This is a genomic window from Paenibacillus woosongensis, from assembly GCF_030122845.1.
Lineage (GTDB): Bacteria > Bacillota > Bacilli > Paenibacillales > Paenibacillaceae > Fontibacillus > Fontibacillus woosongensis_A.
This window is the reverse complement of the sequence record NZ_CP126084.1, coordinates 4494610-4552280: the sequence shown is the minus strand read 5'-3', so window position 1 is coordinate 4552280 and position 57671 is coordinate 4494610. Positions and strand designations below refer to the sequence as shown.

Annotated in this window: 54 protein-coding genes, 1 pseudogene and 1 riboswitch (2 of these 56 only partly in view); of the genes and pseudogenes, 51 read left to right on the top strand and 4 right to left on the bottom strand. The window is 50.4% G+C overall.

What is annotated here, in order from left to right; genetic code table 11:
* The 9 genes from QNH46_RS21050 to bglS all read left to right on the top strand — a co-directional run.
* Positions 1-577 carry the end of an extracellular solute-binding protein gene (locus QNH46_RS21050; protein ID WP_283925895.1) on the top strand. Its footprint begins 1016 nt before the window's first position, so the window shows 577 of its 1593 coding nt (coding positions 1017-1593); the start codon falls outside the window, past its left edge; it ends in the stop codon at positions 575-577.
* A gap of 252 nt (positions 578-829) precedes the next feature.
* Positions 830-1777, top strand: coding sequence for an ABC transporter permease (locus tag QNH46_RS21045; protein WP_283925894.1), 948 nt, complete (start codon positions 830-832; stop codon positions 1775-1777).
* Positions 1778-1790: 13 nt separating this feature from the next.
* On the top strand, positions 1791-2663 hold the full coding sequence (locus QNH46_RS21040; protein WP_213594007.1) for a carbohydrate ABC transporter permease: 873 nt from the start codon (positions 1791-1793) through the stop codon (positions 2661-2663).
* Between the two features lie 106 nt (positions 2664-2769).
* Positions 2770-4371: an extracellular solute-binding protein gene (locus QNH46_RS21035; RefSeq protein ID WP_283925893.1), complete on the top strand. Its 1602-nt coding sequence runs from the start codon at positions 2770-2772 to the stop codon at positions 4369-4371.
* Between the two features lie 69 nt (positions 4372-4440).
* Complete coding sequence (locus QNH46_RS21030) at positions 4441-5592, top strand: Gfo/Idh/MocA family protein (RefSeq protein WP_283925892.1); 1152 nt, start codon at positions 4441-4443, stop codon at positions 5590-5592.
* A 22-nt stretch (positions 5593-5614) separates the two neighbouring features.
* Positions 5615-6697, top strand: a complete 1083-nt coding sequence (locus QNH46_RS21025; RefSeq protein ID WP_283925891.1) for a Gfo/Idh/MocA family protein — start codon at positions 5615-5617, stop codon at positions 6695-6697.
* A 177-nt stretch (positions 6698-6874) separates the two neighbouring features.
* Positions 6875-7729 carry an aminoglycoside 6-adenylyltransferase gene (gene ant(6), locus QNH46_RS21020; RefSeq protein WP_283925890.1) on the top strand — a complete coding sequence of 285 codons (855 nt, stop codon included), beginning with the start codon at positions 6875-6877 and terminating at the stop codon, positions 7727-7729.
* A 72-nt stretch (positions 7730-7801) separates the two neighbouring features.
* Positions 7802-8173: an MmcQ/YjbR family DNA-binding protein gene (locus tag QNH46_RS21015; RefSeq protein WP_283925889.1), complete on the top strand. Its 372-nt coding sequence runs from the start codon at positions 7802-7804 to the stop codon at positions 8171-8173.
* A 292-nt stretch (positions 8174-8465) separates the two neighbouring features.
* A complete protein-coding gene (bglS, locus tag QNH46_RS21010) occupies positions 8466-9179 on the top strand; it encodes a beta-glucanase (protein WP_430691851.1) in 714 nt (237 codons plus the stop codon).
* Positions 9180-9410: 231 nt separating this feature from the next.
* Here bglS and QNH46_RS24650 read toward each other — a convergent pair whose 3' ends face one another.
* Together QNH46_RS24650 and QNH46_RS21000 are read right to left on the bottom strand one after the other, a co-directional pair.
* Positions 9411-9608 carry a methyl-accepting chemotaxis protein gene (locus tag QNH46_RS24650; RefSeq protein ID WP_283925887.1) on the bottom strand — a complete coding sequence of 66 codons (198 nt, stop codon included), beginning with the start codon at positions 9606-9608 and terminating at the stop codon, positions 9411-9413.
* A 71-nt stretch (positions 9609-9679) separates the two neighbouring features.
* Complete coding sequence (locus QNH46_RS21000; RefSeq protein WP_283925886.1) at positions 9680-9943, bottom strand: hypothetical protein; 264 nt, start codon at positions 9941-9943, stop codon at positions 9680-9682.
* Positions 9944-10448: 505 nt separating this feature from the next.
* Between QNH46_RS21000 and QNH46_RS20995 the strand changes: the two genes are divergently transcribed.
* The 4 genes from QNH46_RS20995 to QNH46_RS20980 all read left to right on the top strand — a co-directional run bounded on the left by QNH46_RS20995 (position 10449) and on the right by QNH46_RS20980 (position 13796).
* Positions 10449-11048: a TetR/AcrR family transcriptional regulator gene (locus QNH46_RS20995; protein WP_283925885.1), complete on the top strand. Its 600-nt coding sequence runs from the start codon at positions 10449-10451 to the stop codon at positions 11046-11048.
* 94 nt (positions 11049-11142) lie between these two features.
* Entirely contained in the window at positions 11143-12363 is a 1221-nt protein-coding gene (locus QNH46_RS20990) for an MFS transporter (protein ID WP_283925884.1), read from the top strand.
* A 211-nt stretch (positions 12364-12574) separates the two neighbouring features.
* The gene (locus QNH46_RS20985) at positions 12575-12904 is read left to right on the top strand and encodes a hypothetical protein (RefSeq protein WP_283925883.1); all 330 of its coding nucleotides are present in this window, start codon (positions 12575-12577) and stop codon (positions 12902-12904) included.
* A gap of 325 nt (positions 12905-13229) precedes the next feature.
* Positions 13230-13796, top strand: a complete 567-nt coding sequence (locus tag QNH46_RS20980) for a hypothetical protein (RefSeq protein ID WP_283925882.1) — start codon at positions 13230-13232, stop codon at positions 13794-13796.
* A gap of 86 nt (positions 13797-13882) precedes the next feature.
* Here QNH46_RS20980 and QNH46_RS24460 read toward each other — a convergent pair.
* Positions 13883-14280 (bottom strand): annotated as a pseudogene (locus QNH46_RS24460) (SDR family NAD(P)-dependent oxidoreductase); the annotation flags it as partial.
* Between the two features lie 172 nt (positions 14281-14452).
* Here QNH46_RS24460 and QNH46_RS20965 point away from each other — a divergent pair.
* The 19 genes from QNH46_RS20965 to QNH46_RS20875 all read left to right on the top strand — a co-directional run bounded on the left by QNH46_RS20965 (position 14453) and on the right by QNH46_RS20875 (position 35730).
* Complete coding sequence (locus tag QNH46_RS20965; protein WP_283925880.1) at positions 14453-15094, top strand: FMN-dependent NADH-azoreductase; 642 nt, start codon at positions 14453-14455, stop codon at positions 15092-15094.
* A 533-nt stretch (positions 15095-15627) separates the two neighbouring features.
* Positions 15628-16533 (top strand): hypothetical protein, encoded by a 906-nt coding sequence (locus tag QNH46_RS20960; RefSeq protein ID WP_283925879.1) that lies wholly within the window; start codon positions 15628-15630, stop codon positions 16531-16533.
* A gap of 252 nt (positions 16534-16785) precedes the next feature.
* Complete coding sequence (locus QNH46_RS20955; protein WP_283928520.1) at positions 16786-18513, top strand: sensor histidine kinase; 1728 nt, start codon at positions 16786-16788, stop codon at positions 18511-18513.
* Entirely contained in the window at positions 18506-20071 is a 1566-nt protein-coding gene (locus QNH46_RS20950; protein WP_283925878.1) for a response regulator, read from the top strand. The genes QNH46_RS20955 and QNH46_RS20950 overlap by 8 nt, the downstream gene beginning before the upstream one ends.
* Before the next feature lie 115 nt (positions 20072-20186).
* Positions 20187-21518, top strand: coding sequence for an ABC transporter substrate-binding protein (locus QNH46_RS20945; protein WP_283925877.1), 1332 nt, complete (start codon positions 20187-20189; stop codon positions 21516-21518).
* Between the two features lie 48 nt (positions 21519-21566).
* A complete protein-coding gene (locus QNH46_RS20940) occupies positions 21567-22466 on the top strand; it encodes a carbohydrate ABC transporter permease (protein WP_430691850.1) in 900 nt (299 codons plus the stop codon).
* A 2-nt stretch (positions 22467-22468) separates the two neighbouring features.
* On the top strand, positions 22469-23308 hold the full coding sequence (locus QNH46_RS20935; RefSeq protein WP_283925875.1) for a carbohydrate ABC transporter permease: 840 nt from the start codon (positions 22469-22471) through the stop codon (positions 23306-23308).
* A 50-nt stretch (positions 23309-23358) separates the two neighbouring features.
* Positions 23359-24528, top strand: coding sequence for a rhamnogalacturonan acetylesterase (locus tag QNH46_RS20930; protein ID WP_283925874.1), 1170 nt, complete (start codon positions 23359-23361; stop codon positions 24526-24528).
* A 52-nt stretch (positions 24529-24580) separates the two neighbouring features.
* Positions 24581-25615 carry a glycoside hydrolase family 88/105 protein gene (locus QNH46_RS20925; protein ID WP_283925873.1) on the top strand — a complete coding sequence of 345 codons (1035 nt, stop codon included), beginning with the start codon at positions 24581-24583 and terminating at the stop codon, positions 25613-25615.
* Positions 25616-25636: 21 nt separating this feature from the next.
* Positions 25637-26014, top strand: coding sequence for a sensory rhodopsin transducer (locus tag QNH46_RS20920; RefSeq protein ID WP_283925872.1), 378 nt, complete (start codon positions 25637-25639; stop codon positions 26012-26014).
* Positions 26015-26213: 199 nt separating this feature from the next.
* Positions 26214-27035 carry a LuxR C-terminal-related transcriptional regulator gene (locus QNH46_RS20915; protein ID WP_283925871.1) on the top strand — a complete coding sequence of 274 codons (822 nt, stop codon included), beginning with the start codon at positions 26214-26216 and terminating at the stop codon, positions 27033-27035.
* A 126-nt stretch (positions 27036-27161) separates the two neighbouring features.
* A complete protein-coding gene (locus tag QNH46_RS20910) occupies positions 27162-29381 on the top strand; it encodes a peptidase domain-containing ABC transporter (protein ID WP_283925870.1) in 2220 nt (739 codons plus the stop codon).
* Between the two features lie 65 nt (positions 29382-29446).
* Positions 29447-30829 (top strand): beta-barrel domain-containing protein, encoded by a 1383-nt coding sequence (locus QNH46_RS20905; protein ID WP_283925869.1) that lies wholly within the window; start codon positions 29447-29449, stop codon positions 30827-30829.
* A 20-nt stretch (positions 30830-30849) separates the two neighbouring features.
* Positions 30850-31131 (top strand): hypothetical protein, encoded by a 282-nt coding sequence (locus tag QNH46_RS20900; RefSeq protein ID WP_283925868.1) that lies wholly within the window; start codon positions 30850-30852, stop codon positions 31129-31131.
* A 103-nt stretch (positions 31132-31234) separates the two neighbouring features.
* Positions 31235-32401 carry an ATP-grasp domain-containing protein gene (locus QNH46_RS20895; RefSeq protein WP_283925867.1) on the top strand — a complete coding sequence of 389 codons (1167 nt, stop codon included), beginning with the start codon at positions 31235-31237 and terminating at the stop codon, positions 32399-32401.
* 274 nt (positions 32402-32675) lie between these two features.
* Positions 32676-32930: a Blp family class II bacteriocin gene (locus QNH46_RS20890; protein ID WP_196427215.1), complete on the top strand. Its 255-nt coding sequence runs from the start codon at positions 32676-32678 to the stop codon at positions 32928-32930.
* Between the two features lie 162 nt (positions 32931-33092).
* Positions 33093-34256, top strand: a complete 1164-nt coding sequence (locus QNH46_RS20885) for a M48 family metalloprotease (RefSeq protein WP_283925866.1) — start codon at positions 33093-33095, stop codon at positions 34254-34256.
* 34 nt (positions 34257-34290) lie between these two features.
* Complete coding sequence (locus QNH46_RS20880; RefSeq protein WP_283925865.1) at positions 34291-34764, top strand: GyrI-like domain-containing protein; 474 nt, start codon at positions 34291-34293, stop codon at positions 34762-34764.
* Positions 34765-34905: 141 nt separating this feature from the next.
* A complete protein-coding gene (locus tag QNH46_RS20875; protein ID WP_283925864.1) occupies positions 34906-35730 on the top strand; it encodes a Cof-type HAD-IIB family hydrolase in 825 nt (274 codons plus the stop codon).
* 80 nt (positions 35731-35810) lie between these two features.
* Here QNH46_RS20875 and QNH46_RS20870 read toward each other — a convergent pair whose 3' ends face one another.
* On the bottom strand, positions 35811-36062 hold the full coding sequence (locus tag QNH46_RS20870) for a transposase (protein ID WP_283925863.1): 252 nt from the start codon (positions 36060-36062) through the stop codon (positions 35811-35813).
* Positions 36063-36308: 246 nt separating this feature from the next.
* Between QNH46_RS20870 and QNH46_RS20865 the strand changes: the two genes are divergently transcribed.
* The 19 genes from QNH46_RS20865 to QNH46_RS20775 form a co-directional block, all read left to right on the top strand.
* A complete protein-coding gene (locus QNH46_RS20865; RefSeq protein ID WP_283925862.1) occupies positions 36309-36473 on the top strand; it encodes a hypothetical protein in 165 nt (54 codons plus the stop codon).
* Positions 36455-36868, top strand: a complete 414-nt coding sequence (locus QNH46_RS20860; protein WP_283925861.1) for an ankyrin repeat domain-containing protein — start codon at positions 36455-36457, stop codon at positions 36866-36868. The genes QNH46_RS20865 and QNH46_RS20860 overlap by 19 nt, the downstream gene beginning before the upstream one ends.
* A gap of 5 nt (positions 36869-36873) precedes the next feature.
* Complete coding sequence (locus QNH46_RS20855) at positions 36874-37275, top strand: antibiotic biosynthesis monooxygenase (protein WP_283925860.1); 402 nt, start codon at positions 36874-36876, stop codon at positions 37273-37275.
* 58 nt (positions 37276-37333) lie between these two features.
* Positions 37334-37483: riboswitch (cyclic di-AMP (ydaO/yuaA leader) on the top strand.
* A gap of 134 nt (positions 37484-37617) precedes the next feature.
* Entirely contained in the window at positions 37618-38805 is a 1188-nt protein-coding gene (locus QNH46_RS20850) for a KamA family radical SAM protein (protein ID WP_283925859.1), read from the top strand.
* 169 nt (positions 38806-38974) lie between these two features.
* Positions 38975-40126 (top strand): winged helix-turn-helix domain-containing protein, encoded by a 1152-nt coding sequence (locus tag QNH46_RS20845; RefSeq protein WP_283925858.1) that lies wholly within the window; start codon positions 38975-38977, stop codon positions 40124-40126.
* Between the two features lie 94 nt (positions 40127-40220).
* Positions 40221-41534, top strand: a complete 1314-nt coding sequence (locus QNH46_RS20840) for an MFS transporter (RefSeq protein WP_283925857.1) — start codon at positions 40221-40223, stop codon at positions 41532-41534.
* A gap of 53 nt (positions 41535-41587) precedes the next feature.
* A complete protein-coding gene (deoR, locus tag QNH46_RS20835; RefSeq protein ID WP_283925856.1) occupies positions 41588-42529 on the top strand; it encodes a DNA-binding transcriptional repressor DeoR in 942 nt (313 codons plus the stop codon).
* Between the two features lie 179 nt (positions 42530-42708).
* Positions 42709-43374: a deoxyribose-phosphate aldolase gene (deoC, locus tag QNH46_RS20830; RefSeq protein WP_283925855.1), complete on the top strand. Its 666-nt coding sequence runs from the start codon at positions 42709-42711 to the stop codon at positions 43372-43374.
* A gap of 73 nt (positions 43375-43447) precedes the next feature.
* Positions 43448-44629: a phosphopentomutase gene (gene deoB / locus QNH46_RS20825; RefSeq protein ID WP_283925854.1), complete on the top strand. Its 1182-nt coding sequence runs from the start codon at positions 43448-43450 to the stop codon at positions 44627-44629.
* A gap of 20 nt (positions 44630-44649) precedes the next feature.
* Positions 44650-45357 carry a purine-nucleoside phosphorylase gene (deoD, locus tag QNH46_RS20820; RefSeq protein WP_283925853.1) on the top strand — a complete coding sequence of 236 codons (708 nt, stop codon included), beginning with the start codon at positions 44650-44652 and terminating at the stop codon, positions 45355-45357.
* A 125-nt stretch (positions 45358-45482) separates the two neighbouring features.
* A complete protein-coding gene (locus QNH46_RS20815) occupies positions 45483-46784 on the top strand; it encodes a pyrimidine-nucleoside phosphorylase (RefSeq protein WP_283925852.1) in 1302 nt (433 codons plus the stop codon).
* Positions 46785-46974: 190 nt separating this feature from the next.
* Entirely contained in the window at positions 46975-48297 is a 1323-nt protein-coding gene (locus tag QNH46_RS20810; RefSeq protein WP_283928519.1) for an extracellular solute-binding protein, read from the top strand.
* A gap of 103 nt (positions 48298-48400) precedes the next feature.
* The gene (locus QNH46_RS20805) at positions 48401-49291 is read left to right on the top strand and encodes a carbohydrate ABC transporter permease (RefSeq protein ID WP_283925851.1); all 891 of its coding nucleotides are present in this window, start codon (positions 48401-48403) and stop codon (positions 49289-49291) included.
* A 15-nt stretch (positions 49292-49306) separates the two neighbouring features.
* Positions 49307-50188: a carbohydrate ABC transporter permease gene (locus tag QNH46_RS20800; protein ID WP_283925850.1), complete on the top strand. Its 882-nt coding sequence runs from the start codon at positions 49307-49309 to the stop codon at positions 50186-50188.
* 123 nt (positions 50189-50311) lie between these two features.
* Positions 50312-52072, top strand: coding sequence for a sensor histidine kinase (locus tag QNH46_RS20795; protein ID WP_283925849.1), 1761 nt, complete (start codon positions 50312-50314; stop codon positions 52070-52072).
* On the top strand, positions 52050-53237 hold the full coding sequence (locus QNH46_RS20790) for a response regulator (protein ID WP_283925848.1): 1188 nt from the start codon (positions 52050-52052) through the stop codon (positions 53235-53237). Before QNH46_RS20795 ends, QNH46_RS20790 begins: the two co-directional genes overlap by 23 nt.
* A gap of 281 nt (positions 53238-53518) precedes the next feature.
* A complete protein-coding gene (locus QNH46_RS20785) occupies positions 53519-55720 on the top strand; it encodes a discoidin domain-containing protein (protein WP_283925847.1) in 2202 nt (733 codons plus the stop codon).
* A gap of 758 nt (positions 55721-56478) precedes the next feature.
* The gene (locus QNH46_RS20780) at positions 56479-56913 is read left to right on the top strand and encodes a MarR family winged helix-turn-helix transcriptional regulator (protein WP_196427227.1); all 435 of its coding nucleotides are present in this window, start codon (positions 56479-56481) and stop codon (positions 56911-56913) included.
* Positions 56914-56964: 51 nt separating this feature from the next.
* Positions 56965-57671, top strand: the 5' portion of a protein-coding gene (locus tag QNH46_RS20775; RefSeq protein ID WP_283925846.1) for a ring-cleaving dioxygenase. The gene runs 265 nt beyond the window's last position; only the first 707 of its 972 coding nucleotides appear in the window; the start codon lies at positions 56965-56967; the stop codon falls past the right edge of the window.

Genomic DNA, 57671 nt, shown 5'->3' with positions numbered 1-57671 from the left:
TGCAAATGGCAAAAAAACAAAGCCGATTTTGGAAAAGACGGGCATGTACATTATGGTTCCAAAAACGAGCCGTAACGCCGAGGCAGCGATCAAGTATTTGAATTGGATGGCGCAGCCGGAAAACTATATTACCCTTCAGAACGGGATTGAGGGGGTAACCTACGAAATGGAGAATGGATTGCCAGTTACGCTGGAGAATGAAGAGGCGAACACTCTGCTATTTAATTATTTCGATTATTGCATCATTCTTAATGGCAAATATGTCAGCAGCACGGATGAACAGTTGAATCTGAAAGCCAATGCTTCGATTCCCAGCTTTGAAGACTTTGCGCTCCAGAGCGTGGAATATGGAATGAACGACGGAATTGCAACTCCGCGGATCCCAACCATCCTGCCATCTGAAATCAAATCCTCAGCTATCCTGAACGATAAGAATGATGAGATCTTTGTGAAAGTTCTTACGGCGAAACCTGAGGAATTCGATTCGGTTTATGACCAGGAGGTAGCAGAGTATATGATGATGGGGGGAAGGCAGGTCCAGGAGGAGAAACACCGCGCTTATCAGGATCATAAGTAGGACATAAATGAAGAAGCTGTCCTGGGGGATATGCATGACGCATGCATTCTTTCGAGGCGCTTCTTTTTTTTGTGCCTGAAATTTCGGCAGCTGGTCTGCCATGACAAAAAATAGTTAGGCATATAAAAAAGGTGAATAGGCCGCAAAAAAAAGGTGTGTGCCCCAAAATAATTGAGAATTTCGCAGGGGAAATTCCCTGTTGTATAGTTAGCTCCAAACAAACAACAGACTTCAGCGGAAAGGATGACGCCTATGCAAACAGAGGTGCGCCGGTCGGGTACAGAACTTCCCGTCAAACGACGGAATGCCATAACCGGCTTTAAACGGCAATGGCCGTTGTATCTCCTGATGGTATTGCCCATGACATTCTTTATTACATTCAAGTACATCCCTATGCTGGGGGTCGTGGTCGCTTTTAAGGACTACAACATTTTTAAAGGCATATGGGCGAGCGAGTGGGTTGGACTAGACGTGTTTCGGGAGATTTTCGCGATGCCGCAGTTTTATAAAGCGCTTCGCAATACTTTAATGTTAAATGTGATTTCATTGCTGACATTCCCGATTCCGATCATCTTGGCGCTTATGCTCAATGAGCTGCGCATCAACTGGTATAAGCGCTTGAGTCAAACTCTTTTGTACTTGCCTCACTTTATCTCCTGGGTCATTGTCGGCGGGATGGCTATTCAATTGCTGGCTACCCACACGGGCAGTGTGAATGAATTTATAAAAAGTCTTGGTGGACAGCCCATTCCGTTTCTCGAGAATACGATCATGTGGATCCTTACTTATACGGGAGCCGGAGTGTGGCATTATGCAGGCTGGGGAACGATTCTATATTTGGCAGCGCTTACAGGGATTAATAAGGAACTGTACGAAGCCGCAGAAGTGGATGGAGCCAGCCGATTGAGAAAGATTTGGCATATTGCGCTTCCCGGGATTAAACCGACCATCGTCGTGTTGTTCATTATCCAAATCGGGCGCATGGCGGACATCAGCTTTGAACAACCCTATGCTTTGCAGAACGGGTATGTGATGGATGTAGCCCAGGTCATCAGTACTTATGTATACACGGTCGGCATCCAGTCCGCGCAATTTGCGCTTGCGGCTGCCGTTGGATTATTCCAGTCGGTCGTCGGGCTGGTCCTGCTGCTTACGGCCGAACTGATTTCCAGAAAAGTCAACAATCAAGGAATCTTCTAAGGGAGGGACGTGCGTGATCAGGAATTCTTTTGAAAAAGTCATTGATATCGTCATCATCGTGCTTATCGGCATTTTTTCATTATTTTGCGTCGTGCCGATGATCCATATTTTTGCCTTATCCTTCAGCGGCAACAGGGCTATTATGTCGGGTGAAGTGTTCCTATGGCCCGTGGAATGGAACTTTCATTCCTATTCCGCGGTCTTCGGAGATGCATCCATGATGCGTTCTCTTGTTATTACGGTCATCCTGGTCGCCACATATACGGCAGTCGCTTTGGCGATGACCATCATGGCGGCCTACGCTTTAAGCCGCAGAAATTTTAAAGGCAGAAATATTATGTTTGGCCTAATTATCGTCACGATGTTCTTCAACCCAGGGATTATCCCCAATTACTTGCTTATAAAGGAACTGAGGCTGTTGGATTCACCTATGTCGCTCATTCTCCCGCTGATGATCAACGCCTTTTTGTTGATTATTATGAGGACTTCTTTTACCGGAATGCCCAATGAGCTGGAGGACTCAGCCTGGATCGATGGCTGCGGTCATTTTCGATTCCTGCTTCGGATCGTCCTTCCGCTGCAGCTGCCGATTCTGGCAACCATTGGATTATATTCCGCCGTGGATCGATGGAATATGTTCCAGGATGCTTTGTTCTATATCAGTGACAAAGACTTTTACCCGCTCCAGTTAAAGCTTTATCAGATGGTCATCAATAGCCAAGTGAACGATGCTACGGCGCAGGAAGGCTTCAACGCAGCGACCCCGATTCCGCAAGGCATCCAGTCGGCCAGTATCATGTTTGCCACCTTGCCGATTTTGCTGGTCTATCCTTGGCTGCAGAAGTATTTCATTTCCGGGATGCTTACAGGGGCCGTCAAGGGATAGACCTGCTAAGGCCGGAATGAATTGAATAGCTGCTCTTCGGCAGAAGTCTAGCGACGGGCTGCGCTGAAGGTCACTATATATAAACAATGAAAAGGGAGGCAATAGCATGCGAAAACCATATCGCTCGCCCCTGTTTGCTCTGCTGGCTTTGGTCATGAGTGTGACATTGGTGTTGGCAGGTTGCGGCAGCGGGGGAAATGGATCAAGCAAAGAAGGGAACGGAGGTAGTGCCGCCGATCCGTCCAAGGAAGCTAAAGGAGAACGGATTAAGCTCACCGTAGAACTGTTCGACAGAAATAATACGCCGGCTGGCGAGCCGCCAATTACGAAAAACTTTATGGCGCAGTACATCCAGAAAAATTTCGGCGACCCCAACAACATTGACGTAGAGTTTGTTACGGTTCCACGGGCGGAAGAAGTGGATAAGCTGAACGTGCTCATGGCATCGGGTTCCGCACCGGATATTGTATTCACGTATAACAAACCGACTGTACAAAACTATGTGAAAAGCGGCGGTCTGACCGATTTAGGCCCGCTCATTGATGAGCACGGACCCAACCTGAAGAAAGTATTGGGGCCTTCCCTGCCTTACGGCATCTTTGAAGGAAAACAATATGTCATCCCCGCGCTTCGCGTGATTCAGGCTCAAACGACGACTTTTATCCGCAAGGACTGGCTGGATCAATTAAATCTGCCGATTCCGCAAACGACGGAGGAATTTGTAAATACGATGCGAGCCTTTAAAGAAAAGGATCCGGGCAACACGGGAGGAAAAGTCATTCCTTACGGTTATATCGATGTGTTCCATATGATGCCTTTGGTAAATTCCTTCTGGAAGTGGGACGAAATTACCGACAAAGATTTGTATGCGGTTCCAAGATGGCTGCAGCCGGGCAGCAAGGACGGCTACCAGCTATTAAACCAGATGTACAATGAGGGACTAATCGACCCGGACTTCGCGCTCAGCGATGACTTCAGCCAAGCTTTCGCCCAGCAAGTCGTCAACAGCATTGCAGGCGCAGGCACGCCAAATACGAACGAACCGGTCTATAACGGCTACTATGCCAACTTGAAAGCGAATAATCCAGACGCTGTGCTTGAGGCCATCGATCCTTTCTCTACTCCTGATGGGAAACATCCGAAGCCCGTCTATGAACCAAACGGAGCCTATATAATGGTTCCGGCTACGAGCAAAAATGCGGTTGCGGCGATTAAGTACCTGAATTGGATGGCGGATCCTAACAATATACTGGTACTCCAAAACGGGGAGGAAGGCAAATCGTACGAGATGACTGCTGACGGACTACCTGTACTGCTGGATACGCCGGAAGCCCAAAACCTGCTGTACAACTACTATGATTACTGCATTATTCTCAACGGTAAATACATTTCAACGGAAGAGCCAGACAAAAACATCGCGGCCAATGCCTTTGACGCCAACTTTAAAGATTTCACGGTCAAAAGTATTCAAGCGGGCAATAACGATGGATATACCTTGCCTCGGGTAGATATTCCGGTAGATGCTGAGATCAAATATGCCAAAATCCTGGAGGATTTCGAAAAGGAAATGCTGGCCAAGATTGTGACGGCTAAACCGGATCAATTCGATAAGGTCTACGAACAGAAAGTTGGAGAATACATGGCTATGGGCGGAAAAGCTGTCATGGAAGGCAAAATGGCGGCATACGATGAGTTCTACAACCAGTAACTTATGAACTGGTCGGGCCTTTCGAGTGGGAGGCCCGATTTACACCTGAGCCTAAAGGAGTGGAATCTATTGTTAAATGTAGCCGTCATCGGGGCCGGCGCCATTTCCCCGGCGCATATCCAAGCGTATTTACAATTTCCGGAGCAATGCAAAATCGTGGCCATCTGTGACATTTACCCGGATAAGGCCAAGCAAAGAATAGAAGAGTTTAAACTGGAAGCGGCCGTGTACGCTGACTACAAGGAGCTCCTCCAGCGCAGCGACATCGATCTGGTGTCCGTGTGCACGCCTCCGTATACTCACGCGGATACGGCAATCGCCTTCTTGAATGCTGGCAAGCATGTCATCGTGGAGAAGCCAATGGCTTCCTCGCTGGAAGAATGCGATGCCATCAATGAGGCAGCGGAGCGAAGCGGTAAAATTTTATCTGTCGTGGCGCAAAACCGCTTTACTACGCCTATGATGAAGTTGAAGCATGTGCTGGACACGAAATTAATCGGTCCGGTTGTACACGCACAGATCGATTCTTACTGGTGGAGGGGCCATTGTTATTATGATCTGTGGTGGCGGGGGACCTGGGAGAAGGAAGGAGGCGGCTGCACATTGAATCATGCCGTGCATCATATCGATATTTTCCAATGGATGAACGGCATGCCTGCCGAAGTGACGGCCGTCATGAGCAATACATCGCATGACAATGCTGAGGTGGAGGATATTTCGATTGCGATCGCCCGATACGATAACGGTGCGTTGGCTCAAATCACCAGCTCTGTGGTGCATCATGGCCAGGAGCAGCAGCTGATCTTCCAAGGAAAGCATGCGCGCGTATCTGCTCCCTGGAAAGTAGCGGCTTCCATATCTAAACCGAACGGTTTTCCGGAGGAGGACAAGGCTCTGGAGGCCCAAATTCAGAAGGTCTACGATGAACAAGCCGATCTTCCCTATGAAGGCCATCGCGGACAGATCCTGGATGTCCTGAGAGCTATCGAACAGAACACGCCTGTGTTGGCGGACGGTGTTCAAGGCAGACGGACGCTGGAGCTTATTACAGCGATTTATCAATCCGCAAGCACCGGTCAGACGGTCAAGCTGCCGCTGGGACCGGATAGTCCTTTTTATTCGCGTCAGGGTATTCTGGAGCATGCAACCTATTTCTATGACAAGAAAACCAGCATCGAAAACTTCAGCGACAATACGATTACGTCGGGCGGCAATGCTTGAGAAACCGAAAGGAGCAGACACAATGACAAACAAGCAGGACGGCATGAACTATGCGCCAAAAGGAAAACCCAATGCCGTAGTTGGCAAGGGGGAGTTTCGGTTTGCAGCTATCGGTTTGGATCATGGACATATCTATGGCATGTGCAACGGCCTCATGGAGGCAGGTGCCGAGCTCGTAGCGGTTTATGATCCGGACCCGGAAAAGGTCAAGCGATTCTTAGACACTTATCCCCAGGTGAAAGCGGCGCAGTCCGAGGAGGAGATTTTAAACGATCCGCAAATCAAACTGATTGCCGGCGCTTGCATTCCATCTGAGCGTGGTGCTCTGGGGCTTAGAGCGTTGGATCATGGCAAACATTATTTTGTCGATAAACCGGCCTTCACCACATTGGAGCAAGTAGATCAGGCACGCTTGAAAACGAAGGAAACCGGACTCAAGTGGGGAATTTACTACGGCGAACGCCTGCACGTGGAAAGCGCCGTGTTTGCCGGCCAGTTGATTGAGGAGGGTGCCATTGGCCGTGTCGTTCAAGTGATCGGTACGGGACCGCATCGCGCAAATGTAAAGGCCCGGCCGGACTGGTTTTTTGATCCCGCCTATTACGGCGGCATTTTATGCGATATCGGTTCCCATCAAATCGAGCAATTTTTATCCTATACGGGCGCGAAGGATGCCAAAGTGCTGCACAGTAAAGTAGCCAATTACAATTTTAAGGATTATCCGAAGTTCGAGGATTTCGGCGATGCTACGCTGGTCGCAGATAATGGGGCCACGTTCTATTTTCGCGTGGATTGGCTGACTCCCGATGGACTAGGTACGTGGGGCGATGGAAGAACCTTTATATTAGGCACCGACGGGTATATTGAAATCAGAAAATACATCGATATCGCCCGGGAAGCGTCCGGCAACCATTTGTATTTAGTCAACCATGAAGGCGAACGGCATTTCGACTGTTCCGGCAAGGTGGGATACCCTTATTTCGGCGAGTTTATTTTGGATATTCTGAACGGAACGGAAAACGCAATGACGCAGGAGCATGCCTTTAAAGCAGCGGCTTTATGCATTGAAGCGCAAGCGTTGGCTGTAAAAATTGAAACAGCTTAAATTGTTCTTACAATTGCGCAGTTGGGACTGCAACCTTCAATCACGGGCTTTTCGCCTGTGATTTTTTTTTGAAAAAGGGTTATGCTTGGTTCCGTTACTTAGACAGCAAGGAGGAAGAGAATACAACGTCGAATTAGAAATGGTTGATCATGACGGTTGGAACGGAGGATTACGGTATTGAGAAGTGAACATGAAATGATGAGTACCCTTATCGATTTCGCTAAAAATGATGATAGAATTCGACTGGTCACTTTGGAGGGGTCACGTACAAATAAAAATATACCCCCTGATACATTCCAAGATTATGACATCTCTTACTTTGTAACGGATATTAACTCTTTCAAGGAGAATGATCAGTGGCTCCAAATATTTGGGAAGCCAGTTATGATGCAAAAACCCGAAGATATGGAGCTTTTTCCATCAGAATTAGGTAATTGGTTTTCTTATATCATCCTATTTGAGGATGGAAATAAATTAGACTTAACACTTATACCAAAGAATGAAATAGATGATTATTTTACCAATAGCGATGGTTTAGTTAAGGTGTTGCTTGATAAGGATAATCTGATCAAACACGAAGTGATCGCAAATGATCGTCAATATTGGATTACAAAGCCAACTGCTAGGGAATTCGATGATTGTTGTAATGAGTTCTGGATGGTTTCAACATACGTGGTAAAAGGATTAGCGAGAAAAGAAATACTATTTGCTATTGACCACTTAAACGAGATAGCAAGACCAAATTTATTGAGAATGATGGCTTGGAAAATCGGCTTAGAGCAAGGATACAACTTGAGCATGGGGAAGAACTATAAGTTTATAGAACGTTACCTCCCAAATGAAGATTGGGAAGAACTCCTCTCAACCTATTCTGAGAATGGGTATCAGGAAATGTGGAAGTCCTTATTAACTTGTTATGAGCTATTTAGAAAATACTCAAAAGCTGTGTCAGAAAGTCTCGGGTATAAGTATCCAGATTACGATGAAGCTATTACTAAGTATACGGAGAGTATTTATACCACTTGTAAATAGTCTCCTTTTTATACTATTAGGCATCAATATAACAATGTGCTAGTTAATATATCTCTTATAAAGGGTGATACCATGTACGACCAACTTACCGCCTATTGCTTATCCAAGAAAGGAGCAGTTCAGGATTATCCGTTCGGTCCAGACCCGCTGGTCATGAAGGTAGGAGGCAAAATGTTTGCGCTGCTTACCGAGGTTGGCGATGACAAAGAGGTGCACATTTCGCTGAAATGCGACCCTGTGATTGCGGCAAATCTAAGGGAGCAGCATGAGTGTGTTCGCCCCGGATACCACCTGAACAAAACACATTGGAACACGGTCATTGCGGACGGCAGTCTTCCTGTGGATGACTTGGAACAGATGATCGACCATTCCTATGAATTGGTGCTCGGCACGCTCACGAAGGCGGCCCGAGAGGCTGTGCTCCTGAGAATTGACGGGAAGTAAAGCAAATTTGTACATTTCAAGCAAATACCTTTGATTTTACTTGGTTTTTTCTATCCTCTTGCCAGTTTTCGATTTTGCCTGCTCCAGCCCTCTTAAAAAGTTTGAAATATTGATGCTAAAGTTAATTTCTTGTTATGGAAATCTATGGAAAATAGTAATAAGATTAGGTTACATCATGATTTTATGAGCATTTTACCGGGAAAGGAGGATTTTGAGTAGTCATTCTACACAAGGACCAAGACCAAGTACCAAGAGAGGCAGCAGGGAAAATATGAACCAAGAGGTGAGAAATGTGAAGAAGAAATGGTGGATTGCGCTTTGCTCTTCGCTTCTTCTGTTGACTTCGTTGGCGATCACTGCGAAGGGCGCTACTGTGTTTTGGGAACCCATGACGTACTATAATTCACAGACCTGGGAAATGGCCAACGGGTACTCTAACGGCAACATGTTCAACTGTACCTGGCGGGCTAATAATGCAACGTTTACAAATGATGGCAAGCTGCGTCTCGCACTTACAAGCCCTTCCTATAATAAATTCGATTGTGCGGAGTATCGCAGCAAGTTCAAAGCCGGATATGGGTTGTACGAGGTGAATATGAAGCCGGCAAAAAATGTGGGCATCGTTTCGTCCTTCTTTACTTACACGGGGCCAACCGACGGCACACCATGGGATGAAATTGATATCGAATTTTTAGGCAAGGATACGACCAAAGTACAATTCAATTATTTTACTAACGGTGTTGGAGGGAATGAAAAGGTCATTGATTTGGGCTTCGACGCATCTCAAAGCTTTCATACCTACGCCTTCGATTGGCAGCCTGATTCCATAACGTGGTATGTTGACGGTGTTGCGAAGCATAGGGCAACTAAGAATATTCCCAAAACCCCCGGCAAAATCATGATGAATATTTGGAATGGCACTGGAGTAGATAGTTGGCTCGGGTCGTACAATGGAGCTAATCCGCTATACGCTTACTATGATTGGGTAAGATACACTAGTAATTAATCAGCAAACAATCCGGGCAGGGCACTCCTGTTCCGGATTGTTTATTATTCTTTATAGTTTGAAGTGGCTAACGAATGGCGCAATTCACTTGCTAACATACTCAAATTGTTGGACAGCTGTGAGAGCTCACTGCTGACAGCCCTTTGATTGCTGCTTAGGGCAAGGACTTCTTGGCTGGCCGCGGAGGTTTCCTCGGAAATGGCGCTAACTGATTCTACAGCAGCGGATAAGCTATTTTGGGATTCCTCCAGCCTTGCTTGCCTCGATTGAAGCATTTAAAGAAAGAATCGCAGTTTGCTTCGTAATATTGCTTAAAAGCTCAATTATTTTTTCAGTGCTGCCGGTTCCTTCACGGAGCTGTGCAGCCTGTTCAATTAAATGATTCGTTCGGGTTTCAACTTCTCCGGTTTGCTCCAGCATATAAGACATATGTTCCTGGCCTTGATAACTTGCCTCTATCAAGTGATGACCGAGTCTATCCAGACTTTCGTGGGATGATTTCAAGATGGTGATCCGCTCATTGTTCTGGACGGTAAGGCCGTTGCACATTTCCCATCGTCGGCAACCTTGATGGCTCCAGGGGTAATCTGTGTCATCGCTGCTGATATATCATGGGAGGCAGATGAAGTGCTCTTGGATGAGCGAATCAGTTCTTCAGCAGTATGTAATACGGCATCCACAGACTTATTCACATGCTCTACCAGCAGAGTGATACGATTCATCATCCGGTCAAAGCTTCGCTCTAGATCCGCAATTTGATCCATACGCTGCGTATTGGTTCGTATCCCCAGGTTTCCTTGTTTCCCCTAACCATATACCCGATCAATACTGCACTGCAAGTAGCCAGGGCTAAAGCGGCCCACTTGAATTAAAGATTTTTTTGTACCAGTTGTTTTCTTTCATTTTGGCCTTGTCCGTATCCCAAAAAATGGGGTCAAGCGTTTTACGGTCGGCTGTAGTAATCAGCGGGTGTGTTCCTTCAGGAATGATGGATATAGATCGAATTGAAGAATTGACATTGAGCAGCGATTCAAGAATGCCCTGAATTTGCGAATTCTGCGAGTTCTCCTCGTGGGAGTCCTGATCGTCATCTACAACTCTGTATTAGCATAGGGCTGTACCTTTTTCGTTATAAAATCAGGCATCTTGGAGAGTTCGTCGCTGAGAATGGTGGGGACTAGCTGCTTTGAAAAAGAAGTTGCTTGAGCCGGCCATTGTCGATTATAATACTGAATAATTGTTCAGTATTCTGAAAGCGGTGATTCAGGAATGAATAAAAAGAAGCAGCAAAGCGAGCAAACCAAGAAGAAGATGGCCGATGCCGCTAGAGCTTTGTTCGTACAGAAGGGGTACAAGGCTACATCGATCGAAGATATTGTGAAGGCCACCGGCTGCAGCGCGGGCAACATTTATTATCATTTCAAGAACAAGGAAGGCTTGTTTCTATATTTGATTGATGAATGGAACCTCGAATGGGAGGAGACATGGCTAGCGAAGGAGCCGCTCTACCTAACCACGATCGATAAATTGCACGGCATGGCTGAGCATTTAGCGCTCGATCAATTAAACCATCCACTGACCAGAGCCGCTGATGAATTTTACAACAATTCGGAGAAAGCTTCGGACGTGGAAGAGCGGATTCATGAAATTGTCAAAGGCTATCTCATATTTAATCAGCAATTGCTGCAGAAAGGGATCGATAACGGCGAATTTAAAAATACAAATGTAGAGGGGTTAGCCATCATCCTGGACAGTCTACTGCTTGGCTTAAGCCAGCATGCGCGAAATATGGACCGGCAGGAGACGCTTGAGGCTTACCAATTGGCTATGGATGTGTTTCTGCATGGAATCGCCAAGCCCTCTAAATAGTTCAGGTTAAAATTACGTCGATAGACGTTTTTCTTTTTTCATCATTTTGAATGAATATTCAGTATGTTTGCATATAACGTTGGAGGAATTCTGAATGGGGTTAATGTTGAAAAATCGGGGTGCGGTGCTGATCCTGATGTTGAATATTTTTCTAGTTTTTATGGGAATTGGGCTGATCATCCCGATCATGCCTAAATTTATGAATAGTTTGGGGATTAGCGGGAGTACGGTCGGCCTGCTGGTGGCTACCTTCTCACTGACACAGTTTCTATTTTCGCCTCTGGCAGGCCGCTTGGCCGACTCTTACGGAAGAAAGCGGATGATTGTCATCGGCATGATCGTATTTGCTTTTTCCGAGGTACTGTTCGGATTGGCGAGCGCTCCCGTGCTGCTGTATATTTCAAGGATGCTTGGCGGTATTAGCGCCGCGATGATTATGCCGGCCGTGATGGCTTACGTCGCAGACATTACGACACAGGATGAGCGTGCAGCCGGGATGGGCTACATTAATGCGGCCATTACGACAGGTTTTATTATCGGTCCTGGAATCGGGGGGTATATCGCTGAGTTCGGCATCCGCGTCCCATTTTATGCCGCAGGAGTTGCGGGGCTTATAGCAGGTTGTATTTCTTTGTTTGTCCTTCGGGAGTCTCTAACTATACAAAAGGTGTCCTCCGAATCCCCTGCATCATCGGATAAGGAGAGCAGCTTTCTAACTCAATTGCTCCATTCTTATCGGGAGCCCTTTTTCTTAAGCCTGATCATCGTTTTTGTCATGTCTTTTGGGCTAGCCAATTTCGAAACGGTCTTCGGACTGTTTGTCGATCATAAATTCGGGTTCGAACCCGGGGATATAGCCTTTATCATTACATTCGGCTCCATCGCTGGCGCCGTAGTTCAAGCTACGGCCTTCAGTTGGATTTTGAATCGGTTTGGCGAGAAAAACGTCATCTCGGTATGCCTTCTGTTTGCGGGTATTTTCATTCTTATAACGCTTTTTGTGCACCAGTTTTGGATGATTTATGCCGTTACCTTTATCGTCTTTCTGGCGATTGATATTTTGCGTCCAGCCATTGGTACCCAAATGTCGAAGCTGGCTGCGGACCGACAAGGCTACGTCGCAGGGCTTAATTCGGCATATACGAGTCTCGGCAATATTGCCGGGCCGATCCTCGCGGGATATTTGTTCGATATAGATATCAATTATCCGTATACTCTCGCATGCATCGTTCTGCTGCTTTGCTTTGGGTTATCATTGAGGGCGGGCAAACGTATGAGTGTACAGCCTCCCGAGCGTCGTTCAACCACGACCTAGTAAGCAAGGTACATGCACCGAAGTAACTATATGGCTCTCCACATGGAATAGATGTTCATTTGTCTACCATGTGGGGAGATTTTTTGTATATATAAAAAGGTAATTAGTGCCTACCAATATATTGATATATATATGTAAAATATAGAATTATCCGCTGTCCGACATGCCAGAGGCACTAAGGCCTTCTATTGAATGGGTCTATAATAACCGAATGCTGAAGGAGAATTCTGTAGGCCGCAAAAATCTCATTTTTGACCAAATCTTTGCCGGTAAGGGAACGATTAATTATGTGATCCGCTGGCAGTCGCCCAAAAATCTGACGCTGCAGCAGCGTCAGGATATTGAACGAATGCTGGGGCGCCAGTTGAATAACTGGACCAAACATCTCAAGGGGGATGACGGATGGCCTTACGGGGATATCCCGGTTAAAGTTGTGGGCTGGGCCGTTGCGAATCCCGCGCAAATTTTAAACAAACAGCCAAATGAAATCGTGTACACGCAAACGATTGTAGATGAGCTTAGCAGAACCGATCAACTATGAAGTCCATATTATGGAGCATGAGATCGGTCATGGATTCGGACTGCCTGACTTCTATGGAGCTCAGGATCGCCCGCCCGTAGGTTCTGAGGGGAACCTATCACTAACACGAAAAGTGAAAAACCGCAACAAAAAAGACGTGCCGAAGGCACGTCCTTTTTCATGCAGGAATAAATTCTGTCGCTTACTTTATTTTAAAGTTGTTCACTAATAGTCGAAAATTGTCTAAAAACCACGAATAATTATATATTAATTTGTTATAATAGAAAATTAAGGATAGGATATGGCGGTCGAATAGGTTTATAAGTCAAACAACTGGAGGTACACAATGACAAATTATAAAATTAATAAGGGGCGCGGGCTTAAGGCCACTACGCTTCTGCTGGTAATGAGTGCGTGCATTTTGCTAAGCGGCTGCGCGGGCAAAGCGCAAACAGGGACCCAGGGAAACGCGCAAGCACCTGGAAAAGGAACTGCAGCAACGAACCAGAATAATACAGGCGGGCAGCCCGACCAGCAAAAGAACGCAGCAGCCGTATCGGAGACGGAGGGCCTGCCTTCTGGGGTAAAGGTCCAGAAAGTGCTCAAAGATATTTCGCTCAAAAATAATTATCATAAAAAAGTCGAGCTGCTTACCGATGGAGGCAAACGCATTACGATTACGGATCCCAACGGCGGTCTGGTTCTGCTGAATCTGGAATACGAGGGCACAATCCTGGAGGTCAGTGGGAGGAAGGTTACCGTGCAACTAGATCATGGCGGGCAGCAAACGATGACCATCCCGGACAATATGACGATTGAAGACGATGACAACCTGGGACTGAATAAAGGCGTTGAAATCGAGTGGACGGTCGATGCGGACGGAAACATCCAAAGCGTCGAGCTGGATGATTGATGATAAAAATAGCCGAGCACCGCTCAGGACACGTTCCTGCAGGGGCTCGGCTATTTTTTTATAAACGGGATGCTTGAAGCGGGCTATTACCGGGCGGAGTATCCGCCGTCGATCACGAGCTCGCCGCCCGTAATATAGGATGCTTCATCCGAAGCCAGGAACAAAATGGCATTGGCCACTTCCTCAGGTTGTCCCAGACGCTGCATGGGCGTCGCACGGACGAGCATGTCCATCGCTTCTTTGTACTCTCCGTCAGCTTTGCCGTCATCGGCGTTTCGATTACGCCGGGAAATACCGTATTTACGTGGATATTGAATTGGCCCAGGTCCGCCGCGGCCGCACGTGCAATGGCGCGCAAGGAGCCTTTGGACGCAGAATAACGGTTAAAGTCGGAGCCAATAATTGCCGTATAGGAGGAAGTGTTGACGATCGAGCCTTTGCGCGCTTCCTTCATATATTTCGCAGCATGCTTAATGCCTAGGAATCTTTTCCAATAAATCAAAGTTATCTGTGAAGTGAGGTTAATTAGATGGAGGAATGCCGTTAGTCTGCTGCATGCTGCCTAAAAAATATGACATCTGCCAGAAACATCTGATAAAATAGAGTGGGATATCAATCATACCTAAATTTGTAGAGAAAAAGTGGAGGAATCTTACATGAATGTACTAGTTGTTAAAGCCAATAACCGTCCTGCTTCTGAGGGCGTGTCCAGTAGAATGTATGAAACGTTTATGGAGGCAATCAAAGGCCAAGAGAACCTGAACGTCACTACGTATGACGTATTCGAAGAGGATATGCCTTATTTCGGCCAGGATCTGTTCAATGCCTTCGGCAAAATGCAAAACGGCGGCGAATTGACGGATGTTGAGAGCCGTCTTTTGGCAGCTAAACAAAAAGCAATGGACGCATTAAGCGCTGCAGACGTTGTTGTATTCGCGTTCCCGTTGTGGAACCTGACCATACCTGCGAAATTGCAAACCTTCATCGATTACGTCTATGCTGCGGGATTTGCATTTAAATATAATGAGGAAGGCCAACTGGTTTCGTTAATGACGGACAAGAAGGCAATCTTCCTGAGCGCGCGCGGCGGCATCTATTCGACGCCAGAAACAGCGCCGATGGAAATGGCCGTGAATTATATGCGCAGCGTATTCGGCGGCGTGTTCGGCATGCAAATCATTGATGAAGTTGTCATCGAAGGGCATAACGCAATGCCGGCCAAAGCGAACGAGATCATCGAAGACGGCTTGCGCCGCGTAGCGGAAGCTGCTTCCAAACTGGCTCTTCAACACGCGTAATTACCATAGACTTGGCATGATCCAGCACTAGATTAGTATTTTATAAACAAGGCTGTCCCCAAAGATCGGATTGGAATTGATTGGGGATGGCCTTGTTTTTTAGTGCCTGCGTTGAAGGGAGGGGCGCCAAGTCGCCAAGCCGCCAAGACGCCTGCCGATCAAGATGCCAAACTGCCTAAGATGCTGAGGTGACAAGCCTCCCAAGCCGTTCGGGCCGCCAAAGGCTCTCGCAGTATCTTTAACGGACCGTAGTTCCGCTATTAGCGAAAAAAACACAATATTGCAGAGCTAACGGACCGTAGTTCCGCTGTTCAACCAAATGCGGGTGAAAATAGGGATGGCAGGGGCAAATAAAGTCCTCTGTATCCGATAGAATTCAAAATCGGGGGAAAATGAGTAAATAGCGGTTCTTCTGTCCGTTAGCTTAGTGCTCGCAGCTGCTGCATCCAGACCCAGTCCAATGGATCCACCAACCAACTAAACAATAACGTTTGAACATCCGATATTACTAATGATTCGAATGACGGAAGGTGATGGGCATGTTTTTTTTCGGCAAGAAAGCTAGAATCACGGAACAAAAGGTGCAGGAAATCGCAAAAGCGCTAGAGCAAGCCTACACAGCCAAAAATATAGACAAGCTCACCGGAATGTTTCATCCGGACAAGCGGCAAATATCGTTCCTTAACCATTTTCAGCTGATGATGAACTTTCAGATATACAACATCCAATCTGAAATCCTGAACGTGGAAATCCTTACGCTGACCGGGGAAGAAGCTACATTTACATATACGCGCAAGCATATCTACACTTGCGTCAATGAAGCGGATGAGAACGGCGAGATTCTTAGCAATATTACCAGTTACTACGTGCAAATAGCCGCGGAGAAAAAGTCTGTCTACATTACGAGATACTCGCCATACAGCGTCTTGCATTTGAATAAGGACGGAGAAGTTTTACCGGGAGAGCAGGCGGTTGTTCCAGCAGGGGCACAATTTTTCGAGAGAATGCGGCGCTTTATTAACGAGTTCGATTTGGACGGCTTCCAGGCGGCCACCTATTTGCTGTATAACGACAGTGAAATGATCGGTTATTACCCGAAGGCAGAGAGGTACCGCTACAAAACGTCGGAGCAGTTCACCGTCGATTATTTCGAGAGGATGGACGCCGCCTCGATTAAGGAGCATACGGAAGGTTATTTGGAGCAGGACATTTTGGAGCTCGGTGAAATGCTTGAGCTTGGAGCAGACTACTCCATCCTTGAGGCACAGTTTACGACAGATTCCTGCTTCCGGCATGAGCTTGTGCTGAGCCTGGCCGCACCGGACGGCTTTTTCATGATCCGTTACTTGAAGAAGGACGATCGGCCCATCCTGCCAGAGGCACGACAACGCTGGATTGAACAAATGAAATCTGCAGCAGCGCAAATTGCAAATGAATAAACATCGTAACACGGGGTGCCCGCAACATCGCTTAGGATGAGAGGGTAACCCCGTTTGTTTTGCAGCATGGAGCAATATTTGTTATTCATAGCATGAAATAGATATTACGATGGGTATCCGCACGCTCATGAATTATGTAAAATATCGATAACAGAACTTGTAAGCGCTTGCTATGATTGACCTGTAAACGGGGTGGCCATCTTGATAGGTAAAATTCGCGGACGAATGAGGGAAGCCGGCATTTATCACAAAATGCTGATTTTGATTACGCTGCTAATGCTCGTCAGCTTCTCCTTGTATTGGATCGCGTTAAAGTATGTGACTGACTTGTACGACCGGCAAATGTACGAGCGAACCTCCCAGGTGCTCAACAGTTCAGCGCTCGGAATCGAGAACCAGCTCAGGGAGCAGGAAGGCCTGTCGTTCCGGGTGTTCTCCGATGAGCAGCTGCAGCACAGCTTGGCCCGCCTGAAGGTGGACAGCGTTACGTCTTACCAGAAAGCCGTTCAGCGCAAAAAAATAATGGACCGTCTCACCGCCATCGCCGGCTCCGAGAAATTCGTTTATTCGATTATGGTCATCGACCCGGAACGGTATGTTCTGATCGGAGGCAATCGGGCTGGTTTGGCTCAGGACCTGCAGACGGAGCTCATGACGATTGCCGAAGACGCAGACGGATCGAACGTGTGGTACGTTGGCAGCGACCGGTCGCTGTACGCCGTGCGGCAGATTAAGTCGTTCAGCGGGACGACTTTTCCGCGGGATGACCTGGGCACGCTTATCATACGTTTCCGCAAAGAGCGGATTATGGAGGATTATGTGCAAAGCGGCGGGGATGACAGTCATCTCATCATTACCGACGGGAGCAAAATCATTTACCCCGATCATCCTCTCATCCCGGAGGAGGAGATTGCCGATGAACGGGTGCGCTCCGGATCCTACGGGTTAACGACCGTAGGGGGGAGTAAATATTTTTTCACGCGGGTAAGGTCGTCCGATCTAGGCTGGATTTATTTGAATATGACCCCATATGACAGCATGTTCCGTACCATTTCATTCGTCAAAGACCTCGTCACGATCATCTTCATTCTGATTTTGCTGATCGGCATTGCGCTGGGAGTGAAGTTGTCGCGGAGCATCACCCGGCCGATCGAACAACTGATCAAGAAGATGCGCAGAATTGAGAAGGGCGATCTCGACAACCTGGAGGAGCAGTCGCTTGGGGAGGTGCCGAGAACGTCGCAGACCGAGGTCGAGCATTTGCAGCGCACGTTTAAAATGATGATTCAGCGCATTCGTGAGCTCATCAACCAAAATTATGCCAAGCAGCTCGTCATTCGCGAAAGCGAATTAAAAGCGCTCCAGGCGCAAATCAACCCGCACTTCTTGTACAACACGCTGGATTCGATTAATTGGCTGGCCAAGGTGAACCGTCAGTCGCAAATTTCGCAAATGGTCGAAGCGCTTGGCTTCCTGCTGCGCAGCTCGCTGAGTGATGGGACCAGCCTGATCACTTTGAAGTCGGAGTTGGGCATCGTGCGCAGCTATGTGACGATTCAGCGCATCCGCTTCGAGGAACGGCTGGACTTCCAATTGGAGGTGCCTGATGAATATCTGGATGCCCTAATTCCGAAAATGACGCTTCAGCCCCTGCTGGAGAACGCCATTCATTACGCCCTGGAGCCGAGAGTCGAAACTTGCCATATCCGCATCATCGTTCAGGAGTCGGCCGAACGCGGGGGCGGGCTGGATATCCGGGTGGAGGACGATGGCCCGGGAATGACGCCGGAGTTCCTTACGGAGCTTAGAGGCGGGCGGGTGCAGACGAGGGGCAAAGGCATCGGACTATTCAACATCGAGGAGCGCATTAAGCTCACTTTCGGCTCCGAATGGGGCATCCGCATTGACAGTGAGCCGAACGTCAGAACGGCAATTCGTATCCGCATTCCATATAGACAAGGAGAGGACGAGGATGTATAAGGTGCTGCTCGTAGACGACGAGCGGATGATATTGGAAGGCATTCAGCAGATCGTGGAATGGGAAAGCGCGGGAACCATGCTGATCGGCACTGCGCGTAATGGAATTGAGGCCTATGAGCTGATCGTCCAGGAACAGCCGGACTTTGTGATTACCGATATATCCATGCCCGGGCTGAACGGGCTGGAGCTGGTAGAGAAAACGCTGCAGTCGTTCCCCGATATCCGGTTCATTATGCTCACGGGGTATAAGGAATTCGAATATGCGCGCAGTGCCATGCAGTTTGGGGTGAAGCATTACCTGCTGAAGCCCTGCAACGAGGCGCAGATCTGCGAAGCCTTGGCCGAGCTTGTGGCCGAGCGGGAGGAACGGAGCGAGCGGGAGCGATTCATTGCCCGGATGAAGGACGGGCTGAACAAGGTGCTGCCCCATGTGAAGGAGCAATTTTTACGCGAGCTTGTATCCAATAAGACGTACGGGCGCAGCGATCTGGAATATTACCGCGAGCTGTTCGGGCTTGAATCCGCAGAGCAGCCGGTTCGCCTTCTCTTGTTCCAACTGGAGGATTCCCACGAATACGAGCATTTATTTGCCTTAAAAAATATTGCCGAGGACTTGCTGACGGGCGCTCTGCTAGGGGCGACGCTCCATGGCAGGCTGCTGATGGCCATCCGCGAGGTGCCGGACAGGGCCCTTCTGCTGAGGAGCATCGCGGATGTGAAGCGGACGTTCTTTGGCTTCTACAGCGTCGAGCTGACCGTGGCGCTCAGTGAAGCCGGTCCGATGGAGGCGGCACGCAGGCTGTATCGTGAGGCGCAAGAGTGCATGAACCACCGCTTTTACGTTGGCGAGGGGAGCCTTATTACGCAGAGCGATCTGCCGGCAGACGGTCGGGGAAGCGGGGATGTTGAGATGGACGAGGAGCGGATGGCTCTGCTGATCAAGTCGGGCCTCAGCGACGAGGTTGAGCGCGAACTGGAGCGGCTGTTCTGCCAGCTGGCGGAGCTGTGCCTGGAAATCGGCGTCACCCGCTCCTACGTGCTGGAGCTGTATGCGATGCTGATCCGCCTTTGCTCACCCGAGGATCGTCACCGCTTCACGGCGCAAATGGCCGAGATCGTCAGGCTCGATACTTTGTCCAGCCTGAAGGCGTTCGTCAAGGAAGCGGCTATCCACGTCACCTCCGGCTACTACAAGAACAGCATCAGCCGCCGCTCCTCCATCGTTGAGAGAATGCTCTCGATCATTGAGCAGCATTACATGGACGCGGAGCTGACCCTGAACGGGGTGGCGCACGAGATGCTGTACATGAACCCCGATTATCTTGGCAAAGTGTTCAAGCAGGTGACGGGAGACAACTTCTCCCATTATTTGAGCCGCCTGCGGATCGAGAAGGCGGCCGAGCAAATCCGCTGCAGCGGCGGCGTGAAGGTATTCGAGCTTGCCGATGCTTTCGGCTTCGGGGGCAACTCCAAATATTTTAGCCAAGCGTTCAAGAAATGGATGGGCATGACGCCGACGGAATACCGCAAATCGCTGGAAGACGGCAAAGCCGAGTGAAGTACCTCTGATTTTTATACCTTTAAGTCGGATGAGTGAGTTTCCTTACACCCCCTATAAGGGCGAAAATGATAATTGTAAGCGTTAACAAACTAGCGTTCGACGAAAGGGGAGCATGTTTGTGAGGAAGAAAACCGCTTTATGGATGTTGGTTGCCCTGCTGTTCATTTTGCCTGCCTGCAGCGGCGGAGGCAGCACCGGAGGTGCGAGTAACGGAGGGAACAATGACAAGCCCGTGCAGGAGAGCCAGGGCAAAAAAGATAAAACGACGCTGAGAATTGCCTGGTGGGGAGGCGATAAGCGCCATGAATATACCCAGCAGATCGTCGATAAGTATCAAGAGCTGAACCCCAACGTCAAAATCGACGTGGAGTATGCGGCCTTTGACGACTACTGGAAGAAGCTTGCGCCCCAGGCAGCCGCGAACCAGCTGCCGGACATCGTGCAGATGGACATCTCTTACATTGTTCAATATGCCAAGAACGGCCAGCTTGAGGATCTGACGCCTTATATAGGCAATCAAATCAAAATTGATGACGTCAACGAAAATGTGATTTCCACAGGAAAAATCAACGACGTCCAGTACGGCGTGCCCACCGGTGTGAACGTGCTTGGATTCCAATACGACCCCGAGCTGTTGAACAAAGCCGGCGTCGACAGCATCCCCGAAAATTGGACCTGGGATCAATATGAGGAAATCGCCATGAAGGTTAGAGACGCGGGTTATGTCATGGACGGTTCCATGGCGCCGGATATTTTCTTCCATTACTTCCTTCGTACCCATGGATATTCCCTGTATAACAAGGAAGGTACGGCGCTCGGCTATGAGGATGATGCTTTGTTCACCGAATTCTTCGGGCGTCTGGCCAGGCTGATCAAAGAAGGCGCCGTGCCTTCCCAGGAGAAGCTGACGCAAACGAAAGGCATTTTGGAGGAATCGGAAATCGTCAAAGGAACAGGTGTCGGCGTATGGCAATGGTCTAACCAGTACGTTGGACTTCAGGCCGCGGTCAACCGGCCGATGGAACTGGCGTCTATGATGGGACCGAATATGGAGAAGGGCCTGTACATGCAGCCGAGCATGTTCTGGTCGATCACTTCCCATTCCAAGAACAAGGAAGAAGCGGCGAAGTTTATCGACTTCTGGATTAATGACGTGGAAGCCAACAAAATGATCAAGGGTGAGCGCGGAGTTCCAATCTCGGCATCGATCAAAGAAGCGATCGTCTCTGAATTGTCGGAGCCGGAGAAGCAGGTATTCGACTTCGTTGCGGCTATGGAAGAGAAGAGCTCACCGATGAGCCCGGCGCCGCCGGTAGGCTCACCGCAGGTGATCGCCTCCCTTGCCGACCTGGTGGAGCAGATCAACTACGGCCAGATAACTCCGGAGAAAGCTGCATCTGCGTTCCGGCAGGAAGCGAACGGCATCCTGGCAAACAATAAATAGGCTGAGGTGGATTTCATATTCATGATACTGCCAGGAGGTGCAGGTGCCTTGCGGAAACAGTCACTCAGAGCCAATTTGACCGGATATGCTTTTATCAGTCCGTTTGTAATCGGGTTCTTGGTCTTTACGTTTATTCCGATTTTGATCTCATTATATTTGTCATTCACGAATTACAATTTATTCAATAACCCGCAGTGGATTGGAACCTTCAATTTTAAAAAAATGTTTACCCAGGATCAGAAATATTGGAACTCGGTCAGAGTTACTTTTATATATGTATTTGCCGGCGTGCCGCTGCGGCTGATGTTCGCCTTGTTCGTGGCCATGCTGCTCAATACGAAGTCGCGCATGGTCGGCTTTTACCGGACCGTGTATTATTTGCCATCGATCATCGGCGGAAGCGTCGCCGTGTCGATTATGTGGCGCAACATTTTTAACGAACAGGGCATCGTAAACAGCCTGCTTATATTTCTCGGCATTCCGCCTGTCGCTTGGTACGGCGATCCCAATGCCGCACTTGGAACCCTGATTGCATTGTCGGTGTGGCAATTCGGATCGTCCATGCTGATCTTCTTGGCCGGGCTGAAGAACATCTCTCCGGAGATGTACGAGGCGGCAGGCATTGACGGAGCAACCGCTCCCCGCAAGTTTTTCAAGATCACGCTGCCGCTGCTGAGCCCGATCATCCTGTTCAACCTGATTATGCAAACGATCAGCGCATTTATGACGTTCGTGCCGGCTTATATTATTTCCAAAGGGGAAGGAACGCCGATGGACGGAACCCTGCTGTACTCCCTGTATTTATTCCGGCAGGCCTTCATGTTCAACAATATGGGCTACGCTGCGGCGATGGCTTGGGTCATGCTCATTATGGTCGGCATCATGACGGCGATTCTGTTCAAGACATCGAAATTATGGGTGTTCTATGAGTCGAAAGGAGGCCGTTAATCATGGCTGCAGGCAAATGGAAATGGCCGGCCTATCATGTGTTTGTCGGCGCAATTGCCATTCTCATGCTGTACCCGATCATCTGGCTGTTCATGAGCTCCTTCAAGGAGAGCCGGACGATCTTTGCCACGGCCTCGCAGCTGATCCCGCAGTCCTGGGATTTTGGGAACTATGCCGCAGGCTGGGCCGGTGTCGGAGGACAGCCCTTCGCCCAGTTTATCGTCAATTCGCTCATCATCGTGGTGCTGGCTACCATCGGCGTCGTCATTTCCTCGGCGCTGGTCGCCTTCGGCTTCGGCCGGCTTGATTTTAGAGGGCGCAATCTGTGGTTTGCGCTAATGATGGTAACGCTGATGCTGCCCCATGACGTGGTGCTTGTCCCGCAATATATTATTTTCTCGAAGCTCGGATGGCTGAACAGCATGAAGCCGATTGTCATCCCGAACTACTTCGGGGCGCCGTTCTTCATTTTCCTGATGATTCAATTCATCCGCTCCATTCCGAGCGAGCTCGATGAGGCGGCAACGATCGACGGCTGCGACAAATTCCGGCTCTTCTACCGCATCATTCTGCCGCTCATTAAACCAGCGCTCGCTACAGCGGCAATCTTCTCCTTCTATTGGCGGTGGGAAGATCTGATCGGCCCGGTACTGTATTTGAATTCGCCGCAGAAATATACCGTGTCGATGGGGCTGAAGATGTTTCTGGACAGTGAGTCCGGGTCCAACTGGGGAGCGATGTTCGCGATGTCCATCGTCAGTTTGATTCCGGTCGTTGTTGTATTTTTTATGTTCCAGAAACAAATTGTAGAAGGAATTAGCAGCAGCGGATTGAAAGGCTAGCAGACGTTGACGGTGAGTCATAGGAGACCATAGCGGGGAGGGGGAATTGTATGAAAGATGAGAGGAAAGGAGCCGCGGCGCCTGGACTGGAGAAAATGTCGTGGAAATTCGACTTTGGGCCGGGGCAGCCAGCGGTAGGCTATACTGGCGTGACCGCGGAAAGTGTGTATGACTCTGCGGCCGGATATGGATTCGAGGACATAAACGGTGTGTATGCCCGGGATAGATTGGCCGCGGCCGCTGCCGTTCCCGGCGATGTCAGAGCCATGCTGTATCATCGCTTCTGCATTCCGATGGGAGCTACGTTTACGGCAAATGTGCCGGACGGCGTATATGTGGTGAGCATTCTGGCAGGAGACGCTTTGGCGGAAACGCATACCCTGCTGAAGGTCGCCGGCAGCAAGCGGGTGCTGCCGCCGATTCGCTCAGCAGCCGGGCAGTTTATCGAGGAGAAATTCGCCGTTCCTGTGCGGGGCGGCCGCTTCCGTCTGCATGTGTCAGGGCAGGCGCCTCGCCTGAATATGCTGGAGCTTCAGCCCGCGCCCAATACGCTGACCCTATTCCTTGCGGGTGATTCCACCGTGACGGATCAGCCGGAGGACGGCTATCCCTACGCGGGGTGGGGGCAGCTGCTGCCCGCCTTGTTCAAGCACGATGTCTGTGTAGATAATCATGCCCAGTCCGGGCGCAGCTCGCGGAGCTTCATCGAGGAAGGGCGCCTGGAGGCGATTCTGCAGCTGATCAAACCTGGCGATTTCCTGATGCTCCAGTTCGGCCATAACGACGAGAAGCCCGATCCCCGGGGGACGGACCCGTTTACGACATATAAGCAGCATCTGCTGCGTTATATCGAAGCTGCCCGGGAGAAGCGGGCCTACCCGGTGCTGGTGACGCCGGTGCATCGCCGGTATTTCAACCCGGACGGAACGCTTTCTGATACGCACGGAGATTATATCACGGCCATGCAGGAGCTGGCCGCAGAGACGGATACGCCGCTTATTGATCTTGCTGCCCGAAGCAAGCGATTGTTCGAGACGGCCGGGCCAGAGGGCTGCAAAGACCTGTTCATGTGGGTGTACCCGGGCGAATACATGAACTTCCCTGCGGGCGTACAGGACAATACGCATTTCCAGGAGCAGGGGGGAGAAGCGATCGCCCGGTTAATTGCCGACGGAATTGGCGATTTGCAGCTGCAGCCTTTATTCATGTATCTCAGGTAACGTATGGGAGGAACAAATGATCACAGAGCCATTAAGGGGAGGAGAGCTAGACATGCCAGCATTGGTTTATGATGAGGCGAAGGTGAAGCAGACGATCGCCCGGGTCGTCGAACGTACGTTTAATATGGATTTCAACTGGGACTGGCCGGGCGGCGTAGCATATTACGGGGTCTGCGAAGCGTACGAGGCAACGGGAAATGAGGAATATTTAACCAAACTGAAAGCCTGGGTCGACGAGCATATGGAGGACGGCCTGCCGAAGCTTTCCGTAAACGGCGTTTCAATCGGCCACTGTCTGCTGACGCTATATCAGGTCTACCAGGACGAGAAATATTTAAACACGGCTGTCGAAATGGCGGAATTTTTGAAAAATAAAGCGGAACGGTTCGCGGATGGTATTTTTCAGCATACGGTGAATTCGGTGAATGACGTATTTCCCCAGCAGGCTTGGGTGGATACGATGTTCATGGCGGGTTATTTTCTGCTGCGCATCGGGCATCTGCTCGGAAACAAGGAATATTTCGAGGACGGCCTGAAGCAGTATCACGGACATGAGGAGTTTCTGCAGGATCCGGACACGAATCTTTACTATCATGGCTGGGATCATTTGAACCAGAACCATATGTCCGGTATCTACTGGGCCCGCGGCAACAGCTGGGCGGCGCTTACGATGTCGAAGGCGCTGCAGTACGTCGAGGTTCAGCACCCATCCTATATGATCATCGACGGCTCTTTGCGGGATCAGCTCAGTGCGCTCGTCAGGCTGCAATCGCCCGAAGGGCTGTGGCATACGGTGCTGGATGACGAGACCTCTTACCTGGAGACCTCCGGATCGGCTGGGATCGCTACGGCGCTGCTGATGCGGGGAAGATTGTACAACAAGTATACGCAAAAATCGATCGAAGGCATTCTGTCTCGGATCAAGGACGACGGCACGGTTACAGACGTTTCGGCCGGTACGGCGGTCATGAATGATGTAGAGGGGTACAAGGAAGTGCCTTGCAAACGGATCCAAGGCTGGGGACAGGGGCTGGCTCTGGTGTTCCTGGCGCAGCTGCTGCGCTCCAAGGAAGATCCGTACAATTAACAAGAAGGGAGAACCGCCAATATGGGAGTTCAAGCAAAAGGACACCGTTTCTGGGTCATTCCCGACGGATATATTCCGCCGGACAGCCGGGGAGAACTCGTCAGCCACGAAAGCATCTGCGTGCTGAATTGCGGGGAGACGCCGGCAAGGCTTGGCATTACCATCTATTATGAAGACCGCGAGCCGCTGGAGGGCATTGAGGCTATTGTTGAAGGCCGCCGCACAAGGCATATTCGCACTACCTCCCTGGAGAGCGGCGGAGAGCGAATCCCTGCCGGAGTGCCTTATGCGCTAACGTTAGAAAGTGATGTTCCCGTCATCATTCAATACAGCCGTCTCGATACGACCCAGCCGGAGCTGGCACTGATGAGCGTCATGGCCTATCCTATTGAAAGTTAGCCGTGTCCTGCTCAAATTTTCATCTAAATTTAGCTTGCTAAAAAACGCCGCGAGGCGTTTTTTTCCTGGGAATGATGCTTATACAGCAACCCTTAAAAGCGCTAAATATTTACAAAACTTAAATTACCAATATAGTTAAAAGGTTATTTTTTAAATATATTATGGTAAAATATCTTAAAAGTAGGAAAGGAGAGATATTTTGAAAAGCGTCTTTAGTTATCAGACGGCGTTACCTGACGGTCAGTGGGTCTATTTGAAGGACGTGAACCAGAGAACGATTCAGCAGTGGAACAGCTCCTTTGCACTTAGCGGGCATCATGTTTACATGGATCAATTGAAGTGTATTTCAGAAGAGGAAATGATCCAAAGATTAGCTACCCACCAAGAGCTGATCTCCGTAGTTGAAGAAGAATTGAAAGCGCTTCACCGATTTTTGATCCGGCCGTTTATATTTTTTTTGACGGATACGGAGGGTGTGACGCTTAGCTTGAGCGGCCCGGAGCATGTGGTCGCTTCGCTAAAGGAGCATAATGTCAGGGTTGGCAGCTTGTTTGATATAAAGCACGCGGGGATCAATGCGCTGTCCGTCGCGATGGAAACGGGCTGCATTGCTGTTATTCGCGGGGAAGAGCATCACCTGAAGCTGTTTGCGGGCTGGTCCTGCATCTGCGCTCCTATCTGCATCAACGGTGAAATTAAAGGATATTTGGACATGTCTTTATCCGTCAACGAAGATATTACATACGTCGTACCGCTGCTGCAGCAATTAATAGACCGCGTCGTAGGGAGACTGCCGGATCCAGAACAGAGGAAGCAGGCGATCTATCTTGCGTTCGATAAATGCGGATTGACCAAACGGGAGAAGGAAATCGGCTATCTCTGGATGCATAATCATTCGGTAGGGCAAATCGCCAAAATGCTGTATATTGCTCCAGGAACCGTGAAAAATACGCTGAAAAATGTCTACAAAAAAACCAATGTCAGCGACAAGGGAGAATTCATTATCAAATTTCATCCTTAAAACGAGCATCAGGGAAATTTAAGCCTCGAAATATCCCTAAAGGGATATTTACAAGGTATATCCCATAAATGGTATAATTTATGAAATGGCCTGTACACAACTAAATTGCGGATGGGACGATCTGAAATGATATTTTTGGGCAAATACCACTGCATTAAGCAATTCGATATCAAAGACTGCGGTGCGGCTTGTCTGGCCACGATTTCTAAGCAGCATGGGCTGAAGATTCCGATATCCCGGATACGGGAGACAGCCGGAACGGACAAGAGGGGTACGAACGTCTACGGTGTCATTAAAGCCGCAGAGAGCCTTGGGTTTACAGCCAAGGGGGTGAAGGCAGCCCAGGAATCCATTTTTGAGCCAATTCCTTTACCGGCCATCGCACACGTCATAATTGATCAAACATTACTCCACTACGTAGTCATACATAAAGTTACAAAGAAGGAACTTATCATTGCCGATCCGGCAAAAGGAATTGTAAAGTATACGCCCGAGGAATTCTTTAAGATTTGGACAGGCGTGCTTATTCTGATGGTTCCGGCGCCTACCTTTCAAAAGGGGGATGAGACGAAAGGATTATTTCCCCGGTTTTTCAGTCTTTTAATTCCTCAACGCAAGCTTATCTTTAGCCTGTTCATGGCGTCAATTCTCTATACCATATTAGGAATTCTCGGTGCATTCTACTTTAAGTTTTTGTTAGATGAAATTTTGCCTCACGGTTTGGACAAGACCTTGCATATGGTCTCCGTCGGCGTTATTGCCTTGACCCTGTTCAGAATATTGTTAAGCGCTTTCCGCAATCATTTGCTGTTATATTTGAGCCAGAAGTTAGATATTTCCTTAATCCTCGGCTACTATCAGCACGTGCTTAAGCTGCCGATGAATTTCTTCGGCACCCGCAAGACGGGAGAAATCATCTCCAGGCTGATGGACGCCTCCAAAGTGAGAGACGCGATATCGGGGGCAACCTTAACGATCATGATCGACGTCATCATGGCGCTGATCGGCGGGTTCATTTTATACTCCCAGAGCCCGTTTCTGTTTGGGGTAACCTCAATGATGATCCCCTTGTACCTCGTGCTTGTATGGGCGTTCCATAAGCCGTTTGAGCGGATGAACCGCAAGCAGATGGAGGACAACGCTCAGCTGAACTCCTACCTGGTAGAATCGATCAACGGGATCGAGACAGTCAAGGCGTACAATGCGGAGCAGAAAGCGAATTTCGAGACGGAGAAGAAGTTTGTTGTTTTGCTGCGGAGCGTGTTCCGCTTCGGTTTTTTCAATAATGTGCAGGCATCATTAAAGGGGCTGGTTCAGGCGCTCGGGGGAATCGTTATTTTGTGGGCAGGAGCCTACCAGGTTATCCGCGGCAATTTGTCGATGGGCCAATTGATCACCTTCAATGCGCTGCTCGCTTATTTCCTCGAACCGATCCAGAATTTGATCAACCTTCAGCCGATGGTCCAGACGGCCGTAGTTGCCGCAGACCGGCTCGGGGAGATTCTGGATCTTACGCCGGAGAAGGAGAAGGGCGAAGACCGGAAGATCAGTCCGGTATCGCTGAAAGGGCAGATCAAGCTCCAGAACCTGGATTTCAGGTATGGCACAAGACAGCTTGTCTTGAAAAACGTGAATTTGACGATCTCTCCTGGGGAGAAAATTGCTTTCGTCGGCGAGAGCGGATCAGGCAAGACGACGCTGATTCAGCTGCTTATGCGTTTCTATTCCCCCGAGAAGGGCGATATTCTCATTAACGACAACAACATTAAGGACATTAACATAGATACGCTGCGCGAGAGGATTGCTTATATTACGCAGGATACGTTTTTCTTCAGCGGTACGATCCGCGATAACCTCTGCCTTGGGATCGATGACGAGACGGAGCTGGAGCGGGTCGTGGAGGCCGCGAAGATAGCCAAGGCTCATGACTTCATTAACGAACTGCCGTTAAGATACAACACGGTGCTGGAGGAGGATGCGTCCAACTTATCCGGCGGACAGAAGCAGCGTCTCGCGATTGCAAGAGCGATCCTGAAGCAGCCGGACATCCTCATTATGGATGAAGCGACGAGCAATTTGGATTCGACGACGGAGAAGGCGATTTCGGAGACCATACATAATCTGCAGGATGTGACTACAATCATCATCGCTCATCGCTTGAGCACGATTATGCGCTGCAACCGGATTTTTGTCATGGATCACGGTGAAATTATCGAGGCCGGAACACATGCGGAGCTTATGGGCCGCGGGGGCAAATATTACGAGCTGTGGAAGGATCAGATTCCGGAAGGGATAAATGAACAGGGCACGCAGGGACAAGGCATGCTGGAGACGGTCAGCAAATAACTGCCACGGCGGATGGAAGGACAATGACCTATCATGAGCACACCAGGGAAGTAGGTAGGACGAATATGAGAACAGTCATTAGGGATATGGGAGAGATCACCGACAGCCGGGAGATCATGGAGGCGCGGACGAGCCCGTTTATCTCGATATTTCTCGGTTTTCTGGTTCTTATTCTAGTTGTCGGGCTGATATGGGCCTCCATAAGCAAAATCGACATCGTGGTCAAGGCAAGCGGCGTAGTGCGTCCGAATGAAAAGGTAAGCCGGATCCAGAACAAGGCCACAGGCAACGTAGAGAGCGTTTATTACACGGCGGGGCAGAAAGTGAAGGCCGGAGATATATTGTATACGCTGCATAAGGATCAGCTAGAAGCGGACAAGCTGGCTGCGGAGCTTGATTTGCAGAAAGCGAAGGAACAGCTGGAGGAGCTGGTACAGTTCAAAGCGCAAATCCTGTCCGGGAACACGCCGGCAAATCCAGAAGCCGCTGGACAGCCTGAACGACTTAGCAGTTTGCTGGATGGCCATTCTACGAAGCAGAAATTTCGCGTGGAACTGATCCGGCTGATGGGATTGCTGGAGCAGGCTGAAGAGAAGCAAAAGCATCTGGAGCTGTTGAAGCAGTCCATCGCTGCAGGTGCAAATCTATTGCCGCCCGCTACGGAATATTATTACAAATTTCAAGACTATCAAATCAAGAAAGAACAGTATGCGCTGCAGGAGCAAACGGCATCCGAGCATTTTAAAATGGCGGTCCGGCAAGACGGGGATGAAAGCGAGGCCAAGCAGAAGCTGGAGGAGGTGCGGCTGCAGGCCAGCGATTATACCAACGGCTTCGAATTGGCGCTGATTACGGCCATAAATGAGAATGACCAGTTGTTGAACAAATTGCAGGGAGAAGCGGATGCTCTGTATTTGCAATTGGCCGAATCCATAGAAGCCGAGCAGGAGCGTGTAAAGAGCCTGGAGGAACGCCTGCAGAATCTGGATTTCGCGCTAAGGGATTATGTAATCACTGCTCCGATCGATGGAACCGTCAACGTTATAACCGATATCAATGCGGGGGATCTGCTGCAAACAGGAACGGAATTGCTGACGATTCTGCCGGAGAACGATTCCGAATTCATGATGAAGCTGGCGATATCCAACCAGGACGTGGCGAACATCAAAGTAGGGGATACGATCAAATATAGTTTTTTTGCCCTTCCTTCCAATGACTACGGCATGCTGCAGGGTACGGTGCGATCCATTAGCGGAGATGCGGTTATGAACCAGCAGGATGGATACAGCTATTATGCTGTCGAAGCCGATATCCAGAACAAGCCGCTCCAGAGCAAGAAAGGAGAGGATGCTTACATCAAGACAGGGATGATGGCCGAAGCGCAAATCATTACGAGAAGCGAGACGGTGCTTGAATATATGTTGAAAAAGCTAGATTTGAAGCAGTGACTGGAAAGGAGGTGAAAATAATGAAAATTACACTCGATCCAATGCAAAAGGATTCCATTAGCTCTCATTTTAATGTCGAAATCAACGCAGTCGAAATTTCCCCTGAGGAAATGCAGCACATCGACGGCGGAAGCCTGGAGCGTCCAATCGTTACGACACTGGCTGTCGGTGAAGAAGGCGATGGCCCGATCATGACGACGCTGGCACTTGGCGAAGAAGACGGCGGACCGATCGCTACGACGCTGGCGCTCGGCGAAGAAGGCAGCGCTACAACGTTGGCGCTGGGCGAAGAATGTTTCTAATGCTTAGCAACAAAGGGGGTAATTGTCTTATTGACATTTATCCCCTTTGTGCTTATTTTACAAAATTATCAATTCGTATGTGTAACAGAGAAGGAGGTAACTCATGCCAATCCTCGTGGTCAATCCCATGAACGATGTTCACTGTCGTCATATGGTAACGATGCTCAGAGAGAGGGGGATCGAATATAAGGAGCTTGGCTCGCCGAAGCTGAATGATTATGCGGCCGTCAACGGTGAGCTGATCTATAACGGGGAGCCATTGCGAAGGCTTCGCTCCGTTTATTTCCGCAGCATTATGACGCATAATCCCAATCAGCTGGCTGGAGGCACTGCGGCCGACCGGTACAACAATCAGCTCCAGTTCTCAGCCCAGGTTGAGGCAGTACGGGGCTGGATGCACGCCCTTCATGAGGAAGGGGCGAGAGTTATCAACGCGCCGAGCAACTCATCGAAATACTATCAATTGAACGCCCTCCATAGACTAGGCATTCCCCTGCCCAGAACCTGTATTACATCTAACCCGGAAATCGCCCGCAATTTCATTTCTGAGGTGAAGGGCGCGGTTTGCAAACCGCTTCCTGGAGGCAGTTATTGCCGAAAGGTGACCCCAGAGCTGCTGGAGCAGCTTGATGCCATCAGCAATGAGCCTGCGATATTCCAGGAGGAGATCCCTGGGGACGACATTCGCGTCAACATGCTGGCCGGACAAATGATTTCTGCTCATAAAATTATCAAATCGAATCCGGATATTCTGGATTACCGGACCGACCCGGAATATCATTCCGGAGAAGTGCAATATGAGAGCGTTGACCTGCCTGAAGGCGTTGTCAGCTTCTGTGCCAAAGCGATGGAGCAGCTGGGGCTCCGATTCAGCGGTATAGATCTGAGAAGGACTCCGGACGGCGAGTTCGTGCTTATTGAATGCAACAGCATGCCGGCTTTTCTCGATATCGAGCTGAAGACGGGCGCACCGATAACGGCCCGTTTAATCGAAGATTTGCAGGAGGCTCCCCTAATTGAACGCCCCTCATCCTATTCTGCGGCCGGCACCTATGCTAGAAAGAGAGAGCCAGGGAACCATGCCTACTTATTCGACTACTATGACGTCATGAGCAATTGGAGAAAGCAGGCTAGCAAGTTTAAAGATCGCATTATCGTCAACTTGAATGAGGAACAGAAGGTCCAGATGCTGAAGCAGACCGGATCGCCTAAGGCGCAGATGGAGCTGGAGATCCATGACGGCAAGGTAAAAGTGCTGCGAGTCTGGTAAATCACTCAAATTAGCCCTCAGGGGATATTTACTTATTTTGTCATATTGTTAATAATATAGTTAATTGGAGAAACTAACCAGAAAGAGGTAAATACCCATGGCAATTACTATTATCTTCTCGTTCATTGTAGGGTTTGCCGCTGTCTTTATTTATAGCCTGTATGTCAAAAGAAGAAACAACGGAGGGAAGTAGCAAAGGCGTACTTTAGTTAGACATTTACATATAATGCACAGCTCTTAACTAAAGTAAATATTATTTTAAGGAGGAGAATTTATGGATTCTGTTATGCAACTGAATGGCTTTAGCGAACTGTCTCTTCATGAAATGATGGCAATTGACGGCGGCGGTGATTTCAGCTGGAGCGATCTGGGGAAATCGGTAGTCGGCGGTGCGGCCAGTGGTGCCATCGGCGGCGCAGCTAGCGGAGCTTTGGCTGGCGGTGTCGGTGCTGGACCAGGAGCGCTCGTAGGCGGAGCCGCGGGAGCGGTTGGCGGAGCTGCAGCTTATCTTCTTACGTTCTGGTGGTAATTGCCAATAGGCCGTCCAATCTGGCAGCAGCCTTTTGGACAAGCTGATCAACATTAACGATAATCATTTGATGATTTCAGTCGGGCATTCCAGCCCGGCTGAATCGTCGTTTATAGAATAAAGCAAATCTGAATCTAAAGGCAGTTATAACGGAGTGAGGCCATGATTGCAGCAAAGATCATTTTATCCATCATCATTTATTTGTTTAATGCAGTGATTGCCATAATTATTAGCAATCTTACGATTCAGCGTTACAAGGCAACGGGATCCAAGGAACGGGCCTTGTATTTGTTCGGAACGATAAGATTCACTCATTACATATACTACGTAGTTTCGATGGTTGCGATCATCATGCTGCTGGCCAGCTTTTTGCCAAAGACGAAGCTAAATTTTGTTCTCATAACGACGCTGCCATTTGCCTATTTGATGCTCAGTACGATCCTGAGCCAGGCTATTTATCACCGGGTCAGCAGAATCGTTCGAGATGTCGGAACTTCCATGCGGAAGGAACTGGCGATGGCGGCCAAGTCCAGCATTCTAATGTACTTGCCAGCACTCGTTGTGCTGCCGCTCAGATTCAATTGGATGAAGATCGAGCTAAGCGGTCTATGGTCCTGTCTGTTCATATTCATCGGAATCGCGGCCTATAACCTTGCGTATCCTTATCTGCTTCGCATTACTTTATCGGCCAGGCCGCTGAGGGATGAGAGGAAGAAGGCGGATATCGAGGGGTTTTTGCACAAACATGAGATGAAGCGGGTACAGGTATTTGAATGGCCGACAACTGACAGCAAAGTAGCTAATGCGCTCGTCTGCGGCCTGATTTATAAGCAGGTGTTCGTAGCCAGCTATTTGCTGGAGAATCTTTCGTTAGATGAAGTAAATGCCATTCTTGCCCATGAGATCGGTCATATCAGAAGGTTCCATTTATGGATTAAAGCCGTTCTGTTCGTTGCGGCAATTCCTTTATTTTTAGGCCTGACGTCGTTGATGGATCAAGCAGAGGCTAATGGGTTTCACATACCCATACCTGTCGGGGTTGTTTTTATTTTGGCTCTGCTGCTGGGATATTTGTGGTTTGTGAGCTCGTACGTATCGAGAAAGCTGGAGAGGGATGCGGACGAATACGTGTTAAAGATGGGAATACCAGCGAAGGTATTGATTGCCGCACTAACCAAACTGGCCGAATTGAACCATTCCGTGTTATCGATTCACAGATTCATCGAGAAGCTGCAGACGCATCCTTCGTTCGAGCACCGGATTCAGTGGATTCAAAGTGCTGCACAGCGCCGCTATGGGACGGAAGAGCGGACGATTCCCAAATAAGAAAACATATCTAATAATCCAGGAGGTATATAGGATGGAGCAGACGATTCAAATCGAAACCGGGAAGAGCATCAGATTTGAGAATGTGGCTTCCTATCGCGCAAGAATGAAGCAGTCCGAGATTGATCATAGGCTGGGCCAATTCGTTGCCGTTTTGAAAGGCAGCGGAGCTAAACGCAACGGACCGATGATCTCCGCTACTTTCGCAATAGATCATGATTCGGAAGAGCAGGTTCTGGACATGGAGTTTATGTTCCCGGTCGATCGGCCACTGGATTTGCCGGAGCCTTACGGATTCAAACCGATGTTTCAGCTGGTGAATGCGGTTCATACCAGGTATGCCGGAGATCCCGAAGGCTTGGACCGGGTATTCACAGAGCTGGTGGATTACATCCACCGCAACAAGATGATCCAGGTCTCTACCGGATACACGCTATCCATTCAACCGCCCGCCGGCGCGGAGCCGTGCTTCGATGTGTATATTGTGGTGAACGAGTCTATTCTATAACGCAAACTATTAGGTTCGTTGGATTAAACTAGCGAAATAATACCCTCAAGCTCATTCAGAGATGGTATGCTATGTATATTGCGATACTAAGCAGCTAGCTTCATAGCTTATCGACAGAATGAGTGGAGGGGACATAGAGAGATGAATTATAAAATGATCGTGCTGGATTTGGATGATACGCTGCTGCGGGATGACCATACGATTTCGCCTCGCACGAAGCAGGCGCTGATGGATGCGCAGGAGGCAGGAATGAAGGTGGTGCTGGCCTCCGGCCGCCCGACCTTTGCTATGACGCATATCGCCAAGGAATTAGAGCTGGAGAAATACGGCAGCTTTATTCTATCCTTTAATGGGGCGAAAATTACCAATTCCGCAACCCAGGAGGTCTTGTTCAGCAGTACTTTGACACCGGAAACGGCCCATGAGCTGTACGCAATCAGCAAGCAGGAGGGCGTATGGATCCATACTTACGTTGGCGATGATATCGTGACTCCGGCACATAATAAGTATACGGATATCGAAGGCGAAATTACGGGGATGCGGATTGTCGAGGTTGAGGATTTTATTGCAGCGGTTCAGGAGCCGGTCGTAAAGGTGCTCATGGTCGATGATCCGGAGAAGCTGGTTGCTTTGGAGAGCAAGCTGCAGCCGCAGCTGGCAGGGGAGCTTAACGTCGTTCGCTCCAAGCCCTTCTTCCTGGAATTTACGGAGGCGGGCGTAGATAAGGGGACGAGCCTGCACCATCTCATCCAGCAGCTGGGTATCAAGCGGGAAGAAGTTATAGCGATCGGGGATAGCTATAATGATCTGGCGATGATTGAATTTGCCGGGCTTGGCGTAGCCATGGGCAATGCTCCCGACGATATTAAGGCTGTCGCAGATTATGTAACCGACACGAATATGGAAGACGGCGTAGCTAAAGTCGTCGAGAAATATATGCTGAATCAAGCGGCATCTACCGTCTAGACACGGAAATAGAAACATAGCCATATGTACGATGAGCGTTGCCGGGGGCAGCGCTCTTTGTGCTGTTGGCGATGATCCATTCAGTAATAAACGGCGATTTGTGCGATTTCCCGTTGTTGTTCATCGATCATTTGAGATTGCTGGCGAAGAGTTTCGCCTTGGTTAACGGGTTCATTTTCAAATTCTCGATACTTTCCGACCCAGTTTCGTAATGTACCGGGGTTAATGTTTAACTCGTTTGCGATCTCCTCGAGTGACTTGGTTTGTTCTTGCACATACTTTACGGCTTCACGTTTAAATGTTTCGTTATACCGTTGTCTCGTCTCACTCATTTCGACACCTCTTTATCTTATTAGACTCATTATCTATTTTTGCACTAAGAGATGTCCACTTTTTATTCTAACTGCAGAATTACATCTAGTTACCTGAATCTGATCATTTAGTCATAAATCCGTAGTTTATTTTAGTGGAGGGAAAGATTCCACCCCTCTTATTGACAATGAGAATCATTATCAATAGAATGGAATTGATCAATCATTGAGAATGCTTATCAATTATGTAGAATGGAGGAATGGAAGATGAACCAAGCATCATTGGTATATATATCATGGCTTCTCATTATCAGTGCGGCGGTGTGCCGAAGAGAGGGCGAGCGGCAACGAGAGAGCGATGAACAGAAACAGAGAGCGAGAGGTTCGGACAGCACGGGCAAGGAGGGGTATACATGCCAAGAGGGCCTTTAAATCACGAGCTGGTACGTGAATTTATTGTAGCGGCGCATGGCGATTATGATGAGGTGGCAAGGCTGCTCAAGCAGGAACCCGCACTCGTTCATGGGGTCATTGATTGGGGGAGCGGCGATTGGGAGAGCGCCCTCGGCGCCGCATCGCATACCGGGAATTTCAGCATTGCAAGGCTGCTGCTGGCGCACGGGGCACGGATGGATATTTTTGCTGCGGCTATGCTTGGAGAGCTGAACGTCGTTAAAGCGATCGTCGAAAATCACCCCGAGACCGTCTATGCCAAAGGCCCGCACGGTATATCGCTGATTCGCCACGCCGAGGCTGGGGGAAATGCCGCCATTTTCGTCCATGAGTATTTAAGTTCATTTCTATCGAAAGAAGTGGTCGGAAAATGATGGTGATGATGAAGGCCATCCAAACGATCCGGGTTCGAAAAGGCAGGGTAAATGAAGTATTGTCCCGCTTCAGGACGCCTTCACCGGTTCATTCTTTTGAAGGCTTCCTGCTCATGGAAGTGCTGATCAAGGATAACAGCCAGGAATGCGACGAGCTGCAGGTTTGCACGACATGGGAGGATAGGCGGTATTTTGACAAATGGTCAACGAGCAGAGCTGCGCGAACGCTGCACAGCAAAGTCAGGGAGCTTAAGCCGGAAGACAGCTCCATCATTGGCTCCGAGCTGGCGACTTATGAAATAGCGGCGCTGTATGAGCCGCCTCGCCAAAAGCTTGACCCCGAACGGATCATGACAGGGCAGATGACAGAAAATAACATTAAACGTCAAATTTTAAGAATATTATAATTATTCCAATTCTCTTGTTAATTGCCCTAAGGTTGACAATCTTTCCCTTACACCGTATCATAGACACACGCTTAGTTTCTTGGTGATAGCCAGGAAAGCGGGGGAACCAGTTTTTTTTCTTGGGGCGAATCACTCATTCCTATGAGGTGTAGGGTACCATCTTACCCGAGTCCGTCAGCTAACCTCGTCAGCAGTGGATGGGTCTGTTTTAAATCATTAATTACGTCTCTTTAGACCCTGTTTTGGGGTCTATTTTTGTCTTCTGACCCTTGCTGGCGCAGCTGTGTCTAGACCCCCGGTTTGGGGTCTTTTTTGTTGATTACTAGGAAGGAGGATGTACAAATGACAAAGGCGAAAACGAAGTACATTACGAATCTGGACAGACTGACGATGATTCCGGAGGAGGAGCGGGCGCGTTTGAAACCGATTACGGAGAAGTTCGTATTTCGGGTGAACGATTATTATTTGAGCCTGATTGACTGGAACGATCCCCAGGATCCGATTCGCAAGCTGGTTATCCCGAATGAAGGGGAGCTAGAGGAATACGGCCGCTGGGATGCGTCAGACGAGGATACCAACTATGTCGTGCCGGGCTGTCAGCACAAGTATACGACGACAGCTCTGCTGATCGTGTCGGAGGTGTGCGGCGCGTACTGCCGATATTGCTTCCGCAAGCGTTTGTTCCGCAATGACGTGAAGGAGGCCATGTCCGATGTACAGCCGGGGATCGATTATATCGCCAAGCATCCCGAAATCAACAACGTCCTGTTGACCGGCGGGGACAGCCTCATTCTGGCTACGGAGAAGCTGCGGGGAATTCTGGCCCAGCTGCGTGAAATCGAGCATGTTAAGATCATTCGTCTTGGCTCCAAGATTCCTGTATTTAATCCGATGCGCATTTACGAGGACGAGGAACTGCTCGATGTGATCCGCACCTTTTCCACGCCGGAGCAGCGCATTTACGTCATGGCTCATATTAACCATCCGCGCGAAATTACGGCGGAAGCGAGACGCGGCTTCCAGGCACTGCATGAGGCTGGCGCGATCGTAGTCAACCAGACCCCCGTGCTAAAAGGCATCAACGATGACCCTGTAGTGCTTGGCGAACTGCTGGATAAGCTGTCCTGGGCAGGGGTTACGCCTTACTACTTCTTCGTGAACAGGCCGGTAGCCGGGAACCGGGATTTCGTCCTTTCCCTGGAAGAGGTCTACCGGATCGTCGAGGAGGCGAAGGCGCGCACATCCGGGCTGGGCAAACGCGTCAGACTGTCGATGAGCCATACGTCGGGCAAGATCGAAATTCTAGCAATTGAAAACGGCAAGGCCTATTTGAAATATCACCAGTCCCGTGACGGGGATTACGGCAAATTGATGATCCTCGATTGTCCGAAGGATGCGTCCTGGTTCGACGACCTTCCCGGCAATGAACAGTATTGGAAGCAGCCGGAGAAGAAGACGGATGAAATCGTCTCTGTAAACGAGCTGCCCGATTTTCCACAGAAGAGAAAACGTACGCCTGCCATGTTATAACATAATAGAACATAGTAAATCATCCCCTGAGGGGCGGCCTAAAGCAATATTGACCGCCTCCTTCGGGGATTTTTATTTTGCACCCAGATCGGTTGCGCGCTTTTCATTTCTCAGGAGGGCGGTGATCGATTATGATAAATCTAATAAGACATTTGGAGAAGGGGTAGTTATGGAGAGACTGACATTCGATCCTTCCGGCTACAAAGTAAAATGGGGCTCCGAGAGCATCACGCTGCTGGCGAAGGAGTTCGCGCTGCTGCAATTTCTGTATCGTCACCGCGACAGGGCTTTTACGCGCGATCAGCTCCTTGATCGGGTGTGGACGATGGAATACCCGGTAGAGCGGACAGTGGATGATCATATTTACCGCCTGAGGAAGAAGCTGTCTCCCTGGGCGCATATTCGCATCAATACTGTGCGGGGATACGGATACAGCCTGACCGTCGGGGAACCGAAATCCGTAATGAATCCGTCGGTTGGCGATCGCGAGGTTAATTCCTCGGTGCGGGATATTTTCAAGAAATACCACCTGTTCGGTCAAGGCAAATCGATGCTGGCGCTGGCTACGCAGAAGGACATACTCGGCTTCGAGCTGGATCCGTTCTACGCCGTTTATTTGAAATTCCTACAAGGCGATATCACCTGGTTCCTGGAAGCGGACGGCCTGCCGCTGCAAACCCGGCTGTACTGGCTGCTGATTTTATACCGAGGGACAAATCCCGAGCCGGAGCAAATACTGCGCTATTGTGAACAGGCCATTGCCCGGCAAGCCCTTTCTCCGGAGGAGCATCGCGAAATGCGTATACTTAACATTCTTGAGGTGTATGCGGATGCCGGACTTGAAGTGGAGGCGATGAAGCGGTTCGCAGAGACGAGGAAGACGGTTGAGGCGGATGGGCTCAGCGGGTTTGTCATGCCGGTAGCTCTTATGGAAATATATGTTTGCGTGCTGGCCGGAGAGCTTGAGGAAGCGGACAAGGTGGCGGAACGATTGGCCCGCTTGCTCGAGGATATGCCGTATTTGCGGGAAATCGGACGTTTTCGCATCGTTCAGGGGCTTTTGGATTTGGCGCGCGGCCGCAAAAAGGAGGCGGAGCAAAAGTTTGATGAAGGTCTGGATGTGCTGGAGATGTCGCTGAACGTCCCGCTTCGGATCATTTCGCTCTGCCAAATACTGCGATATATCGACCGGAAGCATCCTGGCCTGGAAATGCAGCACAAATATGCGTCGCTTTATGATTCTTTGGATGAAGAGCTAGGACTATCGAAATATAAGAAGGAGATGGAAGCCGTCATTGGCAGAGCATTATCTCTATCATAGCTGCCTGCGGCCGTGGCCCAGGCCGTCTGATCATCCTCTGACAATCGCCGGATAGGATAAGGGTATCTAGAGATACGAAAGGACAGATTACCCTATGACACAAAAAGATCGCTCTTCCCTCTTATCGATACGCAGCTTCAGGCATATGTTTGGAGCTTATGCGCTTGCCTCCTTTGGCGATTGGTTCGACGCGCTCGCCATACAGGTGCTCGTCGCTTACCGGTGGGGCGTGGACCCGGTGCTGCTGGCCCTTATCCCGGTGACGATGGCGCTGCCGGCGGTGCTGCTCGGCTCCTTCGCCGGAACGGTCGCGGACCGGGTGCGTAAAGCGCGGCTCATGATGGTCTGCGACCTAATTACCGTGGTGCTGACGCTATGCATTTTGGCTGCGCCCAACATGGCCTGGCTGCTCCCGCTGCTGGCGCTGCGAGCCTCCTGCGGCGTGTTCCACGTGCCTGCCCAGCAGGCGCTGACACGGCAAGTCGTGCCGCCGACTCTGCTGTTTCAGGCGACATCCTTCAACGGTCTGGTGAACCAGTCCTCGAAGGTGGCCGGCCCGCTGCTTGGCGCGATGACGCTGACAGCGCTGTCGCCTCAGGCGTGCATTATACTTAATGCCGGAGCAAGGCTGCTGTCGGCCGTACTGCTGCTCCCGCTGCGCGCGCTTCCGGCCTCCCATCCTGCAGAGGAGCCGCTGCAGAGGACGGATTCCGGACGGGGAAGGGCCTGGGATGCTTTTCTCCAAAATTGGCGCGAAGGCTGGCTGTATCTTTTTCAGGCTAAAAAAGTGCTGTATACGATGATGTTCGGCTTTGTCGGCTTGACCGCGCTGCTGATGATCGATTATCAGTTCCCGACGCTGCTGCGTGCGATCGATTCCGCGAATGAATCGCTGATCGGCTGGCTGGTGTCTGCGATCGGAGCGGGGGCCGTGGCCGTGATTGTCATCCTTAATCGGTTGAATCGCATCGGCTACGGCTGGGGACTCGGCGGGGGCTATGTGCTGATCGGGACCGGGATCGCCCTTCTGGGGCTGTGTCCGCCGGGGACCGGCGTTCTGCTGCTTCTCGGACTCGGTGCACTGATCGGCATCGGCAACGGCATGTATATGGTAACGCAAAATTATATTCTGCAAAAAGAGACCTCCGAGCAGATGATCGGCCGGGTATTCGGCATTCAGAACACGATCGTCAGTCTGGTGATGCTGGCTGCACCTTTGATTGGCGGCTTTTTGATCAAGCTGGTCCAAGCCGGCGCGGCCTTTATGCTTATTGGCGCAGTCACCGCATTGATTGGTCTGGCGGGTATTGCGTTTCGTTCCGCGATTTGGGGCGTTTCGGCGCCGTCGCTGGAGCCAAGCCGCAATCCAGCCACGGCTGCTGGCAAGGGAGCCGGGAAGGCACTATAATGGTTGGAAAGCAATGGCACTGCCATTAATTTACGTCAAAGTAGGATGCATATATGGAAAAGGACAAGCGTAGCCTGAGTATCGAGGCGGCCAGACTGTACTATATTTCAGATTACAGCCAGCAGGAAATCGCGGAACGGCTTGGTGTATCTCGCCCCACGGTATCCCGTTTGCTCCAGCATGCGAAGGAGCAGGGGTACGTCCGCATCAGCATCGTCGATCCTATAGAGGATTTGAATGCGCTGGCTGACCGCGTCAAGATGAAATACGGTATCGACAAGGTGCTGGTTTGCCATTCGCCGCAGAACGAGTATCAGGAAATTCAGGAGCATATTAGCAGGAAGGCAGCCGACTATTTGTACGAAACGGTGAAGGATGCAGACATCATCGGTGTGACCTGGGGAACGACCATGCATAAAGTGGCGCTCCATTTGCGGCCCAAGCAGCTGCGCGGCGTCGAGGTTGTGCAGCTTAAAGGAGGCGTCAGCCACTCCCGCACGAATACGTATGCAGCGGAGACGGTGCATTTATTTGCGGAGGCATATGGTACCGTGGCGCGTTACCTGCCGCTGCCCGTCATTTTCGACAGCATCCCCCTCAAGCAATTGGTCGAGGAGGACCGGCATATCCAGCGGATCATCCAGCTCGGGAAGCAGGCGAATATTGCAGTTTTCACGGTAGGGACGATTCAGGAGGATGCCCTGCTGTTCCGGCTTGGCTATTTCAGTGAGGAAGAGCAGAGACTGTTACGGCACCGGGGGGCTGGGGATATTTGCTCCCGCTTTTTTGATGCGGAAGGAAACATTGTCAGCGATGACATCAACAACCGGACTGTAGGTATTGATTTGTCCGACCTGCGCCGGAAGGAGAAGTCTATCCTTGTAGCAGGCGGGCAGCGCAAGCTGACTGCCATCCGGGCAGCGCTCAATGGCAAGTACCCGAATATTCTGGTGACCGATCAATTTACGGCGCAAGCATTGTTAGAGGACGATTAGGCAGCCACTGAGGCTGGCATAGCCGCGTTGGACGAGTTAGCTGAATGGACTGAACATAATTTCAATCGTAGATATACATTTGTTCACACGGGTGTTAAGATTGGGTATAAGACAGTATAAGATAGTTCAGACGTGCATCATTTATGGCATGAATACAAACGATAGAGGAGAGCGTAATTATGAGTATAGCTGGCATGATCGATCATACGCTGCTGCGGTCTGACGCGACGACAGAAGATATCAAGAAACTGACCGACGATGCGAAGGAGTACGGATTCGCTTCAGTGTGCGTGAACCCGGCGTGGGTAGCCTATTCCGCGGAACAGCTTGCAGGTACGAAGGTGAAGGTGTGCACCGTCATCGGCTTCCCGCTTGGCGCCTCCACGTCGAAGACGAAGGCTTACGAGACGGCCGATGCGATTGACAGCGGCGCAACTGAGGTCGATATGGTCATCAATATCGGGGCGCTGAAGTCCGGTGATGACAACACCGTTCTTCGCGATATTCAGGCCGTTGTCGATGCGGCTGCGGGCAAGGCTTTGGTTAAAGTTATTATAGAGACATCTCTCCTGTCGGACGAGGAAAAGGTAACAGCCTGCAGACTGGCTGTGCAGGCCGGCGCTGACTTCGTGAAGACATCCACCGGTTTCCAAGGCGGAGGAGCGACAGTCGAGGATATCGCCTTGATGCGCCGGACCGTAGGTCCAGACGTAGGCGTAAAGGCCTCTGGCGGAGTCCGCAGCCTGGAAGACGTCAAACGGATGATTGAGGCCGGCGCGACCCGCATCGGCGCAAGCTCAGGGGTGCAGATCGTGAAGGGAGAGCAGGGCAACAGCGCTTATTAACCGGCGCATCCTCCGCAGCAATCGATAATAGATGATCAACGCTCATAGCGCAGAAAGGAAGCAGTGAGGGAGCATGGCAAAATTCAAGAGAATCCATCTGATCGTACTGGACTCCGTCGGCATCGGCGAAGCGCCGGATGCGGCCGAATTCGACGACGTGGGCGCGGATACGTTTGGGCATATCGCCGAGGCCTGCGACGGGCTCAACATGCCGAACATGGCCAAGCTCGGCTTGTCCAATATCAAGCCGGTCAAGGGCGTGCCTAAGGCGGACAAACCGCTGGCCTACTATACCAAGATGCAGGAGGCCTCGCGGGGCAAAGATACGATGACCGGGCACTGGGAAATCATGGGACTGTATATTGATACGCCGTTTCGCGTCTTCCCGGATGGTTTCCCGGAGGAGCTCATTCGCCGCATCGAAGAGAAGACGGGCCGCAAGGTTATCGGCAACAAGCCGGCCAGCGGGACGGAGATCATCGATGAACTGGGCGAAGAGCATATGAAGACGGGCGCGCTGATCGTCTATACTTCCGCCGATTCCGTGCTGCAAATCGCTACTCATGAAGAGGTAGTGCCGCTGAAGGAGCTGTACGAAATTTGCGAGTTCTGCCGCGAAATTACTTTGGACGATCCTTACATGCTTGGCCGGATTATCGCCCGTCCGTTTGTCGGCGAGCCGGGAAATTTCACGCGAACATCGAACCGGCACGACTATGCGCTCAAGCCGTTCGGGCGCACGACGATGAACGAGCTGAAGGACGCCGGCTTCGACGTGATCGCCCTCGGCAAGATCTCCGACATTTACGACGGAGAAGGGGTGACCAAGGCGGTGCGCACGGTGTCCAATATGGATGGCATGGATAAATTGGTCGAGACGATCAAGACGCCATTTAGCGGGCTATCCTTTATAAACCTGGTGGATTTCGATGCCGTCTATGGTCATCGGCGCAACCCGAAGGGCTACGGCCAGGCGCTTGAGGAATACGATGCCCGCCTGCCAGAGGTGTTTGAGCTGCTGCAGGACGATGACCTGCTGATTATTACGGCGGATCACGGCAACGATCCGACCTATAAGGGAACGGATCATACACGCGAATACGTGCCGCTGCTGGTGTATTCGAAGTCTTTTGCCGGAGAAGGACAAGAGCTGCCGCTGCGCAAGACCTTTGCGGACATTGGGGCAACCGTGGCGGATAACTTTGGGGTAAAAATGCCGGAGCATGGAGTAAGCTTCCTGGCTGATTTGAAATAAAAATAGAGGAGGAAGCCGTGATGAGTGTACACATCGCAGCTAAGCAAGGAGACGTTGCGGATACGATTTTGCTGCCGGGCGATCCGCTGCGGGCAAAGTATATTGCCGAAACCTATTTAAGCGACGTGACTTGTTATAACGAAGTGCGCGGAATGCTTGGTTTTACAGGGACCTACCAAGGCAAGCGGGTGTCCGTGCAGGGCACCGGAATGGGCATTCCATCCATTGGAATTTACGTTCATGAGCTGATTCAGGAATACGGGGTAAAAAACCTGATGCGCGTAGGTACTTGCGGGGCGATGCAGGAGCATGTTCATGTACGGGAGGTCATTCTCGCCCAGGCGGCGTGCACGGATTCCAGCATAAACCGGCACACCTTCGGCGGTTATGATTACTCGCCGATAGCCAGCTTTCAACTGCTCAAGGCCGCCTATGAACGCGGAGCAGCCAAAGGGCTGAACATGCACGTCGGCAATGTCTTTACTTCCGATGTGTTCTACCGCGACGACAAGTCTGTCGTCAAGAAGCTGATGGAACACGGAGTGCTCGGCGTGGAAATGGAGACGACGGCGCTTTATACGATCGCAGCCAAGTTCGGCGTGAACGCGCTCACCATTCTCACCGTAAGCGATCATTTGATCACCGGGGAAGAGACGACGGCCGAAGAGCGCCAGACGACATTCCATGACATGATGGAGGTTGCGCTGGAGACGGCGGTTTCATTGTAGTTTTCTTTCGTTTTTACAGTTTTCGGCGATAAGGAAGCTCGGATTGCTGGATGAAAGTCAGGTTATGGGACGCGGTAACGCTATGCAAGGGCAGCTAATCAGATCAGAGTGAGGGAGAATCTACGATGAGAATGGTGGATTTGATTGAGAAGAAACGCGACGGGCATGAGCTTACGACCGAGGAAATCAATTTCATTATCGAAGGTTATACGCGAGGCGAAATTCCTGATTATCAGGTAAGCGCGCTAGCCATGGCGATCTATTTCAAGGATATGAGCGAGCGTGAACGGGCCGACTTAACGATGGCGATGGCCCATTCCGGCGATATGATCGACCTGTCGGCGATCGAAGGAGTGAAGGTAGACAAGCATTCCACCGGGGGAGTTGGCGATACGACGACGCTAATTCTTGCTCCGCTGGTCGCTGCGCTGGATATCCCCGTAGCCAAAATGTCGGGACGGGGGCTGGGCCATACGGGCGGCACGACCGACAAGCTGGAGGCGATCCCGGGCTTCCATGTCGAGCTGGCCAAGGAGGAGTTCGTGAAGCTCGTCAACGAGCATAAAATCGCGGTCGTCGGCCAGAGCGGCAACTTGACGCCGGCGGATAAGAAGCTTTACGCGCTGCGGGATGTAACGGCTACAGTCAATTCGATTCCACTGATCGCCAGCTCGATTATGAGCAAGAAAATCGCCTCCGGTTCGGATGCGATCGTCCTGGACGTGAAGACGGGTGCGGGCGCCTTTATGAAGACCGTAGAGGACGCCAAGGAGCTTGCGCATGCCATGGTCAGCATCGGCAACAATGTTGGCCGCAGAACGATGGCGGTCATTTCCGACATGAGCCAGCCGCTAGGCAGGGCGATCGGCAATGCTTTGGAGGTCCGTGAGGCGATCGACACCTTGCGCGGCACCGGGCCGAAAGACTTGGAGGAGCTCTGCCTGGCCCTTGGCCGCCAGATGGTCTTCTTGGCAGGCAAGGCTGCTTCGCTGGAGGAAGCGGAGGAGAAGCTGCGGGAGGTTATCCGCAGCGGGAAAGCGCTGGAGAAATTCAAGGAATTCATTGCAAATCAGGGCGGAGACGCTTCGATCGTCGATAATCCTGACAAGCTGCCGACGGCTGCATATCGGATTGAAGTGCCGGCGAAGAAAGACGGCGTTGTCGCATCCATCGTCGCTGACGAGATTGGCACCGCGGCCATGCTCCTCGGAGCGGGCCGGGCGACGAAGGAATCGGAAATCGATCTGGCGGTCGGCCTGATGCTCAACAAGAAAATCGGCGACAAGGTGGCGGCTGGCGAGTCCCTGGTGACGATTCATGCCAACCGCGAAAACGTCGAAGAAGTCATCGAGAAAATTTATGCGAATATTACGATTGCCGAGCAGGCGACAGCACCTGCGCTCATACACGGCTTTGTGACTGAGTAGCTAGGCTGGCGAGTGAAATCTGCCTTCCCAAATCAATGGGAGGCAGATTTTTTTGCATTTGCAGGATAATTCCGAAAAAATCAAACCTCATTCCTAAATATCGCACCTCCCCAAACGAAAGGTTGCCGCTCATAATGAAGGATATAAATAACAAGGGGGGAATAAAGTGGCAAAGACAAAAATATTTAAAATGTTAAGCCTTGCGCTGGCATCGACCTTGCTGCTTGGCCTAGCGGCCTGCGGGGGCGGAGCCAGAGAAACCCAAGGCAATGCAGGGAGCATGGAGACTGGGGGAGCGGAGGCTAAAGCTCCGGATAAAAAAATCACGATTACGTTTCAAAATATTTTTCCAGATCCCACTGATCCCAAGCATCAGATTATGAATAAGCTCGTAAAGCAATATGAAACGGAAAATCCGAACATCAAGATCGAGCTCGATTCGCTTAACACGGACCAGCAGAAATTGAAGCTGAAGACGCAGGCTGCCTCCAAAGAGGTTCCGGACATTACCGTGGTCAATCCTGCGGCGCAAATGAAGCCTTTTGTGGAAGCGAATCTGTTTGCCCCGCTCAACGATATGCTTGAAGTGAACGGACTCAAGGATACGTTCCAGGAGGGCTTGCTCGACTGGTACAGCTTTGACGGCAGCATTTATGCATTGCCGGACGGGAACAACATTGGGGTCGTGTACTACAACAAGGAGCTGTTTGAACAAGCGGGGGTCGAGGTGCCGGGGACATTCGAAGAAATGCTCGAAGTTGTGAAAACGCTTAAGTCGAAGGGCATTACGCCGATTGCGATCGGCGAGAAGGATACGTGGACGGGATCATTCCTGTTCATGAACATGCTCTTGCGCACGAACGGGCCGGGCTTCCTGAGCGATGTGCTGGAGAATAAGAAGACCTTCGAGGACCCGGCGTTCATTGAAGCTGTCGACGCATTCCAGAGTCTGGTCGCGGCAGGCGCGTTCCAGGAAGGAGCTACCTCCTTCGATTACAATGCCGGGGAGAATTTATTCAAGACAGGCAAGACAGCCATGTACTATATGGGGTCCTGGGCAACGGGCGGAATTGAAACATCATCCGTGGATGGCAAAGTCGGCGTATTCAAATTCCCGACGATCAACGGCAAAGGCGATCCGAACGAATTTATGCTGGCGCCGGGCAGCGCGTTCGCGATCTCGGCCGACAGCAAGCATTTGCAGGAGACGAAAGATTTCCTGAACTACTTCATGCTGAATTTCCCGAAAGAGACGTTTGAAGCGAAAGGCGCGGTCGGCATCGGGCAGATTGTAGAGGGGGACTTTAAGGCTGCCGGATATTCTGATATGGCAATGGAAGTGCTTGATCTGTTCAAAGAGGTTAAAGGCGGCGATCTGGCGTTCGACAATACGATGAATCCGGGCACGGCGCAAGCTCACTTGAGCAGCATCCAGAACCTGTTCGTACAGAAAAAGGATTCCGCCGAGGTGGCCAAAGAGCATCAGACGGCGTATGAGGCAAACAATAATTAGCATCATTAATTAATTGAAGCGGTACGAAGGGAACACTTGCTGTTCCCTTCGTCATCTATCCTGACGCCAAATTATGTCGGCCAGAAAAAGGAGGGGATGCGGCATGAATGTTCTTAAGGTCTCCCGCCTTACGATTGCCCTGTTCGTACTGCCTTGCCTGCTCATTTATTGCACCATGGTGTTCATCCCGATCCTGGTTTCGCTGTATAGCGGGCTGTTGGATTGGAACGGAATCGGCAAGGCGACATTTGTTGGATTGAAAAATTTCAATAATCTATTTTTTAACGATCCCGTATTTTGGCCCTCTGTAAGGAGGACGCTAATGTTCGCCGTGTTCTCCATGGCGGAAATCCCGTTAGCTCTGCTCGTGGCCATTTTGCTGCGGAGATTCATCAAGCGGCCCAATTTTCTGGTGTCGAGCTATTTTCTGCCGGTCATCCTGTCCGTCGTTGTCGTCGGCCAGCTGTGGAAGACCATTTACAATCCGGCCTCCATGGGCGGTATGCTGAATCAGGTTCTGATCACCATAGGGCTGGAATCGTGGACAAGGCCTTGGCTGACCGATCCGGCGGTCGCGATGTATGCTCTTTATTTTGTCGCTCTATGGCAATACCTCGGGTATCACACGCTAATTCAGTTTACGGGAATATCCAATATCCCCAGCGAGCTTTACGAGGCTGCACGGATCGACGGCGCCGAAGGCTTCAAGGCCGACCGCCACATTACGTTCCCGCTCATTATTCCGATTTTCAAAATATCCATCGTGCTGGCCTTCATCGGCTCGCTCCAGGCGTTCGATATGGTCATGGTCATGACGGCCGGGGGGCCGGCTCATGCCACCGATGTGATTTCAACCCATATGTACAATATGTCATTTTTATCGATGAAATACGGGTACGGCAGCGCGATTGCCGCATTTCTCGTCGCCGTTTGCCTGATCGCCACGCTGATCATCAACCTCATTTTCAATTCACTAGAGAAACGGTTCTCGTAAAGGAGGAACATCGAAATGAATACACCGGGTGCTCTGGCCGTTCGGAACGAAACCTCCGTACCGAGACGCAAACGATTTTCTGTTACGAAAGGAATCGTTATCGCATTCCTCTCGCTGCTCGTCGTGACACAGGTGTACCCGCTGCTCTGGCTGCTGCTGTACTCCTTCAAAACCAATGAGGAAATATTGTCCGGCAGCTTCTTCGCCCTCCCTGGTTCACCGCAGTGGATCAATTACAGCTCGGCCCTGGCTGGCGGGAGATATTTCCGCTATCTATGGAACAGCTTCTTCGTCACTTCGATCACGATGATCAGCGTGATCCTTCTAAGCTCGCTCGCCGCCTTTGCGATCAGCCGCTTCCGCTGGAAATACGGCCAGGCGGTCATGCTTGTCTTTCTAGTCGGCATGATGATTCCGATGCAGGCTACGCTGCTGCCGCTGATGCTTATTTTCAAAAACATGCATATTCTCAACACGCATTTATCGATCATCTTTCCGTACATCGCCTTTTCGACGCCGATTTCCGTGTTCATCCTGAACGGATTCATGAAGACGATCCCGCATGAAATCGAAGAGTCGGCGATTATGGACGGGGCCAGCGTGTTCCGCGTATATCTTAACATTTTGCTGCCGGTTTCCGTGCCGCCGATTATGACGGTATGCATTCTGACGTTTATCAACATTTGGAACGAGTATATTCTGGCCGCCACATTCATTTCCGCCGAATCGCTAAAAACACTACCGTTTGGCGTGAACAGCTTCGTCAGCCAGTATTCGGTTAACTATGGGGCGATCGGGGCTTTTCTCGTGCTCGGCGCGCTTCCTGTCATCGTGATCTATTTTATGCTAGCGGATAAAATTACCCAGGGCATGGTAGCTGGTGCCGTTAAGGGCTGAATTTGAAAAGCGGTTACTGTGATAAACTGGAAGAACTATTGCAGCGAATGAAAGGGGACGACATCATTGGCGCGAGGATTCCGATCTATCCATAGCCGTCTTTTTCTGCTTTTCCTTACATGTATGACCGTGATCCTTATTTTGGTCAGCTTCCTGTACTATACGCGCGCCCTCGCGATTATCCATTCGAAAATCAGCGACATTGCGGAGAAGAATATTTCGCAAACTGCCGGGTTGTTCGATCTGATGCTTGAGGGCTATAACAGCGTCACCAAATCGCTGAACGGCAACTATGAACTCACGCGCCTGCTGCAGGAGACGTCCAGCAATCCGGCCGTATCGGTCATCAACGAGCGCTCCATTACGAACATTATCGGGGCGGCCTTCTATTCCCGCAAGGAAATCGTAGGCATCCACATCATTACGAACGGCGGCAAAGTATACAGCTACGAAAAGCAGTTTGCGGGCGTCATCGATATCAATTATGCGCAGACCGATTGGTATAGCAAATTACAAGCGTCCAAGGGCAACATGGTCTGGCTTGGGCTGTACTCCGGCTCTCCCATAAATACGATGCAGCAGGATACGGTCTTCGTATTCGGGCGGCAGCTCTATGACTTGATGGATTACAAATCCATCGGCGTGATTGTGATCGAGACCGATCCTACCCCGATTACCGAAGCGCTGTCTAACGTGGGCATCAGTCCCGGCACCCGGGTGTTCATTACGGGGATGGACGATCAGCTTATTGCCAGCAAAGGACAGCAAGGGGCAGGCACGCCGGGATTCTCTCAGCTGCCCAAACCGTCGCAGGATCAGGCCATTATCGTGGATGACACCTCTGACCAGCTGATCGTAGCCGCCAGTACGGCGCTCGCCGATTGGACGATATACGGGATTACACCCAAAAGCGACTTCAACTCGGAAATCAACCAGACCCGCCTGTACTTGTTCGTCGTCGTATTGGCTCTGATTATCGTCTCTACAATGCTGGCCTCCATTGTGTCCAGGACGATTGCATCTCCGCTCAAGCTGCTCATACGGGAAATGAAAAAAGTAGAGCTGGGCAATTTCAATGGCTCCGTGAACGTCAATTCGTTCGAGGAAATCAACAGCCTGGTCTCCTCCTTCAACCGGATGGTGCAGCGCATGGATGAGCTGATCAAGCGGATCAAGCTGTCCTCGGTCAGCGAGAAGAACGCCCAGCTGCAGGCGCTGCAGTCGCAGGTGAATCCGCATTTTCTATACAACACGCTGGACATGATTTACTGGATGCTTGATGAGAAGGGCAATGAGAGGCTGAGCCGCGTCATTTTGTCCCTGTCGCAGATGTTCCGCTACAGCAGCAATTGGGAGGAGGCCTCCCAGACGACGCTGCGGCAGGAGCTGGAGCAAATTCGCCACTATTTGACGATTATCGGGAGCCGTCTCAATGACCGTGTGCAGACGGAAATCGATGTGGATGAGAACTGGCTTGACGTTGTGCTGCCGAAAATGACCATTCAGCCAATCATCGAAAATGCGGTGAAATACGGTCTGGAACCACTTGGCACTCCGTGCAAGCTCCAGGTGCATGCGGAGCGGCACTACCATCAGCTGCATATCAAAATCATCGATGACGGCCTGGGCATGGATGAAGCGACGCTCGGCCAGATTCAAGCGAACTTGCGTAAACGGCCAAGTCTGGCCCTTGAACCGGTAAGCCGGCCGCGGCGGGGAATCGGGCTGCATAATGTGCATGCCAGAATCGGCATGATGTTCGGCGAGAACTATGGATTAAGCGTGGAGAGCCGGCAGGGCGAGGGGACGACGGTAACCATTATCGTACCGATACCGATAGCGCTACAAGGAGGACGTAGGGATGAAAATTCTAATTGTGGATGACGAATCGGTGATCCGGGAAGGGATCATGCGCACCATTCAGAGAGCTTATCCGCATTATGATGTTTATCTGGCTGCCAATCCGGAGGAGGCGGTGCAGCTGCTGCGCAGCCATCCGATCGATGCGGTGCTGACCGATATTTTGATGCCGGGCATGACGGGGCTGGAATTGATGCAGCTATCGAGGCGCGGTTATCCGCACATCAAATGGGTCATTATTTCCGCATATTCGGAATTCAATTACGCCAAAGAAGCCATTAAGCTCGGGGCGGTCGATTATCTGCTTAAGCCGATCGGTAAAGACCTGCTGCGGGATATGATTGATAAGCTGAAGGAGCTTATCGATCAAGAAGCGGAAAAAGCGCGGGAATCGAAGCTGCTGCGGGCGAATTTGAAATTTCTGAGAGAAGCCATGTTTCAGCGCTGGGCTTCCGGTCTTGACATTGGAGGGATGGATATGACTGCTGTAATCGCTAATCACCCGCGGTTTCAATTGATCATGGTCAAGATGGAAAGTGACCGGGCCGTTCATTTGGAGCATTTTATTATTGATAATGTACTGTCTGAATTGACGACGCAGTATGGACGGGGCTTCGTGACGACCTATGATGCCAAGAGCCTGCTCGGCCTAATTACGGTCGATGAAGGCAAATCGCTGGAGAGTCTGCTTGAAGAGCTGCGCAGCAATTTGAAGCGATATTTGAGGGTGCCCTTTCAAATTATGCACAGCGGGATGCTGCATGACTTCAATAAGGTCCCCGGTGAGGTGCAGAGAATGCATCAGGATTCGGCGAGCCATGAATTCGAGTATTATGCGACTGGAGGCAGCGAGATTATCGAGGTGGCGATCCAATATATTCGGGCATATTACAATACCGACCTGTCGCTGGAGAAGGTAGCCTCGATTGTCTATTTGAATCCTGTCTATTTCAGCCAGGTTTTCAAGCAGAAGACGGGTTATGGCTTCAAGGAATACGTCATCCATTTACGCATGGAGCAGGCGAAGCTGCTGCTGCTCAACCCGCAGCTGAAGCTGGCTGATATTTCCGAGCGGATCGGTTACCAGGACGTTAAGCATTTTACACAGGTCTTCCGCAGAAAATATAACGCCACACCGACAGAATACAGACAGGAGCACCGCGCCCACACACATAAAGCGTGTCCGTGATTCGGCGGGGTATATGCGTTACGCGTATTTCATTTGTGATCGGCAGATGCTGCGGAGGCTGAGGTTACTAAGCTATTGCGCGTATCCATGAAAACAATCCGGCAGGTTATCCGTTCATATCGGGCTGGAAGGGAGGTGATGCCGGCCAACTTGGAAGCGCTTACTGAAGGGAGATGAGTTTAAGGAAACCAAGGAGGTGGTTGGGCTTCTGGACGAGGGCTGCAACAACGAATAGCAGGAGTACGTAAAGATAAAATGAGGTATGAGGAGGCGTCTTTACTATGACTAAGAAAATGATGTCGGTCATTGCAGCTTTAACGCTTGTTCTAGGTTTATCCTCCGTCAATCCGGGGGTTTCTCAGGCGGCTACGCCGATCAGTCAGGCGAATTCGACCATTTTTGGCCCGAATGTGTATGTATTTGATCCTTCCATGGCAACTGCGGATATTCAGAACGTGGCAAATTCGATTTACCATATTCAGGAACAGAATCAGTTTGGCACGGAGCGGTACGCGCTCCTGTTCAAACCCGGGTCGTACAATGTGAACATTCGGGAGGGCTTCTATACGCATGTAGCAGGGCTCGGACAGAACCCGGATGACGTGAATATTACCGGCGGGTTCAATGTGGATGCACAGTGGTTTAATGCCAATGCGACCCAGAACTTCTGGCGCTCCATTGAGAATATCAAAATCACGCCGTCCAATGGCAAGACACAGTGGGCCGTTTCGCAGGCAGCGCCGATGAGACGGGTGCATATCGCCGGTTCGATGGACTTGTTCGACTTTGATCCTTACTGGAATGCAGGCTGGGCGAGCGGAGGCTATTTGGCTGATTCGATCATCGACGGTAAAATCGTGCCCGCTTCCCAGCAGCAGTGGTTCTCCAGAAACAGCCGGTACTCTGAATGGACAAACGGCGTTTGGAATATGGTGTTTGTAGGCGACAGCAATCCGCCGTCAGGCAATTTCCCTGATCCGCCGTATACGGTCGTCAATACAACGCCAATCATACGAGAGAAGCCTTATCTGTACATCAACAATGCAGGGCAATACCAAGTTTTCGTTCCATCGCTGCAGACGAACACGAAGGGCGCTACCTGGGCTAACGGCTCCACGCCGGGCACTTCGATTGCGATTGACCAGTTCTATATCGCCAAGCCTGGCACCGCAACGGCCGCAAGCATCAATTCGGCGCTGAGCCAAGGCAAGCATTTGTTGTTCACTCCGGGCGTGTATCATTTGAATCAGACGATTCAAATCAACAATCCGAATACGGTCGTTCTCGGGATCGGCCTGCCTACGCTCATTCCGGACAATGGCGTTACCGCGATGAAAGTCGCCGACGTTGACGGGGTGAAAATAGCGGGGCTGTTATTCGATGCCGGCCCTGTCAATTCACCTACCTTGCTGCAGGTTGGCCCGAGCGGCAGCTCGCAGAGTCATGCTGTTAACCCGACCTCACTCCACGATCTGTTCTTTAGAGTGGGAGGGGCTGGCATTGGGAAGGCCGACATCAGCCTGGAGATTAACAGTAACCACGTCATTGGCGATCATTTCTGGATCTGGCGCGGAGACCATGGCGACGGCGTAGGCTGGAATACGAACGTTACGAAGAACGGGCTGGTCGTTAACGGAAATGACGTCACGATATACGGGCTGTTCGTAGAGCATTATCATCAATATCAGACGCTCTGGAACGGCAACAACGGCCGCACTTATTTTTATCAATCGGAAATCCCTTACGATGTGCCGAACCAATCCTCGTGGATGAGCCATAATGGCACGGTTAACGGTTACGCCTCCTACAAAGTGGCGGATTCGGTGACGAACCATGAAGCCTGGGGGCTTGGGGTTTATTCGTACTTCAGGGATGCAGCCGTCAAGGCTAAAAGCGCAATCGAAGTTCCGAATGTACCAGGCGTGAAGCTCCACCATGCGACGACGATTTGGCTGAACGGCGTACCGGGCAGTGAAATTACGCATGTCATCAACGATATCGGCGGCCGGGTATATGCCAATTCTCCGGCTGGGGCAATGAGACAGACAGTAAATGAGTTTGCCGGTACGGGCAGCGGCGGCGGGACCGAAACGGCGCTCAGCCGCACAGGCTGGACGGTCAGCTCGGTGCCTTCCAGTGGGGATGTGTCTGCGAATATGCTTGATGGCAACCCGTCCACGCGCTGGAGTGCAGGGACAGCCATGGCTCCAGGACAATATCTTATCGTCGACATGAAAGCTTCGAAGATGTTTAAGAAGATCGTCATGGACTCGACGGGCAGCAACGATGATTATGCCCGCGGCTACGAGATCTACGTCTCGAATGACGGCACGAACTGGGGCGGAGCCGTAGCGAGCGGCAGCGGTACAGGTGCGGTTATCACCGCCAGCTTCGGGCAGCAGACAGCCCGCTACATCAAGGTCGTGCAAACCGGAACAGCCTCCAACTGGTGGTCGATCCACGAACTTAATGTCTATAACTAGAGGCTGGAGAGAAGCTTGAATTGAATAATGCGTTAAGCTTGTAAGAGCATTAGCCCTGCTAGGCAGCAGGGCTAATGTTTTTTTGAAGGGAGGAGTGTTAGTTTTGATCGGGTGGGCTTGCTTGGAAGGAATGCTGCGAAAGTGCAGGATTTTTTTCGTTTAACAACGTTTTTCATATAAATAATGCAAAATCCTCACGGCCACCTAATATAAGTGGAGTCTTTCCCACGAATAAATTAAACTGCTGATTTAAGACTGTTCCCAGATGGTCAGGAGAAGTAACTAGATGTATTTCCTGCAGTTAGTTCATCGGTTTTGGCCGTGTTAGAGGGAACTAACTGCATGTTTTGCATTTAGCGCATGGTTTTTTTATAAAAGAGCATAACTAGCTGTATAAAATACATTCCGATTTTAAATAATCAAATCATGGTTACTTGAGCTAAATATGAATGCATATGTTGAATCATTTTACAGCATTATTGAAAGAGATCTTTTTAGTAAAGTGATAGACTCCATATTTAAGGGAGAGAGCCGAATTTACATTAATCCTCGGGCTGTCAAGCTAATCCTATGGTTTCTAATGAAAATCCTGCATAGGGAAAGGGGGTTGACATCTCATCAGTTTAGATATAAACTGATAATAGCAACAGAGAACTACAAAGTAAATCAACACACCAATCAACACAACAATTGATCCCTTGATTCTATTTCATCTATACAACAACAGTTACTTTGAAAAGAGGTGATGGCCAATGGACATGGATCGTCAGGAGGAACGTCTGGGGCTGCTTATATGGTATCGGTTATCCCGAATATATAATCAGAGTCTGCGGGCGTCGAACCAGCATTTGAAGGCTTGGGATTTAACAGCGGCGCAGTTTGATTGCCTGGTGCAAATCGGTTCGCATGAAGGCCTTACCCAACAGGAGCTGGCAGATAGGCTGCTCGTTACCAAAGGGAATATAACGCAGCTGCTCTCGAAGATGGAACAGCTGGGGTGGATTGAAAGGAAGCAATCCTGGAAGACGAAATCTTTGTTTTTGACCGAACAAGGCCGCAAGCTGTATAACGAGGCTGTTCCGGCACAGGAGCATTTTCAGGCATCGCATTTCGATGGCCTTGACCTGGAAGAGAAGAAGCAGCTTATTGCTTTGCTGCGGAAGGTTCAGCACGCTTCGCTGGAACAAGAATAGATCATATCAGCATGCTCAAATGCACAATCTACAAACATGGAGGGATCAATGATGCATTTTAAAGGAATTCACCACGTATCCGCCATTACCGCGAATGCTCAGAACAACTTTGAGTTTTATACGAAGGTGCTGGGATTGCGTTTAGTCAAGAAGACGGTGAATCAGGACGATGTCTCTGTATATCATCTGTTCTATGGTGATGGGAAAGGTAACCCCGGAACGGAGCTGACGTTCTTCGAAATTCCAGTGGCAGGCCGCAACCGGGACGGGAATGACTGCATCTCGGCCATCTCCTTGCGAGTGCCGAATGATGCCGCATTGGCTTATTGGAGCAAAAGGCTGGACGAGCATGGCGTGGAGCATGGAGACATTACCGAGCGGGCAGGAAGAGCGACGCTGGCTTTCACCGATTTTGAAGGCCAAAGATTGATCCTCGTTTCCGACGAGCACAATGAAGGCGTTCAGGGCGGCATACCTTGGGAAAAAAGCGTCGTCCCCGCAGAGTACGGGATTACGGGCCTGGGTCCGGTGCAATTAACGGTAGCGAGTGCCGAGCGAACGGTTTCTGTGCTGACCGCATTGATGGGCTTCCGGAAGAAAGGGCAATACCCGTCCAGCGTTCCTGGGCAGCCGGATATTCAAGTATTTGAGACCGGAGAAGGCGGGACAGGAGCTGAAGTGCATATTGAAGAGCGGAATGACCTGCCGAAGGAACGCCTTGGCCGCGGCGGCGTGCATCATGTGGCTTTCCGCGTAGA

What these genes read in the sequence shown, in the direction of transcription:
- QNH46_RS20795 (WP_283925849.1), top strand. Translation starts at nt 50,312, where the DNA reads ATGACCGTGATCCTTATTTTGGTCAGCTTCCTGTACTATACGCGCGCC.
- QNH46_RS20950 (WP_283925878.1), top strand. Translation starts at nt 18,506, where the DNA reads ATGTATAAGGTGCTGCTCGTAGACGACGAGCGGATGATATTGGAAGGC.
- QNH46_RS20780 (WP_196427227.1), top strand. Translation starts at nt 56,479, where the DNA reads ATGGATCGTCAGGAGGAACGTCTGGGGCTGCTTATATGGTATCGGTTA.
- QNH46_RS20880 (WP_283925865.1), top strand. Translation starts at nt 34,291, where the DNA reads ATGGAGCAGACGATTCAAATCGAAACCGGGAAGAGCATCAGATTTGAG.
- QNH46_RS20900 (WP_283925868.1), top strand. Translation starts at nt 30,850, where the DNA reads ATGAAAATTACACTCGATCCAATGCAAAAGGATTCCATTAGCTCTCAT.
- QNH46_RS20800 (WP_283925850.1), top strand. Translation starts at nt 49,307, where the DNA reads ATGAATACACCGGGTGCTCTGGCCGTTCGGAACGAAACCTCCGTACCG.
- QNH46_RS20890 (WP_196427215.1), top strand. Translation starts at nt 32,676, where the DNA reads ATGGATTCTGTTATGCAACTGAATGGCTTTAGCGAACTGTCTCTTCAT.
- QNH46_RS20785 (WP_283925847.1), top strand. Translation starts at nt 53,519, where the DNA reads ATGACTAAGAAAATGATGTCGGTCATTGCAGCTTTAACGCTTGTTCTA.
- QNH46_RS20910 (WP_283925870.1), top strand. Translation starts at nt 27,162, where the DNA reads ATGATATTTTTGGGCAAATACCACTGCATTAAGCAATTCGATATCAAA.
- QNH46_RS20960 (WP_283925879.1), top strand. Translation starts at nt 15,628, where the DNA reads ATGGGCATGTTTTTTTTCGGCAAGAAAGCTAGAATCACGGAACAAAAG.
- QNH46_RS20855 (WP_283925860.1), top strand. Translation starts at nt 36,874, where the DNA reads ATGATGAAGGCCATCCAAACGATCCGGGTTCGAAAAGGCAGGGTAAAT.
- QNH46_RS21045 (WP_283925894.1), top strand. Translation starts at nt 830, where the DNA reads ATGCAAACAGAGGTGCGCCGGTCGGGTACAGAACTTCCCGTCAAACGA.
- QNH46_RS20955 (WP_283928520.1), top strand. Translation starts at nt 16,786, where the DNA reads ATGCTGATTTTGATTACGCTGCTAATGCTCGTCAGCTTCTCCTTGTAT.
- QNH46_RS20850 (WP_283925859.1), top strand. Translation starts at nt 37,618, where the DNA reads ATGACAAAGGCGAAAACGAAGTACATTACGAATCTGGACAGACTGACG.
- deoB (WP_283925854.1), top strand. Translation starts at nt 43,448, where the DNA reads ATGGCAAAATTCAAGAGAATCCATCTGATCGTACTGGACTCCGTCGGC.
- deoD (WP_283925853.1), top strand. Translation starts at nt 44,650, where the DNA reads ATGAGTGTACACATCGCAGCTAAGCAAGGAGACGTTGCGGATACGATT.
- QNH46_RS20930 (WP_283925874.1), top strand. Translation starts at nt 23,359, where the DNA reads ATGAAAGATGAGAGGAAAGGAGCCGCGGCGCCTGGACTGGAGAAAATG.
- QNH46_RS24650 (WP_283925887.1), bottom strand. Translation starts at nt 9,608, where the DNA reads ATGTCTTATATGCTGGAGCAAACCGGAGAAGTTGAAACCCGAACGAAT.
- QNH46_RS21035 (WP_283925893.1), top strand. Translation starts at nt 2,770, where the DNA reads ATGCGAAAACCATATCGCTCGCCCCTGTTTGCTCTGCTGGCTTTGGTC.
- deoR (WP_283925856.1), top strand. Translation starts at nt 41,588, where the DNA reads ATGGAAAAGGACAAGCGTAGCCTGAGTATCGAGGCGGCCAGACTGTAC.
- QNH46_RS20905 (WP_283925869.1), top strand. Translation starts at nt 29,447, where the DNA reads ATGAGAACAGTCATTAGGGATATGGGAGAGATCACCGACAGCCGGGAG.
- QNH46_RS20870 (WP_283925863.1), bottom strand. Translation starts at nt 36,062, where the DNA reads ATGAGTGAGACGAGACAACGGTATAACGAAACATTTAAACGTGAAGCC.
- QNH46_RS20895 (WP_283925867.1), top strand. Translation starts at nt 31,235, where the DNA reads ATGCCAATCCTCGTGGTCAATCCCATGAACGATGTTCACTGTCGTCAT.
- QNH46_RS20805 (WP_283925851.1), top strand. Translation starts at nt 48,401, where the DNA reads ATGAATGTTCTTAAGGTCTCCCGCCTTACGATTGCCCTGTTCGTACTG.
- QNH46_RS20990 (WP_283925884.1), top strand. Translation starts at nt 11,143, where the DNA reads ATGGGGTTAATGTTGAAAAATCGGGGTGCGGTGCTGATCCTGATGTTG.
- QNH46_RS20845 (WP_283925858.1), top strand. Translation starts at nt 38,975, where the DNA reads ATGGAGAGACTGACATTCGATCCTTCCGGCTACAAAGTAAAATGGGGC.
- QNH46_RS20875 (WP_283925864.1), top strand. Translation starts at nt 34,906, where the DNA reads ATGAATTATAAAATGATCGTGCTGGATTTGGATGATACGCTGCTGCGG.
- QNH46_RS20840 (WP_283925857.1), top strand. Translation starts at nt 40,221, where the DNA reads ATGACACAAAAAGATCGCTCTTCCCTCTTATCGATACGCAGCTTCAGG.
- QNH46_RS20935 (WP_283925875.1), top strand. Translation starts at nt 22,469, where the DNA reads ATGGCTGCAGGCAAATGGAAATGGCCGGCCTATCATGTGTTTGTCGGC.
- deoC (WP_283925855.1), top strand. Translation starts at nt 42,709, where the DNA reads ATGAGTATAGCTGGCATGATCGATCATACGCTGCTGCGGTCTGACGCG.
- QNH46_RS20865 (WP_283925862.1), top strand. Translation starts at nt 36,309, where the DNA reads ATGAACCAAGCATCATTGGTATATATATCATGGCTTCTCATTATCAGT.
- QNH46_RS20995 (WP_283925885.1), top strand. Translation starts at nt 10,449, where the DNA reads ATGAATAAAAAGAAGCAGCAAAGCGAGCAAACCAAGAAGAAGATGGCC.
- QNH46_RS20925 (WP_283925873.1), top strand. Translation starts at nt 24,581, where the DNA reads ATGCCAGCATTGGTTTATGATGAGGCGAAGGTGAAGCAGACGATCGCC.
- QNH46_RS20945 (WP_283925877.1), top strand. Translation starts at nt 20,187, where the DNA reads ATGTTTGTGAGGAAGAAAACCGCTTTATGGATGTTGGTTGCCCTGCTG.
- QNH46_RS20790 (WP_283925848.1), top strand. Translation starts at nt 52,050, where the DNA reads ATGAAAATTCTAATTGTGGATGACGAATCGGTGATCCGGGAAGGGATC.
- QNH46_RS21015 (WP_283925889.1), top strand. Translation starts at nt 7,802, where the DNA reads ATGTACGACCAACTTACCGCCTATTGCTTATCCAAGAAAGGAGCAGTT.
- QNH46_RS20965 (WP_283925880.1), top strand. Translation starts at nt 14,453, where the DNA reads ATGAATGTACTAGTTGTTAAAGCCAATAACCGTCCTGCTTCTGAGGGC.
- QNH46_RS21025 (WP_283925891.1), top strand. Translation starts at nt 5,615, where the DNA reads ATGACAAACAAGCAGGACGGCATGAACTATGCGCCAAAAGGAAAACCC.
- QNH46_RS20985 (WP_283925883.1), top strand. Translation starts at nt 12,575, where the DNA reads ATGCTGAAGGAGAATTCTGTAGGCCGCAAAAATCTCATTTTTGACCAA.
- QNH46_RS20860 (WP_283925861.1), top strand. Translation starts at nt 36,455, where the DNA reads ATGCCAAGAGGGCCTTTAAATCACGAGCTGGTACGTGAATTTATTGTA.
- QNH46_RS20920 (WP_283925872.1), top strand. Translation starts at nt 25,637, where the DNA reads ATGGGAGTTCAAGCAAAAGGACACCGTTTCTGGGTCATTCCCGACGGA.
- QNH46_RS20885 (WP_283925866.1), top strand. Translation starts at nt 33,093, where the DNA reads ATGATTGCAGCAAAGATCATTTTATCCATCATCATTTATTTGTTTAAT.
- QNH46_RS21000 (WP_283925886.1), bottom strand. Translation starts at nt 9,943, where the DNA reads ATGGATCAAATTGCGGATCTAGAGCGAAGCTTTGACCGGATGATGAAT.
- QNH46_RS20810 (WP_283928519.1), top strand. Translation starts at nt 46,975, where the DNA reads ATGTTAAGCCTTGCGCTGGCATCGACCTTGCTGCTTGGCCTAGCGGCC.
- QNH46_RS20815 (WP_283925852.1), top strand. Translation starts at nt 45,483, where the DNA reads ATGAGAATGGTGGATTTGATTGAGAAGAAACGCGACGGGCATGAGCTT.
- QNH46_RS20980 (WP_283925882.1), top strand. Translation starts at nt 13,230, where the DNA reads ATGACAAATTATAAAATTAATAAGGGGCGCGGGCTTAAGGCCACTACG.